Raw genomic sequence first — 56,243 nt, forward strand, 5'->3', positions numbered from 1 at the left:
GCAGCGCCGACCCGATCCGCTATGACGCGGCGCAGCTCGCCGCCGAGCTTGCCTACGTCCGCGCGTTCGTCGAGCGCTGCCCGCAGCACTTCGCGCCCGAACTGCGCGAGCCGGCGTTCCTCGCCGCGTTCTGCGCGCAGGCGGAGGCGATCCGCGCCAACGAAGTCAAGATCCGCGTTTGGCTGATCCACGATCCGGATTTGCGCGCGCTGTGCCATTGGAATGCGCACATCGACAACGCCTTCTTCTGGCGCGAAGGCACTGGCTTCGGGCGCGAAGGCGCTGGCCTGCAATGCGGCTTCATCGACTGGGGCCGTGTCGGGCAAATCACCCTCGGCTCGGCGCTTTGGGGCGCGCTAAGCGCCGCGCACCACGACATCTGGGACGAGCACCTCGATGAGCTGCTCGCCTTGTTCGTGGCCGAGTACGCAGCCGCAGGAGGGCCGAGCGTTTCCGTTGCCGCACTGGAGGAGCACCTGATAGTCCACATCGCGACTATGGGCGTGGCACGCGTGCTCGCCTTCCCCGAGATCATCGCCTTCCGCTGCCCCACAGTTGCCGAGCTGACCGGCCCGCATGATCCAGCGATCCTGGGGATCGAAAGCGCGCGCAACTGCCTGCACGTGTTCACGGTGTTCCTGAAGCTCTGGCATACGCGCGGCCTGGGACGGCGCTCCGCTCAGGTACTCGCCAGGCAATGACGGATCGCGGCCCTCAAGCGATGCAGCTCAAATCCGTTAATATAACTGAAGGGCAAATGAACTCACCGGAGAGATAAGCATGTACGTTTTGAATGTAAGGTTCTGGAACGTGCGTTCTCGAAAACTTACCTAGTTCAGCAATGCTCGTTTCACCGCTTCCTTGTACTCGATTGATCCGGAAAATGAGTATCCGCACTGTAACTCTGCCGCAAATTGCGCATTCTCATAGTCATGACACACACATTCACTCGATCGCTCAGCGCAACGGCCGCGATGTCCGCAGTTCTTGCGCTTGGTTCCACCCCGGTCCTGGCCCAGGAGGCCGCACCGACGATCCAGGTGCCCCCAGCTGCCGTCGCCGCGCCCGAGACGACCGCCGTGCCCGCCACTGCTGCAGTAGTGCCCCCCGCTGCAGCGCCTGCGCCGACGATCGTGCTCCCCGACGTGAGCGCGGCGACGCCGACGGCGCAACCTGTTGCTGCCGCTCAGACAGAAGCAGCCGCCCCGACTGCGAGCGAGACTCGCACCGAGACGGCTCGTCCGGCCCCGCGTGCCAGCCGATCCACTCCGCAGCGCGCCGCCGCGGCTCCTGCAGCCCGCGCCACCGTGGCCGAAGCATCGGCTCGTCCGCAGGCGTCCGCCCGGGCCGAAGCACCCCGCGCCTCGAGCGCCAACATCCTGAACGACGCACCCACCCGGCCCGTCGCCGCGCAGGCCACCCCGGCCGCCCCGTCTCCCGCTAATCGCACCGATGACGGCATCCCCGGCGAGGCGCTTGCCGGCCTGCTGGCGCTGCTCGGCATCGGCGCCGTGGGCTATGGCGCCATGCGCTCGCGCCGTCGCCGCGTCGACACCGACGAGGCTTATACCGCCGAGGAGATGGTCGCCGCGGAGCCAGTCTACGAGGAAGAAGCCGCGCCCCGCACCGCGCCGGTGTTCGGCACACCGCAGCACGTCAGTCCGGCTGCCGGCCTGCACTATGGCTTTGCCCCGGCGCGCGGCCATGCAAGCGATACGCAGGTGATCGAGCGCGAGCCGATGACCATGGCCCCGCCGCTTGCGCCCAGCACCAAGCGCACCCGTCCGGCCGCGGCAATGCCGGCGAGCATGCCCGAGACCGCCGACGAGCGCACCACGATGCTCGACCGCATGGTCGATGCCGAGCCCGACGAGGCCAATCCGTTCACCTCGCGCAAGTCGCGTCGCAAGCGGGCCCGCCTGCTGCTCCAGCAGCGCGAAGCAGAGGCGCAGAGCACCGCAGCCTTCGACTGGCGCTCCTACAAGTCGTCGACCAAGCCCTCCGCCCCGGCATCCCCTCCGTTGGTCACGGCCTGAACCAGCCCGCCTGCCGGGCTCCCTATGGGGCGGCTTCCTTGACGGGAAGCCGCCCCTTTTTCGTGCCTGCCAAAAGAGAAACTCGCAGAACGATAAACTACACATCGTTTTTCGATATTATTGATTGACGATATGCCGACTCGCCGTTATTGATAGTCGATATAGAGCATATCGGAGAACGAACATGATCCTCACCAGCCAACGCCCGCTCGCCATCCTCTTGGCTACCGCGCTGACCCTGGCACTGTGGAGCCCGACTCTCTCCAGCCCCGTACAGGCCAGCCAAGGCGGCACACCGAGCCAGGCTCGCACCGCGCCGCACTTCGTCTTCGCCACCGCCTCGGCGGCGCCGGTGCTGATGTAAGCGGATCGGGAGGGGAGAACCGCCATGACTTCGATCACCCGCGATCCGCTGCTGGCCATTGCCAAGGGCCTGCTCTGGTTCCTGATGGCCTGCACGCTGATCGGCGCTGCCGCCTGCGTTGCCGCAGTGCCGCTGATGCACGTGTTCCAGAACGACATCACCATTGAGCTGAGCAAGGAGGCGCCCCATCTGGTGGTCTCGCAGTTCATGTGGATCATCACCGGCCTGCTCGCCTGCGCCGTCGTGCTGCTGCTACTGGTGTTCCGGATCTTCCAGCTGCTCAAGCGCATCGTCGACACCGTGGCGCTGGGTGACCCGTTCGTGCCCATCAACGCCGACCGGCTGACGCAGATGGCTTGGCTGTCGCTCGGGGTTCAGATCGCCTCGTTCGTCATCGGCTCGATCGCGCAGTGGCTCGACCATGTCGCCGGCGATGCGCCGCACATCCGTGGCGAGATCCAGGTGGACGGCGGCCTGTCCGGCAACGGCCTGCTGCTCATGCTGATCCTGTTCATCCTGGCCCGCGTGTTCCGCCAGGGCGCCGCGATGCGCGCCGAACTGGAAGGCACCGTGTGATGGCGCCCAAGACGAAACCCGACGACAACGACGAGACTGAAGGAACCAGCATCGTGGTGAAGCTCGACGACCTCCTCTACGAGCGCCGTATGACGCTCACCGAACTCGCCGAGCGCATCGGCATCACACTCGCCAACCTCTCGATCCTCAAGACCGGCAAGGCCAAGGCGATCCGCTTCTCCACGCTGGAAGCGATCTGCCGGGAGCTCGGGTGCCAGCCGGGCGACCTGCTGGGGTATGATGGCGGATTTGCAGCGGACTGAAAGTGGGGCTCGAGCCTAATGCCCCCGGCGCCGTCCTGCGAACCGCCGGCCCGATAAGTGGTTGCCCGGCCCCGGGTCTTCACAGGCGACACCATCACTATCGCCGTCCATGTTCGCACTGTAGCCTGGTTCGCCGGCGTACAGTGGCGCACTGCCGGCGCGCCGGACGGCGGTGCAGCCGCTCCAATGATCTCCGGCCTGGGGTGGACGTCGGCGCATCATGCCGCTCTCGACCCCGAGATCGTGAAGCGATGCCGTAAGCCGGGCAGTGTTCTGCAGCGTCGCCATGATCGAACCAGCCCCAACGATCGCACCGAACAGCCCTGCACCGATCAGGATGAGCGACGTGCTGGATCTAAGGGCTTGCATGGCATGCAGGCATAAGGAACTTCGGTAAACGGATCGTAGCGGGTTACCGACGCCTTGACTCTTTGCCCGGCTTGCGTCAGACGCCCGCCCCGACCGGCAGCGCGAGCGGCCGAGTCAGCCGTCCGAGACAGTTGGTGAGGGTTTCCCTCTTAATTTCCAGCCTAGACGGGGACAGAGAATTCCTCGGCTCTTCGCTTCCATGCGTGGTGCCGCTTTCCGGGCCGCAAGGCGCGGGCTCCTTCCCCATCGAACGGAACCTCTCGTGCCGCACTCGCGGTACGAGAAAAACGTAGCCGGTCGCCGCGTCACAAGCACGGCGGCCATTGTGAAGGAGTAAGGCATGGATCGTTCGCAGAAAGCCGAATCGGTCGCCCAGCTCAGCGCGACGTTCAACGAGGTCGGCGTGGTGGTGATCACCCGCAACCTCGGCATGTCGGTGGCCCAGTCCACCGCCCTGCGTACGAAGGTCCGCGATGCGGGCGCGACCTACAAGGTTGCGAAGAACAATCTGGCCAAGCTTGCCATCAAGGACACGAACTACGCGGGCATCGATTCGATGTTCACGGGTCCGACGGCGATCGCCACCTCGGTCGATCCCGTCGCTGCCGCCAAGGCAGTCGTGGACTTCGCCAAGACGACCGACAAGATCGAGATCGTCGGCGGTTCGATGGGCACGCATGTTCTGAACGCGGAAGGGATCAAGGCGCTCGCCTCGATGCCCTCGCTCGACGAGATGCGTGGCACGCTTATCGGCCTCATTCAGGCACCGGCGACCAAGATCGCCCAGCTCACGGTCGCTCCGGCGTCCAAGCTGGCGCGCGTCTTCAACGCCTATGCCGAGAAGGACGCCGCTTAAGCTTCCAAGCTCAGGCAGATTTCAAGCGATTTACCCGGTTGCCACGCGGCGCCGGGACCACAACTAGGAGTGAAATACCATGGCCGATATCGCCAATCTCGTTGAAGAACTTTCGAAGCTGACCGTTCTCGAGGCCGCTGACCTCGCCAAGGCTCTGGAAGAGGCATGGGGCGTTTCCGCCGCTGCCGCCGTTGCAGTTGCCGGCCCTGCCGGTGGCGGCGCCGCTGCCGAGCCGGTCGAAGAGAAGACCGAGTTCGACGTCATCCTCACCGGCGACGGTGGCAAGAAGATCCAGGTCATCAAGGAAGTCCGCGCCATCACCGCGCTGGGTCTCGCCGAAGCCAAGGCTCTGGTCGAAGGCGCTCCCAAGGCGATCAAGGAAGGCGTGAACAAGACCGAAGCCGAAGACATCAAGAAGAAGATCGAGGAAGCCGGCGGCACCGTCGAGATCAAGTAATTGGTCTAGCTTTCCGGTCCTTCGGATTGGAACACGAGAAAGGGCGGCTCCTCGGGGCCGCCCTTTTTTTGTTGCCCAAATGGTAAGTTACCGGCGCTGTGACTACTTTGCGGCGAGCCGACACCGCATCGGCAGACGCGGCAGACATACGTAAACTCAGTCGCTCACCTGTGATCAACTCCGGTAATCGTCTTAGCAATTGTCAAGTTAAGTGCGATTGAAGTTGTAGCGGATTGCCCCGATGGCCACCTTGTATGCACCAGCGGCACGACGCCCCGCAGGCGCCGCTGGCTGAGAGACTTTCGTCGCGCTCCCGCTTGCCAGAAGGGAACGCGACATGTCTTTTTCCAAGAAACCGAATGTTCAGGCATTTGTCACCCGGCTCGCCAGCCGGTCGATGCTAACGCGCGAAGAAGAGAAAGCGCTCCTCGATCTTCCATGCCATGCCGCGCAAGTGCGCGCGAACGAGGACTTCGTGCGCTTGGGAGAGCATGTCGACCACGCCTGCCTGATCGTTGACGGCCTGGTCGGTCGCTTCGACCAGAACCACCAGGGCAGCCGGCAGATCACGGCGATCCACGTGCCCGGCGACATGGCCGACCTGCACTCCGTCGTTCAGCCACAAGCGACTTCGGCGCTGCAGGCCTTGTCGGTGGCAACGATCGTGCGCATCCCGCACAAGGCGATCCGAGCGGCGACAGCGGCGCACCCTGCCTTGGCCGAAGCGCTCTGGCGCGATTGCATGGTAGATGCCGCCATCCTGGCGCAATGGGTCGTGAACGTCGGCCGGCGCGATGCACGGTCACGCCTCGCGCATCTGTTCTGCGAGATCGCGACCAGGTTGGAGGCCAATATCGGAAGCGCCTCCTTCCGCTTCCCCTTCCACGTCACGCAAGCACAGCTGGCGGATGCGACCGGCTTGACGCTCGTCCACGTCAACCGGACGCTCAGAGTGCTGCGCGAAGAGGGCTTGGCCGAAGTCACGCGGCACGAGGTGCGCGTGCTCGATTGGGAGGGCCTGGCGGCCGCCGGCGATTTCCAGACGGACTACCTGCAACGCGACAGCGCGATCGAGGAAAGGCTGCGTATCGTTCCGCCGGTGGACCAGCTCGTCCGGCACCTTGTTGTCCCTGGCCGAGTTCCGGTCTCGCGCTGCTGAGGGTAAAAGGCTGATCTTTGGCGGAAAATATAACCTATCTGCATGATCAGCCCGCGCGACTCGCGTACAATCCTGGCGATACCGGGGCTGGCAGATGACCAACGACATCGAACACTGCATGAAAATGATCGCACGCGAGGAGCAGCACATCGCCGCTGCTCCGTCGAGCGAGGCCGCGGAGATGCATCAGCAGAAGATCATGCTGTACCGCGCGCAGTTGCAGCACTTGCGTCGGGGTAGTCGGCTCGATCGGCGCCACTGATCCGATACAGCTCTACAAATGCTGCACTCACCCCCGCAGCACGCTCACGGGGTTGATCCACAGGGTCTTGGGCCGGCGATGGGCGATGAGCCAGTCCTCGCCTTCCCGGCGCAGAGCATCGACGTAGTAGCCGTTGTGGTCGAGCCCGGCAGCGCTGGTCACCAGCCAGTAGGTGCGTGCCGTGGCGGCGTGCTCGCCGGTGATGGCGATGCGCGAGGTCGTCAGGTGGTGGCTGATGAACGACGCCGCGCCGCTCGCCGGCTGCGGGATGACCGAGGGCGCGGTCATCCATGCCAGGATCGCCGCGCGACCGGTGATCGTCTGGCCTTCCAGCTCCAGCACGCCGTCATGGGTGTAGCAGCCGGCATAGTCCTCCGCCTTGCGCGCGTCGCCGGCCTGGGTGCAGGCTGCGAGGCGCTGGCGGATCGCCTCGGTCCAGCGCGCCTGCTCGGCCGTGAGCGCGACGCAGGTCACTTCAGCGTCTGGAGATAGTCGATCACCGACTTGCGACCCGCGGCATCGGACACGCCGATCACCATCTTGGTCCCGGGCACCATCTTGACCGGCCCCTGCAGCCACTTGTCGAGCGAAGCCGCGTCCCAGGTGATCCCCGAGGCCTTGAGCGCCCGGCTGTAGGCAAAGCCCGGCAGCGAGGCGGCCTTGCGGCCCCACACGCCGGCAAGGCTCGGCCCGATGCGGTTCTGCCCCGGCACGACGGCATGGCACGAAGAGCAGACCGCGAAGGCGGGCGGCGGGCTTGCCGCCGCCACCGTCGGCGCAGCGGCGTTCTGCACCGGTGACGGCGCGCCTTCTTGCTCGCTGGCCTTGCCGTCGCCGCTCTTGCCGCAGCCGCTGGTCAGCGCCAGGGCGACTGCCATCGATGCCAAGGTGATCGGCCGGTTGCGCGTGATCATGTCGTCGCCTCTCGAATTGGGTTGCCCGACCGTATGGCAGAACCTGTCCCGCTGCCAAGCGCGCGCGATTTCGCTTTCCCGGCTTGCGCGCCTTGCGTATCGCACCGGTCCGCCGCGCCGCCAGTGCAGTGCCGGCGGATCGCACACGCACGACCTGATCATGACCGCCGCTCCTCTTTTCGCCCGCCTGTCTGGCAGGGCCCCTGCGCGAGGCTTGTTCCGCGCCGAGCTGGCAGCGACGTTGCGCCTCGCCGGTCCCTTGGCGACGGCCAACATCCTGCAGATGGCGGTCTTCGCCACCGACGTCATGTTCGTCTCGCGCCTGGGCCAGGAGGCGCTTGCCGCCTCGAGCCTGGCGGTGGCGATCTTCGCGCTGATGCTGATGGCGTTCTACGGCCTCACCGGAGCCGTCGCCGCGCTGATCGCCGCCGAGCTTGGCCGCCGCCGCCATGCCGTACGCGAAGTGCGCCGCTCCGTCCGCATGGCACTGTGGCTCTGCGTCCTCTTGGGAGCGCTCGGCATCGCGGTGTGCCTGAACGGCGAGGCGATCGTGCGCGCGACCGGGCAGCAGCCGGTGCTGGCACGCCTCGCGGGCGACTTCCTGGAGGTCTGCGCACTCAGCGTGATCCCAATGCTGGTGGTGAACGTCCTGCGCACGTTTGTCTCGGCGATGGGCCGGCCGATCTTCGCCACGGTGATCACCGGACTGTCGATCGCCGTCAATGCGCTGGGCAACTGGGCTCTGGTGTTCGGGCACCTGGGCGCGCCGGAGCTGGGCCTGCTCGGCTCGCCGCTCGCCAGCTTCATCACTGCCTGCGCGACCGTTGCCGCCTATTGCGTGGCGATCCGCTCCGACCGCCGGCTGCGGCGCACCCACGTGTTCGGACGCTGGTGGCGGCCCGAGTGGTCGCGCATGCGCCAGCTGGTCGCACTCGGCCTGCCGATCGCGCTGACACTGATGGCAGAGGGCGGCCTGTTCAGCTCGGCCGCGTTCCTGATGGGCCTGATCGGCGAGGCACAGCTGGCCGCACACACCGTCGCGCTGCAGATCGCGGCGATCTTCTTCCAGGTGCCCTTCGGCATCGGCCAGGCTGCGACGATCCGCGTCGGCTACCACTACGGCGCCCGCGACCGCGAGGCGATCGGCCGCGCCGGCTGGGCCGCGCTGCTGACGGGCCTCGCCTTCGTCGGCGTCTCGGCCACGGTCATGCTGCTGGTGCCCGAAGGCATTGTCTCGCTCTACGTCGACACGTCGGACCCGCGCAATGCGGTGCTTCTGGGCTTCGCGCTGCAGTACCTGCTGGTCGCCGCCGCGTTCCAGCTGGTTGATGGCGCGCAGGCGGTCGCCGCCGGCGTGCTGCGCGGGGTGCAGGACACCCGCGTGCCGATGGTGATCGCCATTGCCAGCTACTGGGCGGGCGGCTTCGCGGTCGCCTGGTGGCTGGGCCTGCGCACGCCGCTGAGCGGCCTTGGCGTATGGATCGGCCTGGCCGTCGGCCTCACCTTTGCAGCGCTGCTGCTGGTTGCGCGCTGGGCCGGGCGCGAGCGTTTCGGGCTGCTGCCCTCGGCTGGTCCCGCTTCCCTGCCGGCCTGACCGGCACTGTCATGGCGGTGACGGAATTTTGTTCCAGACCGCTTGACGGCTCGCAGGTGCCGGACCATATCCGCGCCGCTGGCACTCTACACATGAGAGTGCCAAGCCCCGTTTTTGATCATGGATAAGGGAGTATCCCATGGGTTTTCGTCCGCTGCACGACCGCGTGCTCGTGCGCCGCGTTGAGGCCGAGGAGAAGACGGCCGGCGGCATCATCATCCCCGACAGCGCCAAGGAAAAGCCCGCCGAGGGCGAGATCGTCTCTGTTGGCACCGGCACCCGTACCGAGAACGGCACCGTGACCCCGCTCGACGTCAAGGCCGGCGATCGCGTTCTGTTCGGCAAGTGGTCGGGCACCGAAGTCAAGGTCAGCGGTGAAGACCTGCTGATCATGAAGGAATCGGACATCCTCGGCGTGATCGCCTGAGCTTTCCCGCTTCCCACTCTCCATTTTAGATAAGGAAATCAGACAATGGCAGCCAAGGACGTACGCTTTTCGCGCGACGCTCGTGAGCGCATTCTCGCTGGCGTGGACACACTCGCCAACGCCGTGAAGGTCACGCTGGGCCCCAAGGGCCGCAACGTCGTGATCGACAAGAGCTTCGGCGCCCCGCGCATCACCAAGGACGGCGTCACCGTCGCCAAGGAAATCGAGCTCAAGGACAAGTTCGAGAACATGGGCGCGCAGATGCTGCGCGAAGTGGCCTCGAAGGCGAACGACAAGGCCGGTGACGGCACCACCACCGCGACCGTGCTGGCCCAGGCCATCGTGCGCGAAGGCATGACCGCCGTCGCCGCCGGCATGAACCCGATGGACCTGAAGCGCGGCATCGATCTGGCCGTCACGAAGGTCGTCGAGAACCTGAAGAGCCGGTCCAAGGACGTCTCGGGCTCGTCGGAAATCGCCCAGGTCGGCATCATCTCGGCTAACGGTGACACCGAAGTCGGCGAGAAGATCGCCGAGGCCATGGAGAAGGTCGGCAAGGAAGGCGTCATCACCGTCGAAGAGGCCAAGGGCCTCGAGTTCGAGCTGGACGTCGTCGAGGGCATGCAGTTCGACCGCGGCTACCTCTCGCCTTACTTCGTCACCAACCCCGACAAGATGACCGTCGAGTTGGACAACCCCTACATCCTCATCCACGAGAAGAAGCTGTCGTCGCTGCAGGCGCTGCTGCCGATCCTGGAAGCCGTGGTGCAGTCGGGCCGTCCGCTCCTGATCATCGCCGAGGACATCGAGGGTGAGGCTCTGGCCACGCTCGTCGTCAACAAGCTGCGTGGCGGCCTGAAGATCGCCGCCGTCAAGGCACCTGGCTTCGGCGATCGCCGCAAGGCCATGCTGGGCGACATCGCCACGCTGACCGCCGGCGAGATGATCTCGGAAGACCTCGGCATCAAGCTCGAGAACGTCACCCTGGGCATGCTCGGCCAGGCCAAGAAGGTCTCGATCGACAAGGACAACACGACCATCGTCGATGGCTCGGGTTCGGCCGAAGAGATCAAGGCTCGCGTCGAGCAGATCCGTGCGCAGATCGAAGTCACCACTTCGGACTACGACCGTGAGAAGCTGCAGGAGCGTCTCGCGAAGCTGGCCGGCGGTGTCGCCGTGATCAAGGTCGGCGGCGCTTCGGAAGTCGAAGTGAAGGAGCGCAAGGACCGTGTCGACGACGCTCTCCACGCGACCCGCGCTGCGGTCGAAGAAGGCATCGTCCCCGGTGGCGGCACGGCTCTGCTGTACGCGACCAAGGCGCTCGAAGGCCTCAAGGGCGTCAATGACGACCAGACCAAGGGCATCGACATCATCCGCCGCGCGATCACTGCTCCGCTGAAGCAGATCGCCACCAACGCGGGTCATGACGGCGCCGTCGTTTCGGGCAACCTCCTGCGCGAGAACGACGAGACCAAGGGCTTTAACGCCTCGACCGACGTCTACGAGAACCTCGTGGCCGCCGGCGTGATCGACCCGACCAAGGTCGTTCGCACCGCGCTGCAGGACGCCGCTTCGGTGGCCGGCCTGCTGATCACGACGGAAGCCGCGATCAGCGAGAAGCCCGAAGACAAGCCTGCCATGCCCCCCATGGGCGGCGGCGGCATGGGCGGCATGGGTGACATGGGCTTCTAAGTCCTACGCACCCAAGTCCAAGTCTACCGGAAGGCCGGGGGAGCAATCCCCCGGCCTTTTGATTTTGCGCGGTGACAGGCAAGCGTCTATCCGATGTTGACATTTAGAACCAGATGGGTTAAAAGCTGCAGCAGGTCGGATGCAGACGAGCGGCTTCAGGCCTGTCGCTCTTGCCCGCAACCACCGCGGCCGGCGCTTAGACGGGCGTCTGCAACCCTACGAAGCTTTGCTCTCTCACGAGAGGCCGGCGATCAGCTGCGAGCCCGTCTCGCCGGTGCTTCGTGGATCAGGGCCGAGCCGGTGGCGCTTACGCCTTCCCACGCCGGACATTCGCGAGACTGGAAGCGCGAGCCAACCCTGTCGCCAGGGCAGCGCCGGCCGCTTCATCGTCCGACCTGTTGATCACCCTTGGCGTTATCCCGCGCTCGCCGGCGGGCGCTGGCGTGTGCCCTGCGTGAACTGCGAGGGAGGTCGGATACCCTCGCCTCCAGCTGCCCTCCCCGGGACAAGAAGGGGGACTGCTCGCGCAGCGAGGGTGGTGGGGACTCGCCACCTTCCACGAGCTTGCCGGCCGAGTCGCCCTTCGGCGAGACTCCTCTCCACCACGCTTCACGCGATCCCCCTCCCCGTGCCGGGAGGACAGGCTTGAAGGTTTAATGCCAACGAGGTGGCAGCCCTGACAAGCAGTCCGGAAATGCTGCTCTCAGCTTAGCTAGAGTTCGCGAAAGGCCTTCAGGCCTTCTCCAGCGTGCATTGCAGCGGATGCTGGTTCTGACGGGCGAAATCCATCACTTGGTTCACCTTGGTCTCGGCGATCTCGTAAGGGAAGATGCCGCAGACACCGACACCCTTCTGGTGGACATGGAGCATCACGCGGGTGGCCTGCTCCATGTCCATATGGAAGAAGCGCTTGAGGACCAGCACGACGAACTCCATCGGCGTGTAGTCGTCGTTCAGCATCAGCACCTTGAACTGGCTGGGCTTCTTGGGCTTGGCGCGGGTCTTGGTGGCGACACCGACCTGGCCATCGCCATCGCCCGGCGGAGGCTTGCCGTCACCATCGTCGTCAGCAGAGGCGCGGACGACCATGCCGAGCACCTGCCAGCCGGCAATCGGGCGCAACTGCGCAGCCACGGCGGACGGGCAGGGAGAATCGGTCAGGGCGGAGTGGGAATTCATGCCTGCAGAATATCGTATGCCGCAGGTCATCTTCAAGATGGCCCGAGCATGCCTCCAACCGGAACCGTCGCGTTGCGGACACGTACAGCCGGAGCGAGGAAACGCGGGCCGAAGCATGAAGCCTCGACCCGCGTGTCCATCATTCGATCACGATCGTCGCTGGGCGATCAGAGCGCGGCAGCGTTGACCGGCGCCGCATTCATCGGCGCGGCCTGGCGGGCCTTTTCGACCGCCAGGCTGACGCGGCCGGAGATCGGCGCGAATGCGTCGTTCATGAGCTTGAGGAAGGTTTCGCTGTTCTTCGAGCCATAAGCGACGGCGCTGTCGAAATTCTTGCGGACGATGTCGCTCTGCAGCTTGAGGAAGTCGGTCGGCGACTTGGCGGCGGCGAGCTCCTTGATGTCACCGGTCATGCTCTCGAACGCGGTGCGGCCTTCGGCAACGATGGTGCTGCCAATTTCCTGGGCGCCTTCGGCCAGGATCTTGCCCGAAGCGATCACCGCCTCAACGTTGCCCTTGGCGAACTCACCGACTTCGCCGAACACGGTCGAGCTCTTCTCGAACGCGGCTTGCGCCTTGGTCTGGGCGTCGCTGATGGCATCCTGAAAGCTGCTGAAGTTGGCGGTCATGTCCATGATCTTGTCCTTGAGGTCGAATGCAGGTTGATGGGCGGGCGCGGCAGGCGAGGTGTCCGGAGCCGCTCGCTTGAGCAGAGCAGTCCGGTTGGTTGCGACGGCCGGCTTCGCCGCAGAAAGAGATTGATGAGCGGAGGGCACCGCAGGAGCAGCAGCCGCTGGCTTGGCAGCCATCGCCTTTGTCGGTGCGGCAACGTGCTGCGGCGGCAGCGGCTTGGCGGCCACCACCTTGGCAGCCTTGCTCACCGGCAGCGGCTTCGCGGCAACCGGCTTGGTCTTGGCTGCCGAGACCTTGAGGACGCTGGCTTTCGCGGGGCTGGATTGCTTCGCGGACTTGGCTGCCGGTGCAGGCGCTGGTTCTGCGTGAGTACCTACGTCCGTCGACACCGCTGCAGAGACTGGAACCTCTGTTGTGGCTTTGGCCTGCACACCACCGGGCGCACCAGCAGCCAGCGTCGGCAGACCGGACGACAGCGCCGTCTGGTCCGGCGCGATCACGCGGCGGCGCAGCGAAGGTTTCGCCTGCTTGGCGACATTGGCCAACGGCACGGCGCTTTCCTGCGCCGGCGCACCATCGTCGATCCTGTCTTCAGTCTCAGCCATGGTCTGCAGTAATCCGCCCGCTGCCTTGATCCAGAACGTCGTTGCCCGACGTTGGTTTCGTGCATTGCACAACCGAAGTCATGCCATGCTGCAATGCAACAGTATGCATCACAAGCAAGCGAGTCAAGAGATTATGCTGCGATGCAACATAGTGTAATCTTCTGGCGGAAAGAGGCATTTCGGGCCTGTGGGCACGGTTGATCTGCCCACCCGGGTCTACGGGCAGAATGCCTCAGCCCGAGGGAACAAGGTGCCTAGCGCATGGAGACGTAGCGTCCGGGCGCATCCTCGATCACGCGATCGCCACGTCCACCGGGCACGCGCTTGCCCTTCGCCGGAACCGTGCCGGCATCGATCGTCTCGAGCCAGCCGCGCCAGTGGTTCCACCAGCTGCCGGGCTCTTCGTGGGCATCCACGACAAATTGGTCGAGCGACTCGCGCGCGTCCGGATTGGTCCAGAACTGGTACTTGCGCTGATCCGGATGGTTGACGACGCCGGCGATGTGCCCGGACCCCGCCAGAACGAAAGTCCATGGCCCCGCCAGGAAGCGGGTGAGCTTCCACACGCTGGCGGGTGGGGCGATGTGATCCTCCCGGCCCGCCTGGATGTAGCATGGGGTGGTGATGCGTCGCAGGTCGATCGGCACGCCACACGCGGAGAGCGAATCGGGGACCACCAGTCGGTTGTCGCGATAGAGGTCGCGCAAGTAGTCGCGGTGCCAGCGTGCCGGCAGGTTGGTGACGTCACCGTTCCAGTGCAACAGGTCGAAGGGCACATGCTCCTCGCCCCTCAGGTAGTTCTTCTCGACGTAGCTCCAGATCAGGTCGTTGCCGCGCAACAGGTTGAAGGCGGCAGCAAGATAGCGTCCGTCCACATAGCCCTCGGGCGAAAGGTGCCCGAGCGCCTCGATCTGCTGGTCGTCGATGAAGTTCTTGAGGTCACCCGCGTCCTCGAAGTCCACCTGCGCCGTGAAGAACGTGGCGCTGGCGATCTTCTCTGCCTCCCCTTTTCGCGCGAGCACGGCAAGCGTGGCGGCGAGGGTGGTCCCGGCGACGCAGTAGCCGATGGTGTGCACCGCAGGCACGTTTAGGCGGGTGCGAACCACGTCGACCGCCTCGATCTGGGCACCGATGTAATCGTCCCAGACATGGTCGGCCATGCTGGCGTCTGCCGACTTCCAGGAGACCATGAACACGGTCACGCCCTGCTCCACGGCCCAGCGCACGAAGCTTTTACGGGCGTTGAGATCGAGGATGTAGAACCGGTTGATCCAGGGCGGGAAAATCAGCAGCGGCGTCGCCAGCACCGTCGGCGTGGTCGGCGTGTACTGGATCAGCTGGAACAGCGGCGTCTCGTGCACCACCTTGCCCGGTGTGGCGGCGATGTTCTCGCCCAGCTTGAAGGCCTCGGCCGCGGTGTGGGTCAACTGGCCGCGACGCATGTCGGTGAGCAGGTTCTCCATGCCCTTGACCAGGCTTTCGCCGCGCGTTTCCACCGCCTTCTCGAGCGCGACCGGGTTGGTCAGCGGGAAGTTGGCAGGGCTGAGGCCATCGACCAGCGCGCGGGTGGCGAACACCAGCTGGCGTTTCCTGGCGGCGTCCAGCCCCTCGATCCCCTCGGCCATGCCGATCACCTGCTCCGATAGCATGAGGTACAGCTGGTGAACGATCGCGAAGAATGGCTGCTTGCGCCAGCTCGGGTCGGCGAAACGCGGGTCCGAGCGCGGCAGCTCGGCCGGAGCCTCCGTCTTGACCGGTCCGAGCTCGAACTGGCCGAGCACCGCCGTGGCGAGCGCCAAGCCGTCTTCCCACAGCTTGCCCTGCACCTCTGGACTGGCGAGAGGAAGCTGACGAAGCACCGTGCCGGCGCTCTCCATCCACCGCGTCGGATCCATGAACTGCGGCGAGGCGGCACTGGCGCGGGCGAGCTGCTCCACCTGAAAATCGGTCCAGAGCGTCTGGAGCCGGGTCGCGGCCTCGGCCCACTTGACCGCCTCTTCTGTAGGCGCCGGTTTCGCATCATTGCCGGTACCGAGCTGTGCGGGCTCACCGGAGGGCTGCGCCTGGGGCAACATCTGCCCGAACAGCGCCAACGCGCCTTGCGCCTGCGCCATCATCATCTCACCGAACAGGTTCATGCTGGCGTCGGACGGTCCTGCCTGGGTCGGCATCGGGCGGGCATCTCCTCTAACGCCCTCTAACTGCTACTGGTCAGGCCGTCTGTCGAGTCCTGCCATCCCTTCAGCGATCCGCCATGCGATCAGGCATTTGCCGCGGGGCCGTAATCCCTTACAGCGCGAGCAGCGGCGATCCTGCCGCGCCTAAGAAAGCCTGTGAGGTCATGGAAGACGAGTTCTACCGCATCAAGCGACTGCCGCCTTATGTCATCGCCGAAGTCAACGCGATGCGGCACGCAGCACGCCAGGCGGGACGGGACATCATCGACCTCGGCATGGGCAACCCCGACTTGCCGCCGCCCCAGCACGTGATCGACAAGCTGGTGGAGGTGGCGCAGAAGCCGAGCGCGCACGGCTATTCGCAGTCCAAGGGCATCCCGGGTCTGCGCCGCGCACAGGCCGGCTACTACGCCAAGCGCTTCGGCGTCGAGGTCGATCCCGAGCGCGAAGTGGTGGTCACTATGGGTTCCAAGGAAGGCCTTGCCAGCCTCGCCACTGCGATCACCGCGCCCGGCGACGTGGTGCTGGCGCCCAACCCCAGCTACCCGATCCACACCTTCGGCTTCATCATCGCCGGCGCAACGATCCGCTCGGTGCCGACCACGCCCGACGAGGCGTACTGGCGCAGCCTGGACAAGGCGATGGCCTTCACCGTGCCGCGCCCGTCGATCCTGGTGGTGAACTATCCGTCAAACCCGACGGCGGAGACGGTGGACCTCGCCTTCTACGAACGGCTGGTCGCCTGGGCCAAGGAGAACAAGGTCTGGATCTTGTCCGATCTTGCTTATTCCGAGCTCTACTACGACGGCAATCCGACTCGCTCGATCCTCGAGGTCCCCGGCGCCAAGGACGTCGCGGTCGAGTTCACTTCGATGAGCAAGACCTACTCGATGGCCGGCTGGCGCATGGGCTTCGCGGTCGGCAACCAGCGGCTGATCGCGGCGATGACGCGCGTGAAGAGCTACCTGGACTACGGCGCTTTCACACCGATTCAGGCTGCCGCCTGTGCCGCACTCAACGGTCCGCAGGATATCGTCGAAAAGAACCGCCAGCTCTACCAGAAGCGCCGCGACGTCATGGTCGAGGCGTTCGGCCGTGCCGGATGGGAGATCCCGCCGCCCAAGGCCTCAATGTTCGCCTGGGCCCCGCTGCCGCCGTCCTTGCGCGAGATGGGCAGCCTGGAGTTTTCCAAGCAGTTGCTGACCCATGCCGATGTCGCGGTGGCGCCGGGCGTCGGCTACGGCGAGGATGGCGAAGGTTTCGTGCGCATTGCCATGGTCGAGAACGAGCAGCGCCTGCGCCAGGCCGCTCGCAATATCCGCCGCTACCTCTCGTCGATGGGAGTGAACTCCACCGCGGCCTGAGGCACCTCAAGGCTGCGCGCCTGCTCCTCTCCCGCCGGGGAGAGACAGGGAAGCTTGCTCCGCCAGGAGCTAGCGCAGCTTGGAGAGGGCAGCGTGCTCTCGCATTCCTCTCCCACTTCGGCTAGCCCCTGCGGAGCCAAGCCTGGCTATCCTCTCCCCGCGCGGGGAGAGGATCATAGCGCCATGTTTGCTCCGTCGGCGCACCTACTGATCATTCTTCTATCCGCCCGGTCACACAGAAGGGCACGCCCAGCACGCATGGGCTGCAGCTGCGTGGAAGCCTTCAATAAGACCACCAAAGCAACAACTTAGACGATCTTACAGTATGGTTATAAGAGTATTTACCTAGTCCTAAATGCCGCATTGCTCATGCTGCGGCTGCGAACTTCAGAGCAAGAAGTCGCGCATGAACCTGGGTCGCGCCAATCTGGACAGGGGAAGACGGTGGGCGCTTTTCGATGGATCTCCGAAGGCAGCATCCCTGCCAACTGCGACTTGCGACATCATGGCTGGCGTCTGGCAGAAGCCGACGAGACGGCGAGCGACTGCATCCTCATCGCCCATGCAGCGGAATGTGAGGGGCGCGCTGCACCCTCTCCTCAACAAGCATGGGACCATGCCCGACGCCTGACTTTGGTGAGCGGCGTCAACACCGGCGCCACCAGGGCACGCCTTCTCGCCGCCGGGTTCGGTGAAGCGGTGAGCGACCAGGTCCCTTTGGCAGAAGTGCATGCACGGGCGCGGCGCCTGCACGATCTGGCAGGTTGGCTTCCGCGCCAGCGCACGATCCGCGAGCTCAAGCTCGACCTGATCTCGCGCGAGGCGACATACCGCGGGCGCACTCTGGGCCTCCACCCGGCCGAGTTCACCATGCTCTGGCGGATGTCCGAAACGCTCGGCCAGCCCGTCAGCAAGGATACCCTGGCGAAGGACCTGTGGGGTGCCGGCAGCATCAGCAAGAGTAACTCGATGGCCGTGCAACTATCGCGGCTGCGGGCCAAGCTTGCCTGCGCCGGGTTGGCCAATCTCATTATCACGATCGAAGGCGGTTACAGGCTCGACACCAGCATGATGGACTTGAACCCACGCCCCACATGGATGGCGCTGGGACAGATCTGTCCCTGACGCTCAGCGAGGGGCTCGCAGGGCCGCGAGGTCCTGGGGCGTGTTGATGTTGGCAGGAGGTCGAGCGATCTCGACCATGCGCGCGCCCACCGACTCGGCGAAGCTGTAGAGCGAGTGCGGCCCCTCACCGTGCAGGATCGCTTCGATCGCCTCCACGCAGGACGCCGGCCAGATCCCGATCACCGGCTGCGCGGCGAGGCAAGCCGGCGCCGAACCCAGCATTGTTGGCAAATCGTCGGGCAGCGCCAGCGAATCGACGCCACAGCTAAGCACTGCCTCATATCCCTCATCGACAGCGAGGTGCAGCGCCGCGGCCAGGCCTGCGAGCGGGCCCATGTCGGGGCGCGGCCAGTCGGGCAGGGTCGGCGCCGGAGCGGTCGCGCGCCCCGCCACCACCACATGCTCGCACCAGCCCGACAGGGTATCGACGGCGATCGACAGCAGGGTATGCCCCTCGATCTCGGCCAAGGCCTTGTCGCTGCCGAAGCGAGTCGATCGCCCCCCCGCCAGCACCACTCCCAGGATCATCGCAGTCTCCACAACAGGAACAAGGCTAAGCAATCAACGAGACTTAAGTTGCCGCATCGCGCAGCAGGCAGGCACGAAAAAAGGCGCGCTGGATGGGCCAGCGCGCCTTTCTCTGTCTCGAAAACGAGGAAGAAGCTTACTTCTTCAGCTCGGCCTCGGCGTCGGCAGCAGCGCCCGAAGCGGCAGCCGCAGCGTCGCCAGCAGCGTCGGCAGCCTTGGCGCCGGCTTCCTTGGCAGCGTCGCCAGCGTCAGCAGCAGCTTCCGAAGCGTCGGTAGCGGCGTCGCCCGCAGCGTCAGCCGCGTCGCTGGCGCCAGCCGAGAGATCTTCGGCGGCCGAGCTGGCGGTGGCGTCAGCGGCGTCCTGCGTCTTCTCCGAGCAAGCAGCCATCGTCAGCAGGCCGAGGCCGGCTGCAGCAGCGAGAACGATCTTGCGCATCTTGTAGTACCCTTGAATTGTTTTTCCGGACCTGCGGGAGCATGACCCGCTAAAGCTAACCGCGTGGCTAGACTTCAAGCGCGTCGATAATCGGCTTGCCGCATCTATGCAAGCGTTGGTCGCCAAGCCGAGCCACAACTCGTCGCATGCCATTCTTTGGACACAGAGTTTTGCCAGCGGCGTCCACCCGCTGGAGACGGCACTGGCCGTCCCGCAGGGTCGCTGGATCATGCTCCCCCCTGCTGCTACCAGCGCCTTATGGAGCCCAAGCAGCATCTCTACCTGGTCGACGGATCGGCCTACATCTTCCGCGCCTACCACCGGCTGCCGCCGCTGACCGACCCGGAAGGCACGCCGGTCGGGGCGGTCTATGGCTATACGACGATGCTGTGGAAGCTGGCCGAGGACCTCAACAAGGCCGACGGCCCGACGCATCTGGCGGTGATCCTCGACAAGGCAAGCACCTCGTTTCGCAACGAATTGTACGACCAGTACAAGGCGCACCGACCGCCGCCGCCGGACGACCTGGTGCCGCAGTTCCCGCTGATCCGCGATGCGACTCGCGCCTTCAGTCTCGCCTGCATCGAAGAGCCGGGCGTCGAGGCGGACGACATCATCGCCAGCTACGCGCGCGCGGCGGTGAAGCGCGGTTGGGACGTAACGATCGTGTCCTCCGACAAAGACCTGATGCAGCTGGTCGGCAAATGCGGCGAGCCGCACGATGGAGTCGAGGGTGGCTGCATCGACATGCTGGACACCATGAAGAACCAGCGCATCGACATCGCCGAAGTGGTCGAGAAGTTCGGCGTCATGCCGGAGAAGGTCGGGGACGTGCTCGCGCTGATGGGCGATTCGGTCGACAACGTGCCAGGCGTCTTCGGAGTGGGTCCCAAGACCGCGAGCAAGCTGATCCAGGATTATGGCGATCTCGAATCGGCACTGGCCGCCGCGCCGTCGATGAAGAAGGGCAAGCTTCAGGAGCGCCTGATCGAGCAGGCCGACATGGCGCGGCTGTCCAAGGAGCTGGTTACGCTCAAGGAAGATTGCCCGCTGCCGATCGAGATGGACGACTTCAAGCTGACCGCCATTCCGCCCGAACCTTTGGCGGCGTTCCTGGGCAAGCACGGCTTCACCAGCCTCTTGAAGCGCCTGGACGGCGGGCACGGCAGTCCCGAGCGCACGACGCAGTTGCATCCGTCCAAGCCGGTCACCGAAGGAGCCAATCCAATCGAGGGGGCGGCGCGGCAGGACATGCCCGAGTGGCGCGAGATCGATCTCGATGCCTACAAGTGCGTCACTACGGTGGCGGAACTGGAGGAGTGGATCGCCCGCGCCTACGACAAGCGCCTGCTGGCGATCGACACCGAGACCTCTGCGCTCGACGCCATGCGCGCGGATCTCGCCGGCATCAGCCTCGCCTTGGGGCCGAATGACGCTTGCTACATCCCGCTCGGCCACGGTGGCAGCGACATGTTCGCCGAACGGCCGGAGCAGATCCCGCTCGACGAGGCACTGGCGCTCTTGAAGCCGCTGCTGGAGGACGATGCCGTCCTCAAGGTGGGGCAGAACATCAAGTACGACCTCAACGTGTTCGCGCGTCACGGCATCCACGTCGCGCCGATCGACGACAGCATGATCATCTCGTTTTGCCTCGACGCCGGCCGCCAGATCGAGGGCATCGGCGGGGGCCACGGCATGGACGAGCTGTCCGAGCGGCACCTCAGTCACAAGACGCTGACCTTCAAGGACATCTGCGGCACCGGCAAGAAGGCAATCCCCTTCGGCGAAGTGCCGCTCGACCGCGCCACTCGCTACGCCGCCGAGGATGCCGACGTCACCTGGCGCCTGCACCAGCTGCTCAAGCCTCGGCTCAGCCACGAGGGCGGCACGCGCATCTACGAGCGGGTCGACCGGCCATTGATCCCGGTCGTCGCGCAGATGGAGCGCCATGGCATCAAGGTCGATCGAGAGAAGCTCGCCGGCCTGTCCAAGGAATTCGCCACCGCTGTCACCGCGCTCGAATGCGAGATCTTCGGCCATTGCGGCTTCGAATTCACCATCGGCAGTCCCAAGCAACTGGGTGACGTGCTTTTCGACAAGCTGGGCTACAAGGGCGGGCGCAAGGGCAAGTCGGGCATGTACTCGACCGACCAGGCGATCCTTGAAGGCTTGGCGGCACAGGGCGCGACCGTGGCCACCAAGGTTCTCGAATGGCGCCAGCTGACCAAGCTGCGCTCGACCTATACCGAGGCGCTGCAGGCGGCGATCAACCCGGCGACCGGCCGCGTCCACACCAGCTACAGCCTGGTCGGCGCGCAGACCGGGCGCTTGTCCTCGACCGATCCGAACCTGCAGAACATTCCGATCCGTACCGAGATCGGCCGCCAGATCCGCGACTGCTTCGTCGCCGAGCCGGGCAACGTGCTGCTCAGCGCCGACTACTCGCAGATCGAGCTGCGCCTGGCGGCGCACATGGCCGACGTGCCGCCCTTGAAGGAGGCGTTCGCGGCGGGCGAGGACATTCATAGCCGCACGGCGATGGAGATGTTCGGCACCGTCGATCGCGATACCCGCGGCCGCGCCAAGACGATCAACTTCGCGATCCTTTACGGCATCTCGCGCTGGGGTCTCGCCGGGCGGCTCGGGACCGAGTCGGACGAGGCGCAGGCGATGATCGACCGCTACTTCGAGCGGTTCCCAGGCATCCAGCGTTACATCGTCTCGACGCTGGAGACGGTGCGCGAGCGGGGCTATTCCGAGACGCTGTTCGGCCGCAAGACCTGGTTCCCGCGCATCACCTCCAAGGCGCAGGCAGAGCGTGCCGGCTCCGAACGCGCCGCGATCAACGCGCCGATCCAGGGCACCAGCGCCGACATCATCAAGCGAGCGATGGCGCGGATGGGACCGGCCCTGAACGACGCCGGGTTGAAGGACGTGCGCATGTTGCTGCAGGTGCACGACGAACTGGTATTCGAACTGCCCGCGGGCGATGTCGCCGCAGCCAAGCCGGTGATCGAGCGAGTCATGGCAGAAGCGGCTCTGCCCGCCGTAACGCTCGACGTGCCGCTGGGCGTCGAGATCGGCTCGGGCGACAGCTGGGGTACGGCGCACTAACTCATCCTCTCCCCGGCGGGGAGAGGTTGAAGTGCACCTCGGCGGAGACGCATGCCGGAACCTGCTGCAGTGCAGCATCGTTGACTCCGGCATGATCCACCTGATCGAGCGCTACATCACCGGCGTGCCCCTCTGGGCGGAGCGCACCATCGTCGCCGTGATCGCCGCGCTCGTCGGCGCGTTTGTGGCGCTGGCGGTGCACACCGTGCTCTACCGCGTCTCGGCCCGCATCGCGCGGGCGAGCAAGAGCCGCGCCGACGACATCCTGATCAACCGCCTTGCCCGCCCGACCCGCTGGTCGTTCGTAGCGCTGGGCGTCATCCTCGCCGCGCGCGAAACGCCGGCGCTCGCGGCTGCTTGGGATAAGGTGGCGGGCTTCGTCATGCCGGTGCTGATCGGCTGGATCGCACTCGCCATCCTGCGCACCTTCGTCGAGACGATGTACTTGCGCTACGATATCTCGGTCGAGGACAACCGCAACGCCCGGCGCCGGCGAACCCGGCTCGGCATCATCAGCCGGATCATCAGCTTCGGCATCGTGTTCCTGACGATCTCGCTGATGCTGCTGTCGATCCCTGGCGTTGCCAAGATCGGCGTCACGCTGATGGCCTCGGCCGGCCTTGCCGCGCTGGCAGTCGGCGCGGCGGCGCAGCCGGCCTTGAAGGCGCTGATCGCCGGGCTGCAGATGGCCCTCACCGAGCCGATATCCATCGACGACGTCGTGGTCATCGACGGCGAGTGGGGCCGGATCGAGGACATTCGCACGACTTACGTCGTGGTGCGCGTGTGGGACGATCGGCGCCTGGTAGTGCCGACCACGCGCTTCCTGGAGGACACCTTTCAGAACTGGACCAAGAGCACTGCGCAGCTGCTCGGTACGGTGATGATCTACCTCGATCCGGCCGCCGAGATCGGCCCAATCCGCGAGGAGTACACCCGCCAGATCACCACGCATCGCCTATGGGACAAGCGGGCGCAGATCCTGCAGGTGACCGACCATGACGCCGACGCCATGGAAGTGCGCCTGCTGATGAGCGCCAAGGACGGGCCGACCCTGTTCGACCTTCGCTGCGAAATCCGCGAGGGCATGATCGACTGGATCCGCCGCCACCAGCCCGAGGCGCTGGTGCGCCGCCGAATGCTGCCAGTATCGCCGGTGGAGCTGGCTGCCGGGCCGTCGATGGCCGATGCGATCGCAGTGACGAAGGGCAACGGCGCCACCATGACGCATTGAAACTCGTCGTCCCGGGTCGAGCCCGGGACGACGCTAGCCGCCGGCCACGATCTCCAGCGCTCGACCCATCAAGGCACCGAACCGCGCTTCGTCCACTGGCGCCGCCGGGTCGTTCCAGGTTGCGGTGACGACCTTCCAGCGCGCCACCTTGTCGCGCAGCAGCACGGTCATGCTGACCACGCCCGGCTCCGAGCCACCCTTGTAACCCACATAGCCGAACCGCTCGTGCAAGGGCGCGGCCGGGCCGGGGTTCAGAGAGAGGATACGCAAGGCCTCCGCGCCTGCTGCGGTTTCGCGGTGGCGCGCGAACCAGCCCATGGTCCGTACGAGGTCCGCCGGTGTGGCGAACCACTCCAAGGCGTCGATTAGCACCGGCTGCCCATTGGCATAAAGACGGTCGATCGCCGAGCCTGGCAGACGGGCTACCTCTTTCAGCATCTGCCGCCGCCCGATCGGATCTGCGTCGAGGTAGCGACGGCCCAGCGTGCCGCCTTGCACACCTTTGAGCTTGAACAGCTCCATGGTGGAGAGGAACGGCACATTCCAGTCGGCATAGCTGAACCCGATCGGTCCCAACATGCCCTCCACCTTGCGGCGGCCGAGTTCGTGCAGCAGCAGATCGGTGGCGCTGTTGTCGCTGACCCGGATCATCTCCTCGGCCAGCCGGCGCAGCGTAACCCTGGTGCCGGGCTGCAGCTGGTTGAAGCCGCCCGCGGGCAACTCCAGCGTGCCAAGCGTCACGGTGTCGGTCCATTTGCGCTCGCCCGCGTCGATGGCACGGACCAGTTCGGCCAGGATCACCAGCTTGAAGGTGGAGCCGATCGCCAGCGGCCGGCCGGGCTCAAGCGCGCTTTGCGGCTCACTGCCGGGCTCGATGTCGGACACTGCGAAGCCGGCGACGCCCGGCAACCGCGCAAAGGCACCCGCGATTTCATCCAGCGAGCGCATGGCGGCGATATCGGCTGGCTCGATGCGGTCGATCACGAAGCCGATGACCCGGGTATCGGGTGCGAGCACCACGAACGCATGCGCGCGCCCACGCTCATACGCAATCGCGAGATCGGCATGGCTGGCATCTCGCGCGGTGATCGAATTGACAGCGGTCGCACGGCCGAGCTGCGCGCGGACCGAGGCGGCAACCTCGCGCAACCTGCCCTCGGGCACCGCCTTCAGGAACTCGGGCGCGAAGGTCTCGTCTGGGCGCCCTCCGCCGTTGAGCACCGCCAGCAGTTCTCCACTGCGCCGCGCCAGCGCCGGTGAGACGGCGGTGTCTGCCTGCGCCTGCGCGGGCGCGGCAATGGTCAGGGCAGCGATGGCGGCAAGTGCGGCCCGGGTCTTCGACGTCATGGCTGCTCCTGTGTGACGAGCGGTGGCAGCATGGGCACCATTCCGTCCGGGGAGCAAGCGTGAGGACCCGCGAGATGTCCCGGAACGGGCATCAGCGCTCCGACAGGCTCGGCACAAGCGGTGTCGTGGTTCAGCAGCGCATGTCGCGGTGCTGCGTCGAGTGCATCAGGAGCAAGGGCGGGAGCGTCACCGCTCCCGCCCGCGACGTCAGTGCTCGTGCTTCCGCTCGCGGCGGGGTTCGACCATGCCCGGAGCGATGAAGCCGATCGGTTCGACCGCCATGGCGCGCTTTTTCAGCTCGCCTTTCATGCGGGCGTACTCTTCCTCCATCTCGACCGTGACGGTGGCGCGGCTGTCCTGCAGCGCCTCGTCGAAGTCGGCGCGGCTCACCGAGGTTACTCCCGAGCCGTTCTTGCGGATCGCGATCAGGCCGGCGCGGCGCACCACGTCTTCCAGATCGGCGCCGGTAAAGCGCTCGGTTTCCCGGGCGATGCGGGCGAGATCGACATCGTCCGCAAGCGGCATCTTGGACGTGTGAATGCCCAGGATGTGCTCTCGCCCGGCTTCGTCCGGCGTGCCGACATAGACCAGCTCGTCGAACCGGCCCGGCCGCAGCAGCGCCGGATCGACCAGCGCCGGGCGGTTGGTGGCGCCGATGACGACGATCGACTGCATGTCCTCCATCCCGTCCATCTCGGCCAGCATCGTGTTGACCACGCGGCTGGTGACTTGCGGCTCGCCCATGGAGTTGCCACGCGAGGGCACCAAGCTGTCGATCTCGTCGATGAAGATCACGCACGGGGCCACTTGGCGCGCACGAGAGAACAGCTTGGCGATCTGCTGCTCGCTCTCACCGTACCACTTGCTGAGCAGGTCGGACGACTTGATCGAGATGAAGTTGGCTTCCGCCTCCTTCGCCACCGCCTTGGCCAGCAAGGTCTTGCCGGTACCCGGCGGACCATAGAGCAGGAAGCCCTTGGCCGGCCGGATCCCGAGACGGTGGAAGCTCTCGGGGTTCTTCAGAGGCAGCTCGACGCCTTCGCGCAGTTTAAGCTGCGCCTCATCCAGCCCTCCGATGTCGGCCCAGCCGATGTTGGGCACTTGCACCATGACCTCACGCATCGCCGAGGGCTGCACGCGCTTCAGCGCCGCCAGGAAGTCGTCGCGACCAACCGACAAGCTTTCTAGCACTTCGGCCGGAATCGTGCGGGCCTCCAGGTCGAGCTTCGGCATGATCCGGCGCACCGCCTCGATCGCCGCTTCGCGAGCGAGTGCGGCGAGGTCGGCGCCAACGAAGCCATGCGTGGTGCGCGCGATCTCGTTCAGGTCCACACCTTGCAGCGGCATGCCACGGGTGTGGATGCCCAGGATCTCGCGCCGGCCGCTCTCGTCGGGGACGCCGATGACGATCTCGCGGTCGAACCGGCCAGGACGGCGCAGCGCCTCGTCGATGGCATCGGGCCGGTTCGTGGCCGCGATGACGACGACGTGCGCGCGCGAGTTCAACCCGTCCATCAAGGTCAGCAGCTGCGCGACCAGGCGCTTCTCCGCCTCGCCGTGGACTTGGCTGCGCTTGGGCGCGATCGAATCGATCTCATCGATGAAGATGATCGCAGGGCTGGCCTTGGCCGCCTCCTCGAACACCTCGCGCAGCGCCTTCTCGCTCTCGCCATAGCCCGAGCCCATGATCTCGGGCCCGTTGATCGAGTGGAAGGTCGCGTCGCTCTCGTTGGCGACGGCCTGCGCCAGACGGGTCTTGCCGGTTCCTGGCGGGCCGTGCAGCAACACGCCCTTGGGCGGATCGACGCCCAGGCGGGTGAAGAGCTCGGGGTAGCGCAGCGGCAGCTCGACCATCTCGCGCAGCTGGCGGATGGTGTCGGACATGCCGCCGACGTCGTCGTAGTTGATATCGCCGCGCGGGCTTTGCGCTTCCTCGTAGACCTCGCGCAGCTCCACCTCGGTGTTCTCGTCGATGTGGACGATGCCCTTGGGCACAGTCGAGACGACGTTGAGTCGGATCTGCGTCAGCGAATAGGCGGGCGCGTTGAACATGCGGCGCAGCTGCGGCGGCAGGTCGGCGACCTGCTGCTGGCCCGTGGTGGCGACCAGATCGCCCTGCATCATCGGCCGCTGGAAGAAGTTGCGCTTTAGCGCCTGAGCAGGGCCTTGCAGCCGCATCTCCTTGTGCGCAGGCGCGAACACCACGCGCTGAGCGGGGCGCGACTCTGCCTTGGCGACCTTCACGTGCTCGCCCGAGCCGACTTCGGCATTGCCGCGCTGCAGACCGTCGAGGCGGATTACCTGCAGCTCTTCATCCTCGGGATAGCCGAGCACGGCGCGGGCAACGGTGGTGGACTTGCCGGTGATCTCCAGTACGTCGCCCTCGAGCGCGCCGAGCGCCGACAGCGAAGCGCGCGAGAGGCGAGCGATTCCGTGGCCGCTCTCTTCCTGGCGGGCGGCCGCAACCTGCAGCTTGATCGTCCTGTCTTCCGTCTGGACCGCGGCTTCCGCCATCGCAATTCCCTTCCCGTGGTGCGCGGCCCGTCTCGGGCCTAAAGCCGAGCTAGGAACGAGAGGGAGCGATTGCAAACCAACGGAGCGGGTGCCGAACGGTTCCAACCCTGCACGTCATCGGATCGCCGGATGCCCCCCCTCGCACGCAAGAAAAAAGGCTCGATCGTTGCCGACCGAGCCATGGAAGTTTTGGGAGAGGATGCCTGAAAGGCCATTTTGATATGCCGGGCACTTCCTCATTGTGCAAATGCGAAAAGCGAGACCGCAGTTGCGTTGATTGCACTTCATCGTAGCCACGACGCTACTGACCGCAGCGGACAGGCATTAGCGCCTAGCCTTTGTCCTTGCGGGACGAGCAACCTGCTTAAAAAACGCGCAAGACGAAGCGCGATTGTTTCCGATCAGGCCTCTTGTAGGTGCACCTTTGCCGCGCTGCAGCAAGCGGCGGTCTCTGCGGCGTAGGAGGAGAAGCGGCAGAACTGGACCGAAGCCTGCCGCTTCGGCTATCGGCGCTGCAATGCATTGCAGCGCAGCATGCGCCAGACCCTGGGAGCCCGCACGATGAAGAAGCTCTACCCCGATGCCACCACCGCGCTGGACGGTCTCTTGCGCGATGGCCTGCTGATCGCGAGCGGCGGCTTCGGGCTCTGCGGCTTGCCCGAGCGGCTGCTCGATGCCGTGCGCGACAGCGGCGTCAAGAACCTGACGTTCGCCAGCAACAACGCAGGGATCGACAACGAAGGCATCGGCAAGCTGCTGCGCACCAAGCAGGTCAGCAAGATGATCTCGTCCTACGTGGGCGAGAACAAGGAGTTCGAGCGCCAGTACCTCTCGGGCGAGCTGGAGGTGGAGTTCTCACCCCAGGGCACGCTGGCCGAGCGGATGCGGGCGGGCGGTGCGGGCATTCCCGGCTTCTACACCAAGACTGGCGTGGGCACGCTGATCGCCGAGGGCAAGGAGACCAAGGTCTTCAACGGTGAGGAGTACGTGCTGGAGCAGGGCATCTTCGCCGACCTGGCGCTGGTCAAGGCCTGGAAGGCGGACGAGACCGGTAACGTGGTGTTCCGCAAGACCGCGCGCAACTTCAACGTGCCTGCCGCGACTTGCGGCAAGGTCTGCGTGGTCGAGGTAGAGGAAATCGTGCCTGTCGGCAGCCTCGATCCCGACGCCATCCACTTGCCCGGTGTCTACGTCCAGCGCCTGATCCTGGGCGCGCCCTACGACAAGAAGATCGAGTTCACCACCACGCGCGAGAGGGAGACCGTCTGATGAGCTGGACCAGAGACCAGATGGCCGCTCGCGCCGCGCAGGAGCTTGAGGACGGCTTCTACGTGAACCTCGGTATCGGCATTCCGACCTTGGTGGCAAATTATGTGCCTGCGGGCATGACCGTGACGCTCCAGTCGGAGAACGGCATGCTGGGCATCGGACCGTTCCCCTACGCTGACGAGGTCGACGCCGACCTCATCAACGCGGGCAAGCAGACGGTGAGCGAACTGCCGCACTCGGCCTACTTCGACAGTGCGCAGAGCTTCGCGATGATCCGCGGCGGGCACATCGACCTCGCTGTGCTCGGCGCCATGGAGATCGCGCAGAACGGCGATATCGCCAACTGGATGATCCCGGGCAAGATGATCAAGGGCATGGGCGGCGCGATGGACCTCGTCGCCGGGGTCAAGAAGATCATCGTCGTGATGGAGCACACCGCCAAGGACGGCAGCCCCAAATTCATCCCAGCGTGCACCCTGCCGCTCACCGGCAGGAACGTGGTCGACATGATCGTCACCGATCTTTGCGTCTTCGCCCGGCCCGATCACGCGAGCGCGTTCAAGCTGGTGGAGCTTGCGCCGGGCGTGAGCGCCGATGAGGTCGCGAGCAAGACCACGGCGAAGTACGAGAGCTGACAAGGTGCGGGTGCTGCTGACAGGCTCATCGGGCTGGCTCGGCAGGCACCTCGCGCCGCTGCTCGTGCAGGCCGGGCACACCGTCACCGGCCTCGATGTCGCGCCGGGAGCCAGCACCCAGGTGATCGGATCGGTGGCCGACCGTGCCCTGGTGTTCGACACGGTGGCCCGGTTCGGGATCGAGGCGATTGTCCACGCCGGTGCGCTGCACAAGCCCGACATCGTCCGCTTTCCGCGCCAGGCCTTCATCGACACCAACCTGACCGGAACGCTCAACCTGCTGGAGGCGGCGGTGGAGGCCGGCCACCCACGCTTCGTCTTCACCTCCACCACGTCGCTGATGGTGCGCGGCGACGTGCGCGCCGGAGCCGGGGACGCGGGTGCCTGGTGGATGGACGAGGACTTCGGTCCGATCGACCCGCGCAACATCTACGGCGTGAGCAAGTTCGCAGCCGAGAACCTGTGCCGCTTGATCTCGGCCGAGAGCGGCATGGCGGTGGCTATCCTGCGCACCGGGCGGTTCTTCCCCGAGGACGATGATACGCTCGCAGTGCCCTCCGGCCTCAACCTCAAGGCCAACGAGTTCCTCAACCGGCGGCTCACAGTGCATGACGCCGCCCGCGCGCACGTGGCCGCGCTGGAGCGCATCGCGGGCTGCGAGACGTTCGTCATCAGCGCTCCGCCGCCCTTCTCGCGCGAAGAGGCGCTCGAACTCGCCACCGATGCACGCGCCGTGATCGAGCGGCACTTTCCCGATGCGGCGGAGCTTTATGCGGCGGCCGACTGGGTGCTCCCTGATCGCATCGAGAGGGTCTACGACCCGGCCAAGGCCGAACGCCTGCTAGGCTGGCGCGCGCGGATCGACTTCGGCGCCATTCTCCAGGCCTTGCGCCGGGGCGATGACCTGCCACTCGGCCACGATACCGACTGGGTCTCGCCCATTACCACAGCCTGAGCTGTCTTGCCGCGGTCATCCCGCCGCTCCATAACCTGCCCCGAACCTTTGGGAGACACAACATGGCCGACCTCGCCACCATTCCGCTGACGCGCATCGACGGCAAGCCCGACACTCTCGCCGAGCACGCCGGCAAGGTGCTGCTGGTGGTCAACGTCGCGTCCAAGTGCGGCCTGACTCCGCAGTACGAGGGGCTGGAGAAGCTGTACGAGACCTACAAGGACCGCGGCTTCGAAGTGCTCGGCTTCCCGGCCAACGATTTCGGCGCGCAGGAGCCGGGCACGCACGAGGAGATCGTCGAGTTCTGCAAGCTGAACTACGGCGTCTCGTTCCCGCTCTTTGCCAAGGCCGACGTGACCGGCCCGGCCAAGCAGCCGCTCTACGCTGCGCTGACCAAGGCGGTGCCGACCAAACTGGGCGATGTCGAGGGCATGAAGGAGCGCTTCAAGGGCTACGGCATGACGCCCAACGACGATCCCGAGGTGCTGTGGAACTTCGAAAAGTTCCTGATCGGCAAGGACGGCTCGGTGGTCGGCCGTTTCGCGCCGGCGATGACGCCGGAGGATCCGGCGCTGGTGTCGGCGATCGAAGCCGAGCTGGCGAAGTAGGCAGAAGGACAACGTCGTCCCGGGCTTTACCCGGGACAACGTCAGCGCTCTACCGGCCGCAACGGATCGCTCGTCCACTCGCTCCATGAGCCGGGATAGAGCCGTCCGCCCTTCAGGCCGGCAATCTCCATTGCCAGCAGATTGTGGCACGCCGTGACGCCCGAACCGCATTGCAGCACCGCGTTGCCAGGCGCCTTGCCGCCCAGCGCGGTCGCGAACGCCTGGGCCAGATCCGCTGCGGGCTTCAGCCTTCCGCCTTCATCGAAGTTGTCGCGGTAGAAGCGATTGCTTGCACCCGGAATGTGGCCGGAGACGGTGTCGAGCGGATGCGGCGCGCCCGCAAAGCGCTGGGCGTCGCGCGCGTCGATCACCTGCAATTCACCCGCGGCTATGTTCGCCAAGACCTCACGCGCGGTGACGGGCTGGCCGACCAGGGGTTCGCCCAGCGTGAAGTCACCCTCTCGGACGGGGCCCGGCTCACCGGATTCGAACGGCAGCGCCGCCTCGGCCCAGGCCTGCCGCCCGCCGTCGAGCACCGCCACTGGCGGATGGCCGAGCCAGCGCAGCATCCACCACAGCCGCGCGGCGTAGATCCCGCCGTTGCCGTCATAAGCCACGACCTGCTGCCCTGCCTTAAGGCCCAGAGCTCGCATCGTCGCGGCGAACGCAGTGCGCGCAGGCAGCGGGTGGCGGCCGTTGTCACCGGTCACCTCGCCCGAGAGATCGAGCTCCAGATCAACGTAGCGCGCGCCTGGCAGGTGCGCCTCCAGGTAGACCGCGCGGCCGCGGTCGGGGTCGCCGAGATCGAACTCGCAATCGAGCACGAGCACGTCCGCCCCGTCGGCCAGCAATTCGCGCAAGTCCTGGACCTGGGCGATCGTCTCGTAGGTCATGCGATCACCCTTCGCGACGCGGCGTTACTCCGCCGGCTGGAGCTTGTCGGCCTGAGCGGCCACGGCGGTGGTCAGCGCCTCGCTCAGGTCGGTGCGCTCCCACGGGAACAGCTCACCCTCGGGTTTGCGACCGAAGTGGCCGTAGGCGGCGGTGGGGCGGTAGATCGGCTTGTTGAGGCTCAGACCCACGCGGATTCCGCGCGGGGTCAGGCCGCCGAGCTTGTCGGCCGCAACCTGGACGATGGCCGCTTCGAGAACCTCGTCAGGCACGGTGCCGGTGCCGTGGGTGTCGACATAGAGCGAGAGCGGCTTCGACACACCGATCGCGTACGACACCTGGATCGTGCAACGCGTCGCCAGGCCGGCGGCGACCACGTTCTTGGCAAGGTATCGTGTGACGTAGGCGGCCGAGCGATCGACCTTGGTCGGGTCCTTGCCCGAGAACGCGCCGCCGCCATGGGGCGAGGCGCCGCCGTATGTGTCGACGATGATCTTGCGGCCGGTCAGGCCCGCGTCACCGTCGGGCCCGCCAATCACGAAGCTGCCGGTGGGGTTGATGTGGTAGACGGTGTCCTCGCTCAAGAGCTCAGCCGGAAGCACGTCGGCCACGACCTGCTTCACATAGGCCTTGAGCTCGGCCTCCTGCGCGCCCTCGTCGTAGCCTTCCTTGTGCTGGGTCGAGACGACGATAGCCGTCGCAGCGGCAGGGCGGCCATCGACGAAGCGCAGGGTAACCTGGCTCTTGGCGTCGGGCTCCAGGAAAGGCGCCGCGCCCGAGTGGCGGTCGGCCGCCATGCGGTGGAGGATCTTGTGACTGTAATCGAGCGTCGCCGGCATCAGGTCGGGCGTCTCGTCGCACGCAAAGCCGAACATGATACCCTGGTCGCCCGCGCCCTCATCCTTGTTGCCGCTGGCGTCGACGCCCTGCGCGATGTGGGCGGACTGGCCGTGCAGGTTGTTCGAGAACTCGAACGTCTGCCAGTGGAAGCCGTCCTGCTCGTAGCCGATCTCGCGCACGACGCCGCGCACGGTGTCCTCGATCTCCTGGAGCGCGCCTTGTGCCCACTCGCCGTTCTCGTAGACGCCCTTGCAGCGGATCTCTCCGGCCAGCACCACCTTCTGCGTGGTGGTCAGCGTCTCGCAGGCGATGCGCGCCTCGGGGTCCTTGCTCAGGAACAGGTCTACGATGGCATCGGAAATCTGGTCCGCGACCTTGTCGGGATGACCCTCGGCAACGCTTTCGGAGGTGAAGACATAATCGCTACGCATCGGTCACCATTGATATAAAGAAATCTTTATGGGCCGGATTAGGCCCTTCGACGCCAGCGTGCAACCACCGATAGGACGAGCAGCAACACGGCCAGCCCCAGCGGCAAGGCATTGCCGAAGCGGGCGAAGAGGGTCGGCTCATGCGCCGGCGGGATACGGCCATCGAGCCGGGCGGCGACGTGCATCGGCGCGAACTGGCGCACGATACCGTCGGCGTCGATCACGGCGCTGATCCCGGTGGTGGTGGAGCGAAGCACCGGCAGGCCCTCCTCGATCGCGCGCAGGCGTGCCTGCGCCAGATGCTGCGGCGGCCCCCAGCTGCCGAACCAGCCATCGTTCGAGGGATTGAAGATGTAGTCCGGTCGCTCGCTGCGATCGACAACCTGGCCGGAGAACACGATCTCGTAGCAGATCTGGATGCCAGCCTTGCCGAGCACGCCGAAGTCGGACGTACGCGGCCCCGGGCCGGGCCAGAAGTCCAGCGCGCCGGGCACCAGGCGGGTGGCGCCGAGCGGCTCGAGCAGCCAGCGCAGCGCCAGGTACTCGCCATAAGGGACGAGGTGGGCCTTGGAATAGCCAGCGAGGATGCTGCCGCGCCCGTCGATGGCGGTGACCGAGTTGCGCGCCGCGAGCACGTCGTCGTTCTTCATCACGAGGTCGACCGCGCCGGTCAGCAGCAGGCTGTAGGGCCCGATCACCTGCCCGATCCGCCGGCGCGCCAGCACCGGATCGGCCTCGTAGGTCATCTGGCGGTAGAAGTATTCGGGGTACCCGTCGCGCAGGTAATCGGCGAGGCCAGACTCGGGCCAAAGCACCAGCCGCCGCTCGCCGCGGTCCTTAGGCATCGTCAGACGTGCCATCTTGATGAAGTGCGGCTCGAAATTGCGCGGGTCGTCCAGCGTCTCCTGGCGCAGGTCGGGCTGGACCAGAGTGTAGTGGATCTCGCCATCCTGGCGATCCAGGTAGCCGGCGGGCAGCACCATCAGCAGCGTCAGCGCGAGCGGCAGAACCGCAAGGCCGGCCAGCCAGGCGGCGCGCGCGCGGTCGGGGGCGAGCACGCTGCGGACGGCGCGATGGATCAGTGCTGCCAGGAGCACCAGCACACCCGACAGCCCATAAGTCCCGATCCAGGGCGTCAGCAGCGCCAGGCCTTGACCGGAGAAGGGCCCGAGCAGCGCCACGCCCAGCGGGTTCCAGGCAAAACCGGTGAAGACCCAACCGCGCATCCACTCGGTCACGATCCAGCATCCCGCCAGCGCAAGGCTGAGCGCGGCGCGGCCATGCGGGCGGTGAGCACCAAAGCCACGGACCAGCAGCCACGCGGCGAGCGTCGCCAAGGCCGGGTACAGCGCCAGGTAGAGCGAGAGCAGCACCACGGCGATGCCGCCCAGCCAGGCGGGCATCTCCGCCTGATAGGTGAAGGCGGTGGCGATCCAGTTGTCACCGATGGTGAAGTGCGCAAGGCCGAACAGCCAACCGAGCAGGAACGCGGTCCGACCGCGCGGCGCATGGTCGATCAACTCGATCAGCCAGGCCATGCCGATGAGAGCAAGTGGCCACCAGCCGAGGGGCTGAAAGCCGCAAGCTGCCAGCGATCCGGCGACGAGGGCTGCGACGTGGGGATGCCGCAGGACGGCAATCAGCGGCTTGCGAAGCGCTCTGGGCCCAAGTGCTTGGTGCCCTGATGCTTTTGGTGGAGAATCCATGCGCAGCGGCTTGCCGGTGGAGGAAGCGCGGCGCAAGCGATAGTGCCGCCCCGCGCTTCCCTGAAGGTCAGCTCACCGTTTCAGGCAATGCGCCGGCGGCATCGTCGGCCGGAGGCGCGGCACGACGGGTGCGGCGCTTGGGCTTGGCAGGTGCCTCCTCCGCCGCTGCGTCGACGGGTACGTCGGCACGCGGCTCATCGCGGCGCGCAGAGATCGCTGGGGGCAGCATGGCCGGATCAAGGTTTGCAGGCTCCCCTGAGGCCGCGCCTTCCGGAGCCTCATCGCGGCGCGGCTTGCGAGCGCGAGGCGCGCGGGCCGGCCGAGCTTCGCGCACGAATGGGTTCTCGGTCGGCTCGTAGACGGTGCCTTCAGCTGCGGCCTGCTGCTCAGGCGCAGCGGCAGCGACTTCCGCCTCTACCGATGCGCGCTCCGGGCGCTCCTGACGTTCGGGGCGGTCCTGGCGGTCGGAACGATCCTGACGGTCGCCCCGACGGCCACGCTCCTGACGCTCACCGCGCTCCTGGCGCTCGCCACGCTCCGGGCGATCGCCACGATCGTTGCGATCACCACGGTTCTCGCCGGCAAAGCCCTGGCGGTTGCCGCCTTCGCCATTCGCCTGTGCGTTGCCGTTCTGGCCAGAGTTATGATTGCCGTTCTGGTTGCCGTTCTGCTGGCCCCCAACGTTCTGACCGGCGCCGCCCTGGCTCCCGTTATTCTGACCACCAGCATTCTGCCCGTTGCCGTTCTGATTGCCACCCGCGCCTGCCGGCGCGTAGTTGCCCGCGCGGTCGTAGGGCGAGTTGGGGTCGGCGTAGTAATCGTCCTCGGCATAATCGTCGCCGTATTCGGCAGGACGGTCGCCCGAGCGCGGCTGGCGCTGCTCTTCCTGGCGCACGCGCTGATCGGCGATGACGCGGAAGTAGTGGTCGGCGAACTGGAGGTAGTACTCCTCCGTCACGCGATCGCCGTTCAAGTGCGCATCGTGCGCGAGCTTGCGGTACTTCTCGAGCATCTGCGGCGCGTTGCCGCGAGCCCTGCTGTCGATCCGGTTGAGCTGCTGCCCGCCTTGCTGACGATTGTTGTTCCCCCGGCCGCGCCGGCGGTTGTTGTTGTTATTACGATTGTTATTCAAGGATAGCGTTCCTCAAAACCCCGGATCAGTCGGAACCCCGCCAGGCCAGCTGGTCGAAATCCGCAATGCCGCATGTCGCTCCATCACGGGTCGCTGTCCGACAACCGTGATCCCGACATCTGCTGGGTCGCAACTCCCCCGCCGCGACCGATTGCAAATGCTGGAGTCGAACCGGGCATGGGAAAAATCCACGTCCATAGGCCGGTTCGATCTCTGACGTAGGTGGTGTACCACGAAAATCCAAGCGAAATCTTACGCCCGCAGCGTTAATTCGATGACCCGAGCGCGGCCACCTAGGTCGTGATGAACCTGGGTGGCGAACCCGCTCTCCCCGGCGATCGTGCAGACGGCATGGGTCTGGCTCGCGCCGATCTCGATCAGCGCCGTGCCGCCCGGCGTGAGCAGGTCCGGCAATTGTGGGATGAGCAGTCGATAGTCGTCGAGCCCTTCAGGTCCTGAGAACAGGGCACCGGCCGGCTCGTAACTTCGAACCGAGGGGGCCAGGTCGGCATCCGTCTCGACATAGGGCGGATTGGCGAGGATCAGGTCGAAGCGGCCGAGGCCTTCGGCCCAACCTGCCTGCGACCAATCGGCCGCGATCATCCGCGCGCGCGTGCGCAGACCCAAGCTCTCGGCATTGCCGGATGCGACTGCGAGCGCTGCGGCGCTGCGGTCGATGCCAATGCCCTCCGCTTGGGACAGGTTCGCCAGCACTGCGAGAAGCAGCGCACCCGATCCGGTGCCGCAATCGAGCACGCGATGCGCGTTCGGCTTCGCGGTCAGCGCGCGCTCGACCAGGACTTCGCTGTCCCCGCGAGGGATCAGGACATCGGCTGTGACGCGGAATGGCAGGCCGAAGAATTCCTGCGTTCCGATGATGTAGGCGACGGGTTCATGTGCAGCGCGGCGTTCGACCAATGTGGTGAACTCGGCCGGCGCAGGGTCGTCCATGCGGCGCAGGAGCAGGTCGGAGCGGGTCACGCCTTGCGCATGGGCCATCAGCACCTCGGCATCGAGCCGCGCGGTGTCGCTGGTGGGGACGAGCCCGGCAGCGGCTTCGCGGATGGCCTGGGAGACCCTCACACCCCCAATTCCGTAAGTTTTTGTCGACCCCTCACCCATCCATCGCCGCCAGGCGCTTGGCCTCGTCCTCGGCGATCAGCGCGTCGATCATCTCGGCGAGGCCCGGGCCTTCGAGGATCTCGGGCAGGCGGTGCAAGGTCAGGTTGATGCGGTGGTCGGTAACGCGCCCTTGCGGGAAGTTGTAGGTGCGGATCCGCTCCGAGCGGTCACCAGAGCCGACCATCGCCTTGCGCGCCTCCGCCTCGGCGCCCTGGGCTTCGTCGCGCATCTTCTCGTAGAGGCGGGTGCGCAGGACCTGCATGGCTTTGGCCTTGTTCTTGTGCTGGCTGCGCTCGTCCTGACAGATCACCACTAGGTCGGTCGGCAAGTGGGTGATGCGCACGGCGGAGTCCGTGGTGTTGACGTGCTGGCCGCCGGAGCCGCTGGCGCGATAGATGTCGATCTTGAGGTCCTTGTCGTCGATCTGGACGTCGACTTCGGTCGGCTCAGGCAGAACCGCGACGGTCGCGGCGGAGGTGTGGATGCGCCCGCCGCTTTCGGTCACCGGCACACGCTGGACGCGGTGGACGCCGCTCTCGAATTTCAGCTTGGCGAACACACCGGTGCCCGCGATGTTGGCGACCACTTCTTTGAAGCCGCCGACATCGCTGGCGCTAGCGCTGATCATCTCGACCCGCCAGCCCTGCTCGGCGGCGTAGCGTTCGTACATGCGGTAAAGGTCGGCGGCGAACAGCCCGGCCTCGTCGCCGCCGGTGCCGGCGCGGATCTCAAGCATGGCCGGACGCTGGTCAGCCGCATCGCGCGGCAGCATGGCGAGCGCCAGGCGGCGCTCGGCCTCCGGCAGTTCGGCCTTGAGGCGCTGCGCTTCCTCCTCGGCCAGCGCGCGCATCTCGGGGTCGGGGTCCTGGAGGGTCTGCAGGCTTTCCAACTCACCGCGCATCGCGAGCACTTCGGACGCGACGCGGGCGACAGGCTCCAGCTCGGCGTAGTTGCGGCTGGTGGCGACGAACGCGTCGCCTTCCAGCGTGCCCGAGGCGAGGCGCGCTTCCAGCTCTGCGAGGCGACCGGTGAGCTGCTGCAGGCGATGTTCGGAGATCGTGCTCATCGGCGCGTTCTCGCGAAGCAGACGCGATCACCCATTGCTGCCGATCCGCGAGGGAATGGCATGCAAGGGCACGCGCTCCTGCTCGCCGGTGATTAGGTCCTTCACCATCGCCTCACCGGCCGCGAGTTCCTCGTCGCCGACGATCAGCGCGAAGCGGGCGCCGCTGTCGTTTGCCCGGCTCATGCGCTTCTTCATGTTGCCGCGATATCCCATGTCGACGGCCAGCCCCGAACGGCGCAGCGTCGCCGCCAAGCCCAGGCAGGCAGTGTCCGCCGCCGGCCCGAGTGGGATGATCGCGACATCGGCCTTGGCCTCCGCCACTTCGCCGGCATCGGCGACCAGCATCGCCAGGCGCTCGATCCCCGCAGCCCAACCGACCGCCGGAGTGGCCTGGCCGCCGAGCGCTTCCATCAGACCGTCGTAGCGCCCGCCGCCCAGCACGGTGCCTTGCGCGCCGAGCCGGTCGGTGACGAATTCGAACGCCGTGTGCCGGTAGTAGTCGAGCCCACGCACAAGGGCCGGGGCGCGGGTATGAGCCACCGCCGCGGCCTCGAGCCCTTGTGTCACCGCCGCGAAGAAGTCCTGCGCCTCTGGGGACAGGTAATCGTCGATCCGCGGGGCGGCGTCGGCGAAGGGCCGGTCGCGCGGGTCCTTGGAGTCGAGGATGCGCAGCGGATTGCGCTCCAGCCGGTCCTGAGAGTCCTCCGACAAGTCGGCCGCATGCGCGCGGAAGTACTCGACCAACGCCGCCCGCCAGGCATCTCGGCTCGCCGCATCGCCCAGGGTGTTGAGCTGCAAGGTAACGCCATCGGCGATGCCCAGCTCGCGCAGGAGGTGGTCGGCCATGACCAGCAGCTCGACATCTGCCGCCGGCTCGGGTGCGCCGATCACTTCGGCATCGATCTGGTGGAACTGGCGATAGCGACCCTTCTGCGGCCGCTCGTAGCGGAACAGCGGGCCGTGTGTGGCGAGCTTCAACGGTGCGTGCTGCTGCCATCCGTTGGTGATGAAGGCGCGGGCGATACCGGCGGTAAACTCAGGGCGCAGCGTCAGCGATTCGCCGCCGCGGTCCTCGAACGAGTACATCTCCTTGGATACGACGTCGGTGGTCTCGCCCAGCGAGCGGCTGAACACGGCCGTCTTCTCGAACACCGGCATTTCGGCACGCCTGAAGCGATAGAGCCGGCGAATACGCTCGAAGGTCTCGACCACTTTGGCGAAGGCCTCGGCCTGGGCGCCGAAGATGTCCTGGGTGCCGCGGATGGCCTGAGGGGTAGCAACGGTGGGAGTGGCAATGCTCATGCGCGGGCGCTTAGCGGACGCGCGCAGCGAAGCAAAGCGGCGGAGCATGTCCCGTCAGTTTGGGACTTGCGATCTTCAGCGGTGTGGGCAAGGTTTTCCTGGCATGACAATACGATCTGCGGTCGCACCGCTCGCCATCCTCCTTTCCCTCGCGATGCCCGCAGCCGCGCAGCAAGCCGGCAGCAACAGCGCGCCCGAGGCGCTCGCCCTGCCGCCGGAGCTGCCAGCGCCGCGCGATGTTGCTTATCCGGGCACGATCGCGCTCAACATCGATGCCACCGATACCCGGCGCGGCATCTATGCGGTAACGCAGACGATCCCCGTCGCTGCCGGCACCCGCGACCTGACGCTGCTGGAGCCGCTGTGGATCCCGGGCGGCCATAGTCCACGCAACAGCCTGGCGCTGTTCGCGCAGATCCGCTTCGAGGCGGACGGCAAGCCGATCGCCTGGCAGCGCGACGACGTGCAGGTGAACGCCTTCCACCTCGCGCTGCCTGAGGGCATCAAGACGGTCACCGCCCGCTTCGTCCACACCTCGCCGCTGCAGACAGCCGAGGGTCGGATCACCATGACGCAGGAGATGCTGAACCTGCAGTGGGAGAAGATGAGCCTCTATCCCGCCGGCTACTACGCCCGGCAGATCCAGGTCGTGCCGACCGTCAAGGTGCCGGCCGGCTGGAGCGTGTTCACCGCGCTTGATGGCATGACGCGCCAGGGCGACACGGTGCGCTGGAGCAAGGTCGATTACGCCACTCTGGTCGATTCGCCGATCTTCGCAGGGCTTCACGCCAAGAGCTGGGACCTGGGGCAGAACGTGAAGCTTGACGCGGTCGCCGACGATGCGCGCGATCTGGCGATCAAGCCCGAGCACCTGGAAACCTACCGCAAGCTCGTCACCGAGGCGACGGCGCTGTTCGGGGCCCGGCACTTCGACCACTATGACCTGATGCTGGCGCTGACCGACCGCATGGGCGGCATTGGCCTGGAACACCACCGCTCCAGCGAGAACCAGATGGAGCCCAATACCTGGGTCGACTGGAAGGAGATGGACTGGGATCGCAACGTCATGCCCCACGAGCTGGTGCACAGCTGGAACGGCAAGTACCGCCGCCCGGCCGATCTCTGGACGCCCGAATACCAGTACCCGATGCGCGGCAACCTGCTGTGGGTCTACGAGGGACAGACGCAGTTCTGGGGCTTGGTATTGGCGGCGCGCTCGGGCGTGCAGAGCAAGGACGTGGTGCTGGGCGCACTGGCGGCGCAGGCGGGGCGCTACTCCGAGGGGCTCCCGGGCCGTAGCTGGCGCTCGGTCGAGGATACGACCTACGATCCGATCATCAACGGCCGCAAGGCGCTGCCGCACGATTCGCTCACCCGCGGCGAGGACTACTACAACGAAGGCGCACTGGTCTGGCTGGAGACCGACCAGGTGATCCGCCAAGGCACCCGCGGCGCCAAGGGCATGGACGATTTCGCCCGGGCCTTCTTCGGCATGCGCGATGGCGACTGGGGTGAGCTGACATACACCTTCGACGATGTCGTGAGCACCTTGAACAGCGTCTACGCCCACGACTGGGCCAGCTTCCTGCGCGACCGGCTCTACAAGCCCAACGCGCCCGCCCCGCTCGCAGGGATCGAGAAGGCAGGCTACAAGCTGGTGTGGAAGGACAAGCCCAATGCCTACACCGAAGGCGCGTCCAAGGACCGCAAGACGCTGGACCTGACTTATTCGCTCGGCCTCGCCATCAACAACGAAGGCGAAGTCACCTCGGCGGTGTGGGACGGCCCGGCTTTCAACGCCGGCGTGGTCAAGGGCGCCAAGATCGTCGCGGTGAACGGCACCGCCTATACGCCCGAGGTGATCAAGGACGCGGTCACCGCAGGAAAGGGCAGCAACAAGGCGATTGAGCTGCTGGTCAAGCGGGGCGAGCAGTTCCAGACGGTGCCGGTCACCTGGAACGGCGGCCTGCGCTATCCCTGGCTGGAGCGGGTCGGCGGGAAGGAAACCGGGCTGGACAAGCTACTCGCGCCGAAGGGCTGAAAGCGAAGCAGCGGGCGTGCGTCTTGCCATCCTGAAGCCCGTTCATGTCGAGCGAACGTGGGCAACATGCGCGTAAGGTTGGTGCACGATGCCCTTCACACCCCCGCGCAAGCTTACCGAATAGCAAGCATCAATTCACGTTGCGGCGCAGCATTGTCGCCGCTAAGCCGCCCGCACCCAAGTCAACCGCGGCATCTGCGCTGCAGGAGAGAAGGACGGCCATGCGTATCGACATGATTCCCGTTGGAGACAATCCACCTGAAAGTCTGAACGTGATCATCGAGGTGCCGGTCGGTGGCGAGCCGGTTAAGTACGAGTTCGACAAGGCATCGGGCGCACTGTTCGTGGATCGCATCCTGCACACGCCGATGCGCTACCCCGCCAACTATGGCTTCGTGCCGCACACCCTCTCGCCCGACGGCGACCCGCTCGACGCGCTGGTGATCGCGCGCTCGCCCTTCGTGCCCGGCTCGGTCGTCGCCGCGCGGCCGATCGCGGTGCTGAACCTTGAAGACGAAGCCGGCGGCGACGAGAAGCTGGTCTGCGTGCCCGCCGACAGCGTGTTCCCGTATTACTCCAACGTGTCCGAGAAGGACGACCTGCCCGGCATCGTCATGGAGCAGATCGAGCACTTCTTCACCCACTACAAGGACCTGGAAAAGAAGAAGTGGGTCCGCGTCGGCGTCTGGGGTGGCCGCGCCGAGGCGCACCGCATCACGCTGGAGGCGATCGAGCGGTACAAGGAGGCTGGTCCGGCCGGCGATCCGAAGCAGACCTGATCTTCGGGTTGGTGCAACAAAAAGGCCGGCGGGGAAACCTCGCCGGCCTTTTTGTTGCGATACGCGCCTCCTCTCCCCAGCGGAGAGAGGATGACGCGTCAGCTTACCACGCGCCCACCATTGACGCCGATCGTCTGGCCGGTGACGTACTGGCTGCGCTCGTCGCACAGCCATGCGCAGGCGTTGGCGATGTCGTCGGGCTCGCCCATGCGGCGCACCGGGATCGTCTGCAGCAGCACTTCGGTGGGGATCTGGAACCGGTCGCGGTTTTCTTCGGACATGATCGTGCCCATCACCGAGCCGGGCGGGATGTTGTTCACGGTCACGCCGTAGGGCCCGAACTCCTGCGCCATCGAGCGGGTCATCGTGATCACCGCGCCCTTGGACGAGGAGTAGCACACCATGTTGATCGCGCCTGTCTGCCCGCTCGAGGACGAAATGTTGACCACGCGGCCCCAGTTCGCCGCCTTCATGTCGGGCAGGACCAGCTGGGTCATGATCATCGGCCCGCGCACGTTGATGGCGTAGACGAAGTCCCAGCGGTCGTCGGTCAGGTCCTCGAACTTGGTGAAGTCGGTGACGCCGGCGTTGTTGACGATGATGGTGATGGGCCCCAGCGCGTCGCGGCACTTCTCGACCGCAGCGCTGGCAGAGGCGCGGTTGGAGACATCGGCGCCCAGCGCGATGGCGGTGCCGCCGGCATCCTTGATCGCCTGGACGGTGTTGGCACAGCGCGCTTCGTCGAGGTCGAGCACGCCGACTGCGACGCCTTCCTTGGCCAGTCGCTTGGCGCAAGCGGCGCCGATGCCGGCAGCTGCGCCGGTGACGATGGCGACTTTGTAGCTCATGTTCAGATTCCTCCCGGAAGTTGTTCGCGCAGCGTGGCTAGGGCGAAAACGTCCCGCGGTGAACCCTCAATTTGAACGCCTGTTCAGCGGATCGTCGGGACGGAACAGCCAGCCTGCGAGCTTGCTCAAATCTCGATCTTGTAGAGCTTCGCCGCATTCCGGCTGAGCACCTTGTCGCGCTCCTCGAAGGTCAAGTTGCCCAGGCGTCCTTCCAGGTTCTCGATTGGGTAGAGCCCGGTGGGATGCGGGAAGTCGGTTTCGAACAGGCAATTGTCAATGCCCACGCGGCGCAGCACGTCGTCCAGCCCCTCCTGCTCGAACCAGAAGCAGGCGTAGAAGTTGCGCTTGAAGTACTCGGACGGTTTCATCGCGAAGCTCTTGGGCGCGGCGATCTCGGCCAGCTGGTAGTCGATCGCCTCCATCATGAAGGGCACCCAGCCCACTCCGCTCTCCACCGAGACGAACTTGATGCGGGGAAAGCGATCGAGCAGCCCCGAGTAGATGATATTCGCGACCACCCGGCCGTTGTTGAAGAACAGCATCGCGCCGCCCAGCCCTGAGCGCAGGTCTCGCGTCAGCGAGGGCCAGCCCTGCTGTCCGATCCAGTCCATTGACTGCTCGGAGGCGCCGATGTGGAAGTTGACCGGCATTTCCAGGCTCTCGCACGCCGCCCATAGCGGGTCCCAGTGCTGGCTGGCGAGGTCCGGGATGAGGTTACCGTCGTCGTCCTTGTGATAATGCGGGTCGGAGTTGATGTTGATCCCACGCAGGCCCATGGCCCGGCAGCGCTCGGTTTCCTTGATAGCTTTGCTCACGTCCCACCAGGGCAGCAGCGCCATCGGGAAGAAGCGGCCGTTCGACGCCTCCTGCATCTCGGCCACGGCGTCGTTGTAGAGCTCGACACAGACCTGGCGCAGCTCGGGATCGACCTTGGCCGTCGCCTGGCCGCCGAAGCCCAGGATGTTGGGGTAGACGATCTGGGCATGGATGCCGGTCTCGTCCATCACCTGCAGCCGCTCGGTCAGGCTGGAGGAGCCGGCGTGGACGTCGTGCATCTCCAGGCCGAGGAACTCGTCGAGGTTGCGCACTTTGGTCCCGTCCTTGCGGATAGAGCTGTTGGGATGCGCCTTGAAGCCGATCACCTTATCGCCGTCGATCACCCAGCTTTGCGCGCCGTTGTGCATCTTCACTTGCGGAACGCGGTCCTTCCACTTGGCCGGAGCGCGGCTGGTCCACAGGTCCCAGGGCTCGGTCAGGTGGGTGTCGGCATCGATGACCTTGATGGTCTGCCCTCGTTCACTTTGGGCTTGCGGCTTGTCGAGGGCGGCGGTGGCCATGGCGTCTCTCCCTTATGTCTCTGGCAGGAGTGGTCGCGCAGAGCGGGATTGGCGGCAAGTTCTGCGCCTCCAGCGGCCCTGCTCGATCGTCCGCTTATCTCCCCCGGACGGAAGGTACCCTTCGCGCGCTTCTATCCGCGCGGTTGGCGCAGCAGGATGGCATGCCGGCGCTCGCCCGCAGCGGCGGACTTGCTCGCTGGATCCTGCGGCACGGGGCGATCCACGAGAGGGGCCGCCCGCCCCAACAGTGGCTTGAACCGCGGCGCCTCCGCCGGCTGTGCTTGGCGTTCGCGCGCGATCTCGCGGTGGCGGCTGGGAGTGACCCCGAAATGGCGGGTAAAGCGCCGGCTGAACGCCGCCTCCGAGCCATAGCCGGCAAGCTCGGCGATCTCGGCCAGCTTGAGCTTGCCTTGCGCGAGCAGTGCGGCCGCTGCGTCCATGCGGCGCGCGGTCACCACCTCCATCGGGGCCTGGCCGAGCCGTTGGGTGAACTGCGCCGCGAAGTTGGAGCGCCCCATGCCGACGGCCCGCGCCAGCGACTCGACTGTCCAGGGATGCGAAGGATCGCCGGCGATGAGCTGCAACGCCTCGCCGATCGGATCATCCAGTTCGGGCGAGAGCCAGGCGCGTGCCCCCGGAGCGCTGCGCAGCGCGGCCACCACCAGCGTATCGGCCAGGCGCGTCAGCAGCGCCGTGGCGCCGGCGCCGATCGCCGCACGCGCCAGGGCATCGCGCGGGACCACGCCCTCCGCGCCGAGGCGCAACACCGGTGCCAGGGTCGCCGGCGAAGCCTCCGCCGGCCAGGCCGCGGACAGTCGGCCGCTGAGCACACGAGCGGATATCGCGCTGCCCTGGCCCAGCACGAAGGCGGGCGGCACGTCGGCCTCGCACGGGGTGCGCAGGAACTCCAACGGCTCGGCAGACGCGCCGGCGGTGGTGCGCAATGCATGCGCCTCACCCGAGAGGATGGCGACGGCATCTCCCGCGCCCAGTTCCAGCTGCATTCCGCTGACACCCGCAAGGCGGACGGTGCCATGGATGACGGCGTGGACGTGCACCGACCCGGCCGCCGCGGGGATCGCGAGGCCGGCGGGTGCGGCAAGGTCGGCATAGCACCACGTCCGGCCCGCCAGGCGCAGCCCCGCCAGCAGCTCGGAAAGCGAGCGGTCGGATGGCCGATGGCCTGGCATGCGTCTCCCACCTTCGGTTTCGCCGCCGAGCTTATGCCATTGCCGCGCCCGGTCAATCGCGCCAACAAGCGTGGCGAGGGAGGAAATCGGGCAATGCCGACGCTGGAGATCACGATCGACGTCAGCGATGCCGCGCGCCTGGGCGTCGCCGCGCACATCGCGGCCACCGTGACCCTGCCCGAGCACGCGCCCGTTGATCACCCCATAGTGTGCTTCGCACGGCCGAGCAGCAGCTACACGCGCGCCTACTATACGCACGACCTGCCCGGTGCCGGTGCTGGCGCCCAGGCTGCGTTCCACGCCGCCCGCGGCTGGATCTTCGTCGCGCTCGATACACTGGGCTGCGACCGCTCGCCCGAGGCCGAGGCGCTTGATCGCGAGCGGCTCGACTTCGCGACGCTGGCCGCCGCCGCCCATGCCGCCGAGCAAGACATCCTCGCCCGGCTGGCGAACGGCGTGCTGCTGGCCGGTTATCCGCCGGTGATCCAGCCGACGGTGCTGGGCCTGGGCCTGGCTCTCGGCGGAGCGCTGGCGATCTACCAGCAGGCGCGGCACCGCAGCTATCATCGGCTGGGCGTGCTGGGCTTCAGCGCCGTGCACACCCATCCGCTGGCGCCGCCGGGCGGAGAGCTGGTGACCGTGGGCTGGTACCCGCGCGACGCGGGGCTGGAGACTGGATGGGGCGAGGGCGCCGAGCCGCTCAACGCCGAGGCGCTGGCCGCGGCGGAGCGGAGCGGACGGGGCGGTGCGGCCTGGGCGGCGCTGGCCTGGGGCTTCCACTATGACGACGTGCCGCGCGAGGTGGTCGAGCGCGACTTGCGCCACTACGACGCGATTGCGGGCGGCACCGCCGAGCATGGCGACGATGGGCCCTGGTACGCCCGCCGCACGCCCGAGCGCGCCGCCCGCTCCACGCTGACGCCCGGCGTGGTCGCGACCGAGGCTGCGGCGATCACGGTGCCGGTGCTGGCCGCGATGGGCGAGCGCGATCTCGTGCCCGATCCGGCTGGTGAGGCGCGCGCCTACCGCTCGGCCAGCAGCATGGACTTGTTCGTCTGCCCGCGCATGGGCCACGTCCACAACATGGCCGGCACGCGCGCATTGCTGTGGGAGCGGCTGGACTTGTTCGGGCAGTGGTGTGCGGCGGTGCGCGCTGCAAGTTGAGCCGAGAGGTCAGGGTTCCTGCCTCTCCCTTCAAGGGGAGAGGGCGACTGGCGGCTGGTGTGCGCCTTACAACTCGCGCGTCATGCACATGCTGAAGTCGTCGGACACATAGTCCCCGAACGGCGCGCATTCGACGAAGCCGTTCGCCCGGTAGAGCGCCTGCGCGGGGTGGAACGGCGCAGGCCGGCCGGTCTCCAGGCTCACCCGTGTGTAGCCCCGCGCCCGCGCCTCGGCGAGCAGGCGGTCGAGGATCGCCTTGCCTACGCCCCGGCCGCGATACTCCGGCGCGGCGCGCATCGATTTCAGCTCACCATGCTCCTCGCCCAAGTGCTTGATCGCGCCGCAGCCCGCGAGCGTTTCGCGCTCTCCCTCCCTGGCCCAGGCCGAGAAGAACGCGAGATCGGGCTGGCGCAGCCGCTCGGCTGGCATGGCGTGGACGCTTTGGGGCGGACTCCACTGGTGCATGTCGTCGAGGTGCAGCTGGAGCAGTGCCAGGATCTCAGGGCCCGTGAGGTCGTCGGGCACGATCCGCAGGTCGGCGATCATGGTGGGTCCCCCGCATGCTTGTCGGCCTTGCGCCGGCCCATTCGCATGCCCGCTTCCAGCCGGGCGCGCAACTGGGCGTAGTAGGCCTCCAGGAACGCACGCGATTCGGGCACCCAGGGATCGCGGCCGATCTTGGCGGCGATGGTCGCTTGCACCGATTCGATCGCCGCCTCGCGGTCCTCGCGCAGGATGCGCTCGAGCGTCTGCAGCTCGTATTCGCCGTAGACCGCCAGCTCGGCCTCGGTGAACCGGTAGGCGGACGCCTCAGCCGCGGGCCTGGCCGGCACGCTCATCGTCGGCTCCAGCTTGCGGCGCGGCGCTTCGACCACCCAGGTTCCCGCGATCACGTCCCCGGCCCGCAGCCGGTCGCGGTTGAAGCAGGGGAACAGCAGGAACATCGCGAACCAGGCGGTGGCGGCGAGCCACGCCGGCGGGCTGTCCACCCCGGCAGAGGCGATGAAGGCAACTGGCAGGAACAGCTCGATATCGCGCAGTAGGTTGCGCGCGATCACCATCTCTGCCGTGAGGCGGCCGCCGTCGCGCGCGGCGATGCGGATGCCATTCACCCGCTTTCCAGGCGTCGCACCGCGCGGACCCAGCTCGAACCACAGGAACCAGGCGTAGCGCGCGAGGAAAGCGGTGATCATCCAGACCACAATCAGGAACTGCAATGCGGCAGGCGCCTCGCCACCGCTGCCGAAGCGCCCGATCAACTGTGCGACACCGCCTGCGAGCGAGATCAGCGCGATCGTCACCGCCACGAACACGGCGCCCAGGAACACAAAGTCGAGCATCAGCGCCCCGGCGCGGGCGCCGCGGCTCGCGACAGTCAGCGGCAGCGCGACGCCTTCGGGGGTGACCAGCACACGGTCGCGCACGCTGCGCCGGTACCGCGTCGGCATGGCGGCGGTGCGCGCCATCAGCGGCGCGCTCCAGCGTGGGCGTGTGGCCGCTCGGGCGCAAAGGCGAAGAAGTAGGCGCACCAGAGTGCCAGCATGAACCCGCCGATGGCGAGCCGGCCCGGTGTATTGTCGACCAGCTGGCGGGCAAAGCCCTCCAGGATCGCGGCCACCACCAGCATGATCACCACGCCGGCCATGACTTGCGCGGCGCGCCGCCCGGCTTCAGAGGCGGCGGCAAGCACGCTGCGGTTGCCGGGAAAGGCCATGGCCCGGCCGATGTGGAGCCCCGCTCCGCCCGACAGCAGGATTGCGGACAGCTCGGTGGTGCCGTGGACGCCGATCCAGGCGGCGAAGTCCATAGTGAGGCCTGCGCCGTGGTAGAGCCAAAGCATGGCGCCGAGGATCGCGGTGTTCTGCACCAAAAGCAGCAGCGTCGGCACCCCGAACGCAAAGCCGAGCGCGAAAGCCAGGATGGAGACGCCGGCGTTGTTGCTGAACAAGTAGGCGGCGAACGCACCCAGCCCGTCCTGCTCGCCATGGCCGAACAGCGTGGCGCGCAGGGCCTCGCGGCTGGCACCTGGCACACGGGTGTCGGCGAACTGGCCCGGCACCAGCGCCTGGTACCACTCCGGATCGTGCGCCACGAGCAGCCAGCCCACCAGCACGCCCGCGCACATCACCGCAAAAGCAAGCGCGAGATCGAGGCCCAGCCCGCGCACGGAGCGGCTCCAACCGCTACCCAGGAAGGTGCGCAGCCAGTCGATCAACGACGAGCGCGGGCCGTAGACCACGAACCACGCGCGCTGCACCAGCGACTCGAGATAACCCAGCGTAGCCGCATCGAGCGAGATCGCGCGCGCGATCGAAAGGCTTGAGGCAACGGTGCGGTAGAGCTGCGGCAGCGCCAGCAAGTCCTCGTCGCTGATGCGGCGCAGGCGGCCGCGCTCCATGGCGGTGACGATCGCGTCGAGGCGCTGCCAGTCTGCCTCGCGCTCGATGCGGAAGCGGTCGGAGCGCAGGAGGGCGCCCATCAAGGTAGAGGGGGTGAGGGGCGACGAATCCATCACCCGATCACCCCCTTGCGCTTGATCGCGAAGTAGGCGTCGAGCAGCCGCGTGCCGATCTTGTCCCAGGGCGCTTCGATCACATCCACCCCCAGCTGCCGCAAGCGCTGCAGCACCAGCGCACGCTGGCGCTGCAGGCCATCGGCCGAGACCGCCATCGCCACGCTCGAAAGGTCCGCCGGGGCGGCGACCGCCAGATCCTCCAGCTCGCTGTCGGCCAGAGTCACGAACAGCACCACGTGGCGCGCGACCAGCCGCGAGACGCTTTCGACCATCAGCTCCGCCCCGGTGGGATCGGTGAAGTCGGAGAACACCACCACCAGCGAGCGCCGCGTCAGCCGCGCCGAAAGCGTCGCCATGGCCAGGGTGAAGTTGGGCTCCTCTGGGCGGTAGTCGAGCGCGGCGGCGGCGCGTTGCAGGCGGTGGAACTGACCCGAGCCGGAGATGAACGGACTCATCGCCTCGGGTCTTGCCGCAAAGCCGTAAAGCGCCACTCGGTCGCCGCCCTTCAGCGCGACATAGGCAGTGGTGAGCGCGGCGCTGGTGGCGCGGTCGATGCGGGCCATGCCGGCGACGGGTTCGCACATCGCCTGGCCGCAATCGAAGGCGAACACGATCTGGTTGTTGCGCTCGGTCTCCATCTCCTTGGCGTAGAGGTGACGGTGGCGGGCCGAGGCCTTCCAGTCGATGCGGCGGCGATCCATGCCGGGCTGGTACTCGGCCAGCGCCTCGAACTGGGTGCCCTCGCCGCGGATGCGCCGGGCAATGAGGCCGAACTGCGCGTCGCGCAGAAACGTCTGCAGCGCGGGGCTGCGCACGTCGGACAGGTTGGGCCAGATGCGCACCTCCTCGCCCAGCACCCGCGCGTGCTGGCGGGCACCGAGGCCGAGCGGGCCGGTCCAGCGCAGCCAGGCGGCGGTGACGCGCGCCGTGCCGCGTCGCGAGGGGGTGAAGGGGGCGCGGCCGGCCATGACGGCTTGGCCGCCGAGTGGCGCCGAGGCGCGGCCTGCCTCGACAAGGCGCGGATCGCAGGCAAGCGCAGCCTCCGCCCCGCTGCGGCGGCCGCTGCGAAACTGCGCGTGGAAGGCGAAATGGTGCTCGGCGCCGACTTCGGCATCGCCAGGCACGCTGACGGTAAAGCTCTCCAGCGGCCCGGCGAGCAGGCCGTCGACGATGGCGAGAAGTAGGACGAGCAGCGCCAGAGCCACCACCGCCAGCCATGCCCCCGGAGCGATCGCAGCGACCAGCACCGCTACGGGCGCCAAGCCAGCGAGCACGGCGACCGTGCGTGCGGTAGGAACGAGCGGGGACACTAAGGGCTTTCCTCCGGCATCAAGCTACCACCCGCCCATCCCGTTCGTGTCGAGCGAAGTCGAGACACGCAAGCGCTACAGCCACGTGTCTCGACTTCGCTCGACACGAACGGAGAGGGTTGCAGAATGGGGCGCCGGATGGTGTTCATGCTCTGGCTCAGCGCGGCGCCTCGGTTGCGGCGACGAGCGATGCGACGAGATCCTCGACTTGCCGACCCTCGATCTCGGCCGAAGGGCTGAGCGCCAGGCGGTGACGCAAGGTAGCCGCAGCCAGCGCCTTCACATCGTCAGGCAGCACGTAGTCGCGCCCCTCCAATGCCGCCCGCGCCCGCGCTGCACCGGCCAGCAGCACTGCAGCGCGCGGCGACGCGCCGAGCGCCAAGTCATTGCTCTCACGCGTCGCGCGGACCAGGCGCACCACATAGTCCGCCACTGGCTCGGCGAGGGTGACTTGCGCCAGTGCCTCGGTCGCTGCGGTAAGCTGTTCTGACGTCACGACCGCCACGATCCCCAGTTCGGCCGGATCGGGCAAGCCCCGGTTCTCGGCATAGCGGGTGACGATCGCGCGCTCCTCCTCGTGGCTGGGATAGGGCACCGAAAGCTTGAACAGGAAGCGGTCGAGCTGCGCCTCGGGCAGCGGGTAGACGCCCTGGCTCTCGATCGGGTTCTGCGTCGCCACCACCGTGAAGTGCGGCGGCAGCTGGTGCCGTGTGCCGTCCAGCGTCACCTGCCGCTCCTGCATCGCTTCCAGCAGCGCGGCCTGCGTTTTGGGCGGGGTACGATTGATCTCGTCCGCCAGCAGCAGCTCGCGGAAGATCGGCCCGCGCGTCAGCGTGAAGGTGCTGGTCTGGAAGTTGAACAGGTTGGAGCCCAGGATGTCGCCCGGCATCAGGTCCGGCGTGAACTGGATGCGGCCGTAGTCGAGCCCGAGGCTGGCCGCGAAGCTTTGCGACAGGAAGGTCTTGGCGGTGCCGGGCGGGCCTTCGAGCAGCACGTGCCCGCGCGCCATCAGCGCGATCAGGAGGTGGTCGACGATCTCGGCCTGGCCGACCACCGCCTTGGCAATCTCGCCGCGGATGGCGGTGGCCAGGTCGGCGACCTCGGAGAGAGGCATGGTCATCTGGTAAGCGTCCTTTCGAGCGCATGGAGATCGGCCGCGGCCTTGACCAGCTCGCGCTCGGAGCGCGCCTGGCCCAGCCTTGCGGCGGCTTGAGAAAAGGCATGGTCGCCGCGACCCGCCGCGCGTGCGGCGCGGTCGAGGGCTGCGGCCTCCGCAGCAGCGTCGCCCGTCCGGGGCAGCGCGAAAGCGCGCGCAAGCCGCTGGCGCGCCGCTTCGGCATAGGGCCCGCCCAGCAAGTGCAAGCGGCGCGAGCGCACGATCAGCGCCGCCGCATTGCTCACCAGCGCGCGCTTGCCGAACGCGATCGAGCGCGAGGGCGCCAACGGCGGGCCGAAGCGCAGGAACGCGCGCCAGCCGGTCGTCGCCGCGGCCAGCAGCAGGCACAGCGTGGCGGCCAGGAACGGCGGGGTGAACGCCAGCGTCAGCAGGTTGGCCTTGCGCTCCAGCCCCGCCAGCGTGAGGTCGAAGGTGACCGGCTCGTCGCCTCCGTCCCGCGCCCGGGCGATCAGCTCGAGCGCCAGCAGGGCACGATCGCGGTCGGCCAGCGCGTAATTGTCGAGCAAGTCGGGCTCGGCCACGACCAACAGCGGATAGGCCGGCGCTTCCGCCTCACATGCCCGGCCCGACAGGCGAGGCGGGGCGGAGCCATCGTCGAGGTAGCCGGCGAGCGTCTGCCCGCGCGCATCGCGCACCAGCGCAGCGATCGCGCCTGACGACAGCGACTGCTCGGGCGCCTTCGCAGGCAACCGGCCCGAGCGGCCAAGCCCGTTCCAGCGCCACCCGCGGTCATCGGCGGACCGTTGCTCGATCCGCACGTCGAGCGAACCCAGGCTGGCGAGCTCATCCGCCCATTCGGGCGATTGTCCGCCTGCGACCATGACCCAGCCGGGCTTGGCCTTGCCGGCCGCTGCCACTTGCGCCGGAACCGGGAAGGCCAGCCACTTGGGCAGCACCAGCAGCGTGGGCCCGAGATGGCGATGGCGGCCGATCGCCTCCTCGATGTCGCGCGCTTTTGCGTGGACCGCCGGCGTCAGCACCAGCAAGCCCGGCCCGTCGAACGCCGCCTTGCTCCGGCTGCGACGCACCGTGGCGCCGCGCCGTTCGACGAGGTCGGCGAGGGCAGCAAAGCCGTTCAGCCCCCGCCCCTCGGCATGGGCGCCGCCGTTGTTGGCGTCGCCATCGGCCAGGCCGTTGCCGATCATCCACAACAGCGCGACGAAGACCACGCAGCCGAACAGCACCAGCATCAGCGCCGTGCGGACGGTAAAGGGATTGGCGCCGACAGGAGACATCGCCGCCTCGCTCATGCGCGCAAGTCCGCAAGCGCGAAGTCGGAATAGGCGGCGCGCGCGGCCTGCCAGTCACCCAGGTCGAGATCGCGCAAACCGAACAGGCAGCGCTCCACCCGCTCGGCGATTACGGCGAAGGCAGTCCGCGCAGCTTGCGGCAGCTGCGGCAGCGAGGCGATCTCGCGCGCGGTGCTGGCGGGCACCAGCGTGCCGGGGCGCCGCGCCCGGATCTGGCCGACGCTGCGCAGGAGCAGCAGATGCGCGGCCTCGCCGAAGCGGCCTTGCGCGGCGAGGCGGTCGGCGTCCTCCAGCAAGGCCAGCGCTTCCTCGCGGCTCGGCGTCCAGGCGTCCTGGGCCGGTGCGCGCCCACGCCAACGTGCGACCAGCGGGCCGAGCAGGCGCCAGGCCAGGAACGCGACCAGCAGCACGGCCAGGACGATCAAGCCTTTCTGCACCCAAGGCCAGGCTGCGACCAGCCACTCCGCCACCGGCCCGAACACCGCGCGCAGAGCTTTGCTCAGCCATTCGAGCCAGGCGGGCGTCTCGGGTGGCTTGACCGGCGGCATCGGGGCGAACTGGATGTCCGAGGACGCGCGGATCGCTTCCCAGTCGCGCGTGGCCGCCGCATCTACGCTGTTGGGGCCGCCCGCGCTCACCGGCCAAGTGGTGGCATGGGCGCGGGACCGGTGCAAGCGGGGAGGCGATCGTGCAAGATCCTACTTCCTACCCTTGCGGCGAGGATATCAGCTCAACCCCGCGCGCGTCCTTGCGGGTAGCTGCCCAGCATTCGCACGTACTTGCAGTGGAACGCCAGCTCTTCCATCGCGCGGTCGATGCGCGGATCGCCGGGTGCGCCTTCGATGTCGGCGTAGAAGGTCGTCGCTGCGAAGCTGGCGCCGACCTGGTAGCTTTCCAGCTTGGTCATGTTGACCCCGTTGGTGGCGAACCCGCCCAGCGCCTTGTAGAGCGCAGCCGGCACGTTCTTCACCTCGAAGATGAAGGTGGTCATCGCCGGGCCTGCCAGGCTTGCCGGATCTAGCGCCTCGCGCGCCAGGACCACGAAGCGCGTCATGTTGTCAGCCGCGTCCTCGACCCGGTCCTCCACGATCTCCAGCCCGTAGAGCTCGGCCGCCAACTTGGGCGCGATCGCGGCGGCGGAGGTGTCGCCCTGCTCCTTCACGTAGGCGGCAGCGCCCGCGGTGTCCGGGTAGGACAGCGGCACGATGCCGCGGGCGCGTAGGAAATGGCGCGATTGGCCGAGCGCCTGGGGATGGCTGTAGGCGCCGGTGAACGGCCCGGTCCCACCCTGAACGTTCTTCAGCCCCATAAGCGCATGGCGAATGGCCATGAAGTGCTCGCCCACGATCGCCAGCCCGCTCTCGGGCAGCAGGAAGTGGATGTCGGCGACGCGACCGTTCTGCGAATTCTCGATGGGAATGATCGCCCGGTCGGCACGGCCGTCCTTCACCGCGTCGAGCGCATCCTCGAAAGCAAAGCAGGGCAGCGGCAGGCACGCGGCGTCGTATTCCAGCGCGGCGCGGTGACCGTTGCAGCCGGGCGCACCTTGCAGCGCCAGCACGCGGGCCGGGTCGGCAGCGGCGGCGGCCTCCATCTGCGCGACGAGCGCACGGGCGGGTTGCGGGTAGGAATCCATGGTGCCGGGGCGCTTAGGCCGCGTCGCTGGCGACCGCAATGGCTCTTGCACTCGCCCCCGCGCGACACTAGAGCGCGGAGCCAATCAGCTGACCAAAAATCTCCCGGGGCACCCGTTAATGGAAGATCGCTTCAATACCATCGCCGGCTGGACGCTATTCGCGGGCGTCGTCGCCCTGGGCCTGAGCAGCGTCAGCTCGCACTATTTCCGCGCCAACAAGCCGCACCGCCCCGAGAAGCTGGGCTACGTGATCGAAGGCGTCGAGGAAGAAGGCGGCGAGGGCGCCAAGGAAGCCCCGATCGCGACCCTGCTGGCTGCGGCCGATCCGGCCAAGGGCGAGGCGATCTTCGCCAAGTGCACCTCGTGCCACACGATCAACGCGGGCGGTGCCAACGGCATCGGCCCGAACCTGCACGGCGTCGTCGGCGAGGCGATCGGCCAGGGCGCCGGTGGCTTCGCGTTCTCCGACGCACTGAAGAGCAAGGGCGGCAACTGGACCTTCGACTTGCTCAACGAGTGGTTGAAGAGCCCCAAGGCCTTCGCGCCGGGCACCAAGATGACCTTCGCCGGCCTCTCCAAGGCCGAGGACCGCGCCAACATCATCGCCTACCTGAACACACAAGGTTCGAACCTGCCGCTACCCGCCGCTCCGGCTGCGGGCGCCGACGTGGCTCCGGCCGGCAAGGGCGCCGAGCCCACGCCTTCGGGCACCCAGGCTGCTGCCGGCGCGCTTGCCGCCAAGCCGCCGAAGATCGAGGGTGGCGACAAGGCTCCTGGTGCAGGCGGGGCGAACGAGAACGCCAAGGCCGGCATCAACGCGCATACGCCCTGATCCTTTTCGGCTGAGCTGAATTCGATTAGGCGGCGGGTGTGCAACCTGCCGCCTTTTCCATGCCGGCGCGACTTGTCCTTCCCGGCACGGGGAGGGGGACCGCGCGGAGCGTGGTGGAGGGGAGTCTCAGCCTAGCGCGACTTGGCCGGCAAGCTTGTGCGAGGTGGCGAGTCCCCACCACCCCTCCCCGTGCCGGGGAGGACAGCTGGGGGCGAGAGCAGCTGCCGCGACTTGCTGAGATCCTCCCCTGCAAGGGGAGGTGGCGCGCACGCAGTGCGTGACGGAGGGGTCGTCACCGCTGGCGTAGCGCGCGGAGAAAGGATTACACCCCTCCGTCAGCCGCTACGCGTCTGCCACCTCCCCCGTCGACAAGCTAAGGACAGGCTTGCTGGGGAGGATCTGGACATGGCTCATCGCCCGCCGGCGAGCGCGGGATAACGCCAAGGGTGATCAACAGGTCGGACGATGAAGCGGCCGGCGCTGCCCTGGCGACAGGGTTGGCTCGCGCTTCCAGTCTCGCGAATGTCCGGCGTGGGAAGGCGTAAGCGCCACCGGCTCGGCCCTGATCCACGAAGCACCGGCGAGACGGGCTCGCAGCTGATCGCCGGCCTCTCGTGAGAGAGCAAAGCTTCGTAGGGTTGCAGACGCCCGTCTAAGCGCCGGCCGCGGTGGTTGCGGGCAAGAGCGACAGGCCTGAAAGCCGCTCGTCTGCATCCGACCTGCCGCCCCTCTTAACCCATATGGTTCTAAATGTCAAGCTACAAGATCCTCCCCTGCAAGGGGAGGTGGCGCGCACGCAATGCGTGACGGAGTCACCGCTCACGTAGTGCGCTGAGGAGAGGACAACACCCCTCCACCACTGCCTATAGCGGCGGTCCCCCTCCCCTTGCAGGAGGATCTCGTATGGTTTCAGCGATTAGTCAGCCGCTGCGCCTCACCTCACTGGCAGGCGAGGCACTCATCGTAGTCGGTCGTCTCGCCG

Annotated in this window: 53 protein-coding genes (2 of these 53 cut by a window edge); 24 read left to right on the forward strand and 29 right to left on the reverse strand. The window is 66.9% G+C overall.

Translation table 11 applies throughout. The features are described from left to right. The 5 genes from GV044_RS08590 to GV044_RS08610 all read left to right on the forward strand — a co-directional run. Positions 1-701, forward strand: the 3' portion of a protein-coding gene (locus tag GV044_RS08590) for a hypothetical protein (protein WP_159868172.1). 628 nt of this gene lie to the left of the window's left edge; only the last 701 of its 1,329 coding nucleotides appear in the window; its start codon lies beyond the left edge, outside the window; it ends in the stop codon at positions 699-701. A gap of 273 nt (positions 702-974) precedes the next feature. Continuing rightward, complete coding sequence (locus GV044_RS08595) at positions 975-2,036, forward strand: hypothetical protein (protein WP_159868175.1); 1,062 nt, start codon at positions 975-977, stop codon at positions 2,034-2,036. A 184-nt stretch (positions 2,037-2,220) separates the two neighbouring features. Beyond that, entirely contained in the window at positions 2,221-2,400 is a 180-nt protein-coding gene (locus GV044_RS08600; RefSeq protein WP_159868178.1) for a hypothetical protein, read from the forward strand. A gap of 24 nt (positions 2,401-2,424) precedes the next feature. After that, complete coding sequence (locus GV044_RS08605) at positions 2,425-2,976, forward strand: DUF2975 domain-containing protein (RefSeq protein ID WP_159868181.1); 552 nt, start codon at positions 2,425-2,427, stop codon at positions 2,974-2,976. Next, on the forward strand, positions 2,976-3,239 hold the full coding sequence (locus GV044_RS08610; RefSeq protein ID WP_159868184.1) for a helix-turn-helix transcriptional regulator: 264 nt from the start codon (positions 2,976-2,978) through the stop codon (positions 3,237-3,239). The genes GV044_RS08605 and GV044_RS08610 overlap by 1 nt, the downstream gene beginning before the upstream one ends. A 15-nt stretch (positions 3,240-3,254) precedes the next feature. On the opposite strand, the gene GV044_RS22720 is transcribed toward GV044_RS08610, so the two are convergent. Continuing rightward, on the reverse strand, positions 3,255-3,608 hold the full coding sequence (locus tag GV044_RS22720) for an excalibur calcium-binding domain-containing protein (protein WP_201299037.1): 354 nt from the start codon (positions 3,606-3,608) through the stop codon (positions 3,255-3,257). A 340-nt stretch (positions 3,609-3,948) separates the two neighbouring features. Between GV044_RS22720 and rplJ the strand changes: the two genes are divergently transcribed. From rplJ to GV044_RS08635, 4 genes are all read left to right on the forward strand, one after another. Further along, positions 3,949-4,464, forward strand: a complete 516-nt coding sequence (gene rplJ / locus GV044_RS08620) for a 50S ribosomal protein L10 (protein WP_159868187.1) — start codon at positions 3,949-3,951, stop codon at positions 4,462-4,464. A 79-nt stretch (positions 4,465-4,543) separates the two neighbouring features. Beyond that, a complete protein-coding gene (gene rplL / locus GV044_RS08625) occupies positions 4,544-4,921 on the forward strand; it encodes a 50S ribosomal protein L7/L12 (protein WP_159868190.1) in 378 nt (125 codons plus the stop codon). Positions 4,922-5,318: 397 nt separating this feature from the next. Next, positions 5,319-6,080, forward strand: coding sequence for a Crp/Fnr family transcriptional regulator (locus GV044_RS08630; protein ID WP_159868193.1), 762 nt, complete (start codon positions 5,319-5,321; stop codon positions 6,078-6,080). Positions 6,081-6,174: 94 nt separating this feature from the next. Next, positions 6,175-6,342 (forward strand): hypothetical protein, encoded by a 168-nt coding sequence (locus GV044_RS08635; RefSeq protein WP_159868196.1) that lies wholly within the window; start codon positions 6,175-6,177, stop codon positions 6,340-6,342. A gap of 27 nt (positions 6,343-6,369) precedes the next feature. On the opposite strand, the gene GV044_RS08640 is transcribed toward GV044_RS08635, so the two are convergent. Together GV044_RS08640 and GV044_RS08645 are read right to left on the reverse strand one after the other, a co-directional pair. Beyond that, positions 6,370-6,816, reverse strand: coding sequence for a nuclear transport factor 2 family protein (locus GV044_RS08640; RefSeq protein WP_236554817.1), 447 nt, complete (start codon positions 6,814-6,816; stop codon positions 6,370-6,372). Continuing rightward, positions 6,813-7,256: a cytochrome c family protein gene (locus GV044_RS08645; protein ID WP_236554818.1), complete on the reverse strand. Its 444-nt coding sequence runs from the start codon at positions 7,254-7,256 to the stop codon at positions 6,813-6,815. The genes GV044_RS08640 and GV044_RS08645 overlap by 4 nt, the downstream gene beginning before the upstream one ends. Before the next feature lie 160 nt (positions 7,257-7,416). Between GV044_RS08645 and GV044_RS08650 the strand changes: the two genes are divergently transcribed. From GV044_RS08650 to groL, 3 genes are all read left to right on the forward strand, one after another. Further along, positions 7,417-8,850 (forward strand): MATE family efflux transporter, encoded by a 1,434-nt coding sequence (locus GV044_RS08650; RefSeq protein ID WP_159868199.1) that lies wholly within the window; start codon positions 7,417-7,419, stop codon positions 8,848-8,850. 139 nt (positions 8,851-8,989) lie between these two features. Next, entirely contained in the window at positions 8,990-9,277 is a 288-nt protein-coding gene (gene groES, locus GV044_RS08655) for a co-chaperone GroES (protein ID WP_159868202.1), read from the forward strand. Positions 9,278-9,322: 45 nt separating this feature from the next. Continuing rightward, positions 9,323-10,969, forward strand: coding sequence for a chaperonin GroEL (gene groL, locus GV044_RS08660; RefSeq protein ID WP_159868205.1), 1,647 nt, complete (start codon positions 9,323-9,325; stop codon positions 10,967-10,969). 732 nt (positions 10,970-11,701) lie between these two features. On the opposite strand, the gene clpS is transcribed toward groL, so the two are convergent. From clpS to GV044_RS08675, 3 genes are all read right to left on the reverse strand, one after another. Beyond that, positions 11,702-12,058, reverse strand: a complete 357-nt coding sequence (gene clpS, locus GV044_RS08665; protein ID WP_159871125.1) for an ATP-dependent Clp protease adapter ClpS — start codon at positions 12,056-12,058, stop codon at positions 11,702-11,704. 257 nt (positions 12,059-12,315) lie between these two features. Continuing rightward, the gene (phaP, locus tag GV044_RS08670; protein ID WP_159868208.1) at positions 12,316-13,386 is read right to left on the reverse strand and encodes a phasin family protein; all 1,071 of its coding nucleotides are present in this window, start codon (positions 13,384-13,386) and stop codon (positions 12,316-12,318) included. Positions 13,387-13,640: 254 nt separating this feature from the next. Next, positions 13,641-15,557 carry an alpha/beta hydrolase gene (locus GV044_RS08675; protein ID WP_236554819.1) on the reverse strand — a complete coding sequence of 639 codons (1,917 nt, stop codon included), beginning with the start codon at positions 15,555-15,557 and terminating at the stop codon, positions 13,641-13,643. Positions 15,558-15,727: 170 nt separating this feature from the next. Here GV044_RS08675 and GV044_RS08680 point away from each other — a divergent pair, with 170 nt between their 5' ends. Beyond that, complete coding sequence (locus GV044_RS08680; protein WP_159868211.1) at positions 15,728-16,927, forward strand: LL-diaminopimelate aminotransferase; 1,200 nt, start codon at positions 15,728-15,730, stop codon at positions 16,925-16,927. 444 nt (positions 16,928-17,371) lie between these two features. After that, complete coding sequence (locus GV044_RS08685) at positions 17,372-18,052, forward strand: winged helix-turn-helix domain-containing protein (protein WP_159868214.1); 681 nt, start codon at positions 17,372-17,374, stop codon at positions 18,050-18,052. Between the two features lie 3 nt (positions 18,053-18,055). Here the strand turns inward: GV044_RS08685 and GV044_RS08690 are convergent, their stop codons facing one another. Both GV044_RS08690 and GV044_RS08695 read right to left on the reverse strand, forming a co-directional pair. Further along, complete coding sequence (locus GV044_RS08690; protein WP_159868217.1) at positions 18,056-18,580, reverse strand: molybdenum cofactor guanylyltransferase; 525 nt, start codon at positions 18,578-18,580, stop codon at positions 18,056-18,058. 136 nt (positions 18,581-18,716) lie between these two features. Further along, on the reverse strand, positions 18,717-19,016 hold the full coding sequence (locus tag GV044_RS08695; RefSeq protein WP_159868220.1) for a hypothetical protein: 300 nt from the start codon (positions 19,014-19,016) through the stop codon (positions 18,717-18,719). Between the two features lie 258 nt (positions 19,017-19,274). On the opposite strand from GV044_RS08695, the gene polA reads away from it, so the two are divergent. Both polA and GV044_RS08705 read left to right on the forward strand, forming a co-directional pair. Further along, positions 19,275-22,130 (forward strand): DNA polymerase I, encoded by a 2,856-nt coding sequence (gene polA / locus GV044_RS08700; RefSeq protein WP_159868223.1) that lies wholly within the window; start codon positions 19,275-19,277, stop codon positions 22,128-22,130. Between the two features lie 91 nt (positions 22,131-22,221). Beyond that, a complete protein-coding gene (locus GV044_RS08705) occupies positions 22,222-23,364 on the forward strand; it encodes a mechanosensitive ion channel family protein (protein ID WP_159868226.1) in 1,143 nt (380 codons plus the stop codon). Between the two features lie 33 nt (positions 23,365-23,397). On the opposite strand, the gene GV044_RS08710 is transcribed toward GV044_RS08705, so the two are convergent. Then, the gene (locus tag GV044_RS08710; RefSeq protein WP_159868229.1) at positions 23,398-24,711 is read right to left on the reverse strand and encodes a serine hydrolase; all 1,314 of its coding nucleotides are present in this window, start codon (positions 24,709-24,711) and stop codon (positions 23,398-23,400) included. Positions 24,712-24,918: 207 nt separating this feature from the next. Then, positions 24,919-27,225 (reverse strand): CDC48 family AAA ATPase, encoded by a 2,307-nt coding sequence (locus GV044_RS08715; RefSeq protein ID WP_159868232.1) that lies wholly within the window; start codon positions 27,223-27,225, stop codon positions 24,919-24,921. Between the two features lie 561 nt (positions 27,226-27,786). Between GV044_RS08715 and GV044_RS08720 the strand changes: the two genes are divergently transcribed. From GV044_RS08720 to GV044_RS08735, 4 genes are all read left to right on the forward strand, one after another. After that, complete coding sequence (locus tag GV044_RS08720) at positions 27,787-28,494, forward strand: CoA transferase subunit A (RefSeq protein WP_159871131.1); 708 nt, start codon at positions 27,787-27,789, stop codon at positions 28,492-28,494. After that, positions 28,494-29,129, forward strand: coding sequence for a CoA transferase subunit B (locus GV044_RS08725; RefSeq protein WP_159868235.1), 636 nt, complete (start codon positions 28,494-28,496; stop codon positions 29,127-29,129). The genes GV044_RS08720 and GV044_RS08725 overlap by 1 nt, the downstream gene beginning before the upstream one ends. 4 nt (positions 29,130-29,133) lie before the next feature. Further along, entirely contained in the window at positions 29,134-30,084 is a 951-nt protein-coding gene (locus GV044_RS08730) for an NAD(P)-dependent oxidoreductase (protein ID WP_159868238.1), read from the forward strand. Positions 30,085-30,146: 62 nt separating this feature from the next. Further along, a complete protein-coding gene (locus GV044_RS08735; RefSeq protein WP_159868241.1) occupies positions 30,147-30,692 on the forward strand; it encodes a glutathione peroxidase in 546 nt (181 codons plus the stop codon). Positions 30,693-30,733: 41 nt separating this feature from the next. On the opposite strand, the gene GV044_RS08740 is transcribed toward GV044_RS08735, so the two are convergent. The 7 genes from GV044_RS08740 to hisS form a co-directional block, all read right to left on the reverse strand. Continuing rightward, on the reverse strand, positions 30,734-31,585 hold the full coding sequence (locus tag GV044_RS08740; RefSeq protein WP_159868246.1) for a sulfurtransferase: 852 nt from the start codon (positions 31,583-31,585) through the stop codon (positions 30,734-30,736). A 24-nt stretch (positions 31,586-31,609) separates the two neighbouring features. Then, the gene (metK, locus tag GV044_RS08745) at positions 31,610-32,854 is read right to left on the reverse strand and encodes a methionine adenosyltransferase (RefSeq protein WP_159868249.1); all 1,245 of its coding nucleotides are present in this window, start codon (positions 32,852-32,854) and stop codon (positions 31,610-31,612) included. 38 nt (positions 32,855-32,892) lie between these two features. Further along, entirely contained in the window at positions 32,893-34,560 is a 1,668-nt protein-coding gene (lnt, locus tag GV044_RS08750) for an apolipoprotein N-acyltransferase (RefSeq protein ID WP_159868252.1), read from the reverse strand. Between the two features lie 67 nt (positions 34,561-34,627). Continuing rightward, positions 34,628-35,692 carry a DUF4167 domain-containing protein gene (locus tag GV044_RS08755; protein ID WP_159868255.1) on the reverse strand — a complete coding sequence of 355 codons (1,065 nt, stop codon included), beginning with the start codon at positions 35,690-35,692 and terminating at the stop codon, positions 34,628-34,630. Between the two features lie 252 nt (positions 35,693-35,944). Then, the gene (prmC, locus tag GV044_RS08760) at positions 35,945-36,814 is read right to left on the reverse strand and encodes a peptide chain release factor N(5)-glutamine methyltransferase (RefSeq protein WP_159868258.1); all 870 of its coding nucleotides are present in this window, start codon (positions 36,812-36,814) and stop codon (positions 35,945-35,947) included. Next, positions 36,807-37,880, reverse strand: a complete 1,074-nt coding sequence (gene prfA, locus GV044_RS08765) for a peptide chain release factor 1 (protein WP_159868261.1) — start codon at positions 37,878-37,880, stop codon at positions 36,807-36,809. Before prfA ends, prmC begins: the two co-directional genes overlap by 8 nt. Before the next feature lie 27 nt (positions 37,881-37,907). Continuing rightward, a complete protein-coding gene (gene hisS, locus GV044_RS08770; protein ID WP_159868264.1) occupies positions 37,908-39,182 on the reverse strand; it encodes a histidine--tRNA ligase in 1,275 nt (424 codons plus the stop codon). Positions 39,183-39,285: 103 nt separating this feature from the next. Between hisS and GV044_RS08775 the strand changes: the two genes are divergently transcribed. Beyond that, positions 39,286-41,223 carry a M61 family metallopeptidase gene (locus tag GV044_RS08775; RefSeq protein WP_201299038.1) on the forward strand — a complete coding sequence of 646 codons (1,938 nt, stop codon included), beginning with the start codon at positions 39,286-39,288 and terminating at the stop codon, positions 41,221-41,223. Between the two features lie 221 nt (positions 41,224-41,444). Next, positions 41,445-42,002, forward strand: coding sequence for an inorganic diphosphatase (ppa, locus tag GV044_RS08780; RefSeq protein WP_159868270.1), 558 nt, complete (start codon positions 41,445-41,447; stop codon positions 42,000-42,002). Between the two features lie 98 nt (positions 42,003-42,100). On the opposite strand, the gene GV044_RS08785 is transcribed toward ppa, so the two are convergent. From GV044_RS08785 to GV044_RS08795, 3 genes are all read right to left on the reverse strand, one after another. Next, positions 42,101-42,850, reverse strand: a complete 750-nt coding sequence (locus GV044_RS08785) for an SDR family NAD(P)-dependent oxidoreductase (RefSeq protein ID WP_159868273.1) — start codon at positions 42,848-42,850, stop codon at positions 42,101-42,103. Positions 42,851-42,975: 125 nt separating this feature from the next. Further along, positions 42,976-44,187: an amidohydrolase family protein gene (locus tag GV044_RS08790; RefSeq protein WP_159868276.1), complete on the reverse strand. Its 1,212-nt coding sequence runs from the start codon at positions 44,185-44,187 to the stop codon at positions 42,976-42,978. Between the two features lie 131 nt (positions 44,188-44,318). Then, on the reverse strand, positions 44,319-45,377 hold the full coding sequence (locus GV044_RS08795) for an AraC family transcriptional regulator (RefSeq protein WP_159868279.1): 1,059 nt from the start codon (positions 45,375-45,377) through the stop codon (positions 44,319-44,321). 33 nt (positions 45,378-45,410) lie between these two features. On the opposite strand from GV044_RS08795, the gene GV044_RS08800 reads away from it, so the two are divergent. Continuing rightward, the gene (locus GV044_RS08800) at positions 45,411-46,541 is read left to right on the forward strand and encodes a hypothetical protein (protein WP_159868282.1); all 1,131 of its coding nucleotides are present in this window, start codon (positions 45,411-45,413) and stop codon (positions 46,539-46,541) included. Positions 46,542-46,607: 66 nt separating this feature from the next. Here the strand turns inward: GV044_RS08800 and GV044_RS08805 are convergent, their stop codons facing one another. The 8 genes from GV044_RS08805 to GV044_RS08840 form a co-directional block, all read right to left on the reverse strand. Beyond that, the gene (locus tag GV044_RS08805) at positions 46,608-47,087 is read right to left on the reverse strand and encodes a GNAT family N-acetyltransferase (RefSeq protein WP_159868285.1); all 480 of its coding nucleotides are present in this window, start codon (positions 47,085-47,087) and stop codon (positions 46,608-46,610) included. Next, the gene (locus tag GV044_RS08810) at positions 47,084-48,007 is read right to left on the reverse strand and encodes an RDD family protein (RefSeq protein ID WP_236554820.1); all 924 of its coding nucleotides are present in this window, start codon (positions 48,005-48,007) and stop codon (positions 47,084-47,086) included. Before GV044_RS08810 ends, GV044_RS08805 begins: the two co-directional genes overlap by 4 nt. Beyond that, positions 48,007-49,053, reverse strand: coding sequence for a stage II sporulation protein M (locus GV044_RS08815; RefSeq protein ID WP_159868288.1), 1,047 nt, complete (start codon positions 49,051-49,053; stop codon positions 48,007-48,009). The genes GV044_RS08810 and GV044_RS08815 overlap by 1 nt, the downstream gene beginning before the upstream one ends. Beyond that, positions 49,053-50,366, reverse strand: a complete 1,314-nt coding sequence (locus GV044_RS08820) for a DUF58 domain-containing protein (RefSeq protein ID WP_159868291.1) — start codon at positions 50,364-50,366, stop codon at positions 49,053-49,055. Before GV044_RS08820 ends, GV044_RS08815 begins: the two co-directional genes overlap by 1 nt. A 157-nt stretch (positions 50,367-50,523) precedes the next feature. Next, positions 50,524-51,480 (reverse strand): MoxR family ATPase, encoded by a 957-nt coding sequence (locus GV044_RS08825; RefSeq protein WP_201299083.1) that lies wholly within the window; start codon positions 51,478-51,480, stop codon positions 50,524-50,526. A 2-nt stretch (positions 51,481-51,482) separates the two neighbouring features. After that, complete coding sequence (locus GV044_RS08830) at positions 51,483-52,793, reverse strand: DUF4350 domain-containing protein (protein ID WP_159868297.1); 1,311 nt, start codon at positions 52,791-52,793, stop codon at positions 51,483-51,485. Next, positions 52,790-53,431 carry a hypothetical protein gene (locus GV044_RS08835; protein ID WP_159868300.1) on the reverse strand — a complete coding sequence of 214 codons (642 nt, stop codon included), beginning with the start codon at positions 53,429-53,431 and terminating at the stop codon, positions 52,790-52,792. Before GV044_RS08835 ends, GV044_RS08830 begins: the two co-directional genes overlap by 4 nt. A 92-nt stretch (positions 53,432-53,523) precedes the next feature. Further along, entirely contained in the window at positions 53,524-54,429 is a 906-nt protein-coding gene (locus GV044_RS08840; protein WP_159868303.1) for a prephenate dehydratase, read from the reverse strand. 118 nt (positions 54,430-54,547) lie between these two features. On the opposite strand from GV044_RS08840, the gene GV044_RS08845 reads away from it, so the two are divergent. Further along, entirely contained in the window at positions 54,548-55,261 is a 714-nt protein-coding gene (locus tag GV044_RS08845) for a cytochrome c family protein (RefSeq protein WP_159868306.1), read from the forward strand. 939 nt (positions 55,262-56,200) lie between these two features. Here GV044_RS08845 and GV044_RS08850 read toward each other — a convergent pair. After that, positions 56,201-56,243 carry the 3' end of a ribonucleoside-diphosphate reductase subunit alpha gene (locus tag GV044_RS08850; RefSeq protein ID WP_371741610.1) on the reverse strand. It continues 1,898 nt past the right edge of the window, so 43 of the gene's 1,941 nt are visible here — the last part of the coding sequence; the start codon falls outside the window, past its right edge — the gene reads right to left on this strand; it ends in the stop codon at positions 56,201-56,203.

The sequence above is a fragment of the Novosphingobium sp. 9U genome (assembly GCF_902506425.1).
Taxonomy (GTDB): Bacteria; Pseudomonadota; Alphaproteobacteria; order Sphingomonadales; family Sphingomonadaceae; genus Novosphingobium.

Coding starts and splice junctions, on each gene's coding strand:
- GV044_RS08595 (WP_159868175.1), top strand. CDS start 975: ATGTCCGCAGTTCTTGCGCTTGGTTCCACCCCGGTCCTGGCCCAGGAG.
- GV044_RS08600 (WP_159868178.1), top strand. CDS start 2,221: ATGATCCTCACCAGCCAACGCCCGCTCGCCATCCTCTTGGCTACCGCG.
- GV044_RS08605 (WP_159868181.1), top strand. CDS start 2,425: ATGACTTCGATCACCCGCGATCCGCTGCTGGCCATTGCCAAGGGCCTG.
- GV044_RS08610 (WP_159868184.1), top strand. CDS start 2,976: ATGGCGCCCAAGACGAAACCCGACGACAACGACGAGACTGAAGGAACC.
- GV044_RS22720 (WP_201299037.1), bottom strand. CDS start 3,608: ATGCAAGCCCTTAGATCCAGCACGTCGCTCATCCTGATCGGTGCAGGG.
- rplJ (WP_159868187.1), top strand. CDS start 3,949: ATGGATCGTTCGCAGAAAGCCGAATCGGTCGCCCAGCTCAGCGCGACG.
- rplL (WP_159868190.1), top strand. CDS start 4,544: ATGGCCGATATCGCCAATCTCGTTGAAGAACTTTCGAAGCTGACCGTT.
- GV044_RS08630 (WP_159868193.1), top strand. CDS start 5,319: ATGCTAACGCGCGAAGAAGAGAAAGCGCTCCTCGATCTTCCATGCCAT.
- GV044_RS08635 (WP_159868196.1), top strand. CDS start 6,175: ATGACCAACGACATCGAACACTGCATGAAAATGATCGCACGCGAGGAG.
- GV044_RS08645 (WP_236554818.1), bottom strand. CDS start 7,256: ATGATCACGCGCAACCGGCCGATCACCTTGGCATCGATGGCAGTCGCC.
- GV044_RS08650 (WP_159868199.1), top strand. CDS start 7,417: ATGACCGCCGCTCCTCTTTTCGCCCGCCTGTCTGGCAGGGCCCCTGCG.
- groES (WP_159868202.1), top strand. CDS start 8,990: ATGGGTTTTCGTCCGCTGCACGACCGCGTGCTCGTGCGCCGCGTTGAG.
- groL (WP_159868205.1), top strand. CDS start 9,323: ATGGCAGCCAAGGACGTACGCTTTTCGCGCGACGCTCGTGAGCGCATT.
- clpS (WP_159871125.1), bottom strand. CDS start 12,058: ATGGTCGTCCGCGCCTCTGCTGACGACGATGGTGACGGCAAGCCTCCG.
- phaP (WP_159868208.1), bottom strand. CDS start 13,386: ATGGCTGAGACTGAAGACAGGATCGACGATGGTGCGCCGGCGCAGGAA.
- GV044_RS08675 (WP_236554819.1), bottom strand. CDS start 15,557: ATGCCGACCCAGGCAGGACCGTCCGACGCCAGCATGAACCTGTTCGGT.
- GV044_RS08680 (WP_159868211.1), top strand. CDS start 15,728: ATGGAAGACGAGTTCTACCGCATCAAGCGACTGCCGCCTTATGTCATC.
- GV044_RS08690 (WP_159868217.1), bottom strand. CDS start 18,580: ATGATCCTGGGAGTGGTGCTGGCGGGGGGGCGATCGACTCGCTTCGGC.
- GV044_RS08695 (WP_159868220.1), bottom strand. CDS start 19,016: ATGCGCAAGATCGTTCTCGCTGCTGCAGCCGGCCTCGGCCTGCTGACG.
- polA (WP_159868223.1), top strand. CDS start 19,275: ATGGAGCCCAAGCAGCATCTCTACCTGGTCGACGGATCGGCCTACATC.
- GV044_RS08705 (WP_159868226.1), top strand. CDS start 22,222: ATGATCCACCTGATCGAGCGCTACATCACCGGCGTGCCCCTCTGGGCG.
- GV044_RS08710 (WP_159868229.1), bottom strand. CDS start 24,711: ATGACGTCGAAGACCCGGGCCGCACTTGCCGCCATCGCTGCCCTGACC.
- GV044_RS08715 (WP_159868232.1), bottom strand. CDS start 27,225: ATGGCGGAAGCCGCGGTCCAGACGGAAGACAGGACGATCAAGCTGCAG.
- GV044_RS08720 (WP_159871131.1), top strand. CDS start 27,787: ATGAAGAAGCTCTACCCCGATGCCACCACCGCGCTGGACGGTCTCTTG.
- GV044_RS08725 (WP_159868235.1), top strand. CDS start 28,494: ATGAGCTGGACCAGAGACCAGATGGCCGCTCGCGCCGCGCAGGAGCTT.
- GV044_RS08735 (WP_159868241.1), top strand. CDS start 30,147: ATGGCCGACCTCGCCACCATTCCGCTGACGCGCATCGACGGCAAGCCC.
- GV044_RS08740 (WP_159868246.1), bottom strand. CDS start 31,585: ATGACCTACGAGACGATCGCCCAGGTCCAGGACTTGCGCGAATTGCTG.
- metK (WP_159868249.1), bottom strand. CDS start 32,854: ATGCGTAGCGATTATGTCTTCACCTCCGAAAGCGTTGCCGAGGGTCAT.
- lnt (WP_159868252.1), bottom strand. CDS start 34,560: ATGGATTCTCCACCAAAAGCATCAGGGCACCAAGCACTTGGGCCCAGA.
- prmC (WP_159868258.1), bottom strand. CDS start 36,814: ATGGGTGAGGGGTCGACAAAAACTTACGGAATTGGGGGTGTGAGGGTC.
- prfA (WP_159868261.1), bottom strand. CDS start 37,880: ATGAGCACGATCTCCGAACATCGCCTGCAGCAGCTCACCGGTCGCCTC.
- hisS (WP_159868264.1), bottom strand. CDS start 39,182: ATGAGCATTGCCACTCCCACCGTTGCTACCCCTCAGGCCATCCGCGGC.
- GV044_RS08775 (WP_201299038.1), top strand. CDS start 39,286: ATGACAATACGATCTGCGGTCGCACCGCTCGCCATCCTCCTTTCCCTC.
- ppa (WP_159868270.1), top strand. CDS start 41,445: ATGCGTATCGACATGATTCCCGTTGGAGACAATCCACCTGAAAGTCTG.
- GV044_RS08785 (WP_159868273.1), bottom strand. CDS start 42,850: ATGAGCTACAAAGTCGCCATCGTCACCGGCGCAGCTGCCGGCATCGGC.
- GV044_RS08790 (WP_159868276.1), bottom strand. CDS start 44,187: ATGGCCACCGCCGCCCTCGACAAGCCGCAAGCCCAAAGTGAACGAGGG.
- GV044_RS08795 (WP_159868279.1), bottom strand. CDS start 45,377: ATGCCAGGCCATCGGCCATCCGACCGCTCGCTTTCCGAGCTGCTGGCG.
- GV044_RS08800 (WP_159868282.1), top strand. CDS start 45,411: ATGCCATTGCCGCGCCCGGTCAATCGCGCCAACAAGCGTGGCGAGGGA.
- GV044_RS08805 (WP_159868285.1), bottom strand. CDS start 47,087: ATGATCGCCGACCTGCGGATCGTGCCCGACGACCTCACGGGCCCTGAG.
- GV044_RS08810 (WP_236554820.1), bottom strand. CDS start 48,007: ATGGCGCGCACCGCCGCCATGCCGACGCGGTACCGGCGCAGCGTGCGC.
- GV044_RS08815 (WP_159868288.1), bottom strand. CDS start 49,053: ATGGATTCGTCGCCCCTCACCCCCTCTACCTTGATGGGCGCCCTCCTG.
- GV044_RS08825 (WP_201299083.1), bottom strand. CDS start 51,480: ATGCCTCTCTCCGAGGTCGCCGACCTGGCCACCGCCATCCGCGGCGAG.
- GV044_RS08830 (WP_159868297.1), bottom strand. CDS start 52,793: ATGAGCGAGGCGGCGATGTCTCCTGTCGGCGCCAATCCCTTTACCGTC.
- GV044_RS08840 (WP_159868303.1), bottom strand. CDS start 54,429: ATGGATTCCTACCCGCAACCCGCCCGTGCGCTCGTCGCGCAGATGGAG.
- GV044_RS08845 (WP_159868306.1), top strand. CDS start 54,548: ATGGAAGATCGCTTCAATACCATCGCCGGCTGGACGCTATTCGCGGGC.